The sequence below is a fragment of the Bradyrhizobium sp. R2.2-H genome (assembly GCF_004346455.1).
GTDB lineage: Bacteria > Pseudomonadota > Alphaproteobacteria > Rhizobiales > Xanthobacteraceae > Bradyrhizobium > Bradyrhizobium diversitatis.
The window spans coordinates 1-54,700 of record NZ_SMBR01000026.1 but is presented as its reverse complement, the minus strand read 5'-3'; the positions used below and the strand labels follow the sequence as shown (position 1 = coordinate 54,700).

Genomic DNA, 54,700 nt, shown 5'->3' with positions numbered 1-54,700 from the left:
CGCGGTGTCGCTCGGCGGCGTCCATCTCGACCTCAATCCCCGCAGCAAGCCGGCGCTGCACCTGATGGCCATGTATGGCTTCGATCACATCCGGCGTCTGCTCGAACCGGTGCCACATCCGTCGACGCGCCTCACTCCGCGCGAGCGCGAGGCGATCGCCTGGGCTTCGCAGGGGAAGTCGGCCTGGGAGATCGGCGAGATCCTGCACATCACGCAGCGTACCGCCGAAGAGCATCTTGCAACCGCCGCGCGCAAGCTCGGTGCCGTCAACCGTACGCATGCGGTAGCGCTGGCGATTCGCAACAAGATCATCGCTCCCTAGGCGCTTCACTGGGAAATTTCCCAATATCGGATCGGCGTCTTTTCGCGGAGTCTGCCTCCATTGAGGATGAATGGGGGTTTTCATGATTCACGCAATTTCCGCGGTAAATCGCCACCTTTATGAAGACGTGATCGAGCAGCATTTCCGGCTGCGTCACGACATTTTCGTCGAGGAGCGGCGCTGGGAGACGCTGCGCAGGCCGGATGGCCGCGAGATCGATTCCTATGATGACGAGGACACCGTCTATCTGCTGGCGCTGGAAGAGCGCCGCGTCGTCGGCGGTCATCGGCTCTACCCGACCACCAAGCCTTCGATGATGAGCGAGGTGTTCCCGCATCTGGCGGCGGTCCGCGGCTGCCCGGCCGATCCGCTGATCTGGGAATGGTCGCGCTACTTCGTCGTGCGCGATCGCCGCGACGGCGCACTCAACCTGCAACTGATGGCGGCGGTGCAGGAGTTCTGCCTCGATCAGGGAATCGCGCGGGTCAGCGCGATCATGGAGACGTGGTGGCTGCCGCGCTTCCACGAGGCCGGGTTCGTCGTCACGCCGCTCGGCCTGCCGGCCCTGGTGGAGAACGCATGGACCATGGCGGCGACCATCGACATTCGCCGCGAGACTCTCGATGCCCTGCATGATCGGATCGGCATGGCTTCCATAGTGCAGCAAGACGGCCCGCGACTGGATGCCGTCGCCCGTGCCAACCTTTGCGGCTTCGCTGCCGCGCAACGAAAGAGCGCCTGAGATGTCGAACATGATGCGGGACAGCCAGATCATGGCGCAAACGAAGGACGAAAATCTCGGCTACATGTCCGATATGGCGCTCGAACTGGCGGAGATGGCGGAAGACGCCGGGTTGGCGACGCTCGCCTATCTGTTCCGGATGGCAGCGCTCGAAGCCACGACGGCCAACAGCGGGCTCGCCGAACCCGATGATCTACCCCGGCAGATGACGTCGCACTAGACCTCCCTGCACTCCGACAAATTTGCACCCTCTCGTGCGTTCGCCGGCGAGAGGGTGATCGCATGGGTGCGGCAGGTTGCCCCAGCCTGCGCGGCAGCCTTCTTGCAAGGGTCGATCTCGATCTCGATCGCATGCATCGGCATGCAACAAAGTGCATGTTTGGTGTCGAATCGCTCTTGCCTCGGAACGATACTGCCATTACCCATTTTTCGGCCTTGAAGAGGCAGGGGGAGCTCTTTCACTGATGGCGACATTGTTCGAACATCGGCGCGACGCTGCGTGCGCCTGAAAGAGTCTTGATGCTGCTTGTCGTCGAACAGTTCCTGAACGGGTTGCAGTTTGGCCTGCTGCTGTTCCTGCTCGCCGCCGGCCTGACGCTGGTGTTCGGGATCATGGATCTCGTCAACCTCGCGCACGGCTCGCTCTATATGATGGGGGCCTACTTCGCCGCGACCTTTGCCGCCTGGACCGGCAGCTTCCTGCTCGGCGCGCTGATGGCGCTAGGGGCCACGCTGGTGCTCGGTATCGTGCTGGAGGTGACGGCGCTGCGGCATCTCTACGGCCGCGACCATCTCGACCATGTGCTCGCGACCTTCGGCCTGATCCTGTTCTTCAACGAAGCCGTGCGGCTGATCTGGGGCCCGGCCGGCCTTGCACTGCCGCTGCCGGCCTGGCTCACCGTGCCGGTGCCGATCCTGCCCGGCATTCACTATCCCGCCTATCGCCTCGCCATCATCGTGGTGGCCTTGCTGGTCGCGCTGCTGCTCTATCTCGGCGTGATGCGCACCCGCATCGGCATGCTGATCCGGGCCGGCGCCTCCAATCGCGAGATGATCGGTGCGCTCGGCATCAACATCAAGCTGCTCTACACGCTGGTGTTCGGTTTGGGAGCCGCGCTCGCGGGCCTTGCCGGCCTGATGCAGGCGCCGATCCTGACCGTGCAGATCGGCATGGGCGAGAACATCCTGATCCTCGCCTTCGTCATCATCGTGATCGGCGGCATCGGCTCGATCCGCGGCGCGTTCCTCGCCGCGATCTTCGTCGGCATGATCGACACGCTCGGCCGCGCCTTTCTGCCGAACCTGTTGCGGCAGGTGCTGAGCGGTGCCGCTGCTTCCACCGCCGCGCCGGCGCTGTCGTCCATGCTGATCTACCTGCTGATGGCGATCGTGCTGGTGGTGCGGCCGGAGGGGCTGTTTCCGGCCAATCGTCGATGAAGGCTATCACGGTGAGCAAGGCCGTCACGGCCCTTTTGCTGGCGGGCCTCGTGCTGCTGCCGCTCTATTCGCAGCTCTCCGGCAACATCTTCATCCTGACGCTGTTCACCCGCATCATCATCCTGGCGCTGGCGGCTGCGAGCCTCAACCTGATCATGGGTTTTGGCGGCATGATGAGCTTTGGTCACGCCGCCTATCTCGGCATCGGCGGTTACGCGGTCGGCATGCTCGCTCAGGAGGGCGTGGGAAGCGGCTTCATCCAGTTTCCGGTCGCGCTCGCCGCCTCCGCCATGTACGCGCTCGTGATCGGCGCGCTCTCGCTTCGCACCCGCGGCGTCTACTTCATCATGATCACGCTTGCCTTCGCCCAGATGGCCTATTACGTCGCCTCGGGGCTGGCGCGTTACGGCGGCGACGACGGCCTCACCATCTACAAGCGCAGCGATTTCTCCGGCCTGCTCGATCTCGGCAATCGCGTGCAGTTCTACTATCTCTGCCTTGCCTGCCTGTTCGGCGTCATCTTCCTGATCTGGCGCATCGTCAATTCGCGCTTCGGCCTCGTCGTGCAGGGCCTGCGTTCCAACGAGCAGCGCATGCAGGCGATCGGCTTCCCGGCCAAGCGCTACCAGCTGGTCTGCTTCGTCATCTCCGGCACCATGTGCGGCCTTGCCGGCGCCCTGCTCGCCAATAACACCGATTTCATCAGCCCGGCCGTGATGTACTGGACGCGTTCCGGCGACCTCATGGTGATGGTGATCCTGGGCGGCATGGGCACGCTGTTCGGCCCGGTCATGGGCGCCGTGGTGTTCCTGCTGCTGGAAGAGTTCCTGTCGCAGATCACCGAATATTGGGCGCTGATCATGGGTCCGCTGCTGCTGCTGATCGTCCTGTTCGGCCGCGGCGGCATCATGGGCGCGCTGGGGAGGGCTGGCCGTGGCTGAACCCTTGCTTCGCGTCGAAAAGCTGGTGCGCCGCTTCGGCGGCATCATCGCGACGGATCACGTCTCGCTCGACGTCGCATCCGGCGAGCTGCACGCCATCATCGGCCCCAACGGTGCCGGCAAGACCACGCTGATCAGTCAGCTCACCGGACATCTCTCCCCGCATTCCGGTCGCGTTTTGCTCGGTGGCCGCGACATCACCGATCTACCGGCCTATCGCCGCTGTGCGCTCGGGCTCGCGCGCTCGTTCCAGATCACCTCGCTGTTGCTCGACTTCACCGCCGCCGACAACGTCGCGCTGGCGGCGCAGGCGCATGCCGGAACCTCGTTCCGCTTCTTCGCCAACGCGCGCAAGGAAAGAGGCCTGCGCGATACCGCCCATGCGGCGCTCGACCGCGTCGGGCTCGCGCATCGCGCCGATGTTCTGGTGTCGAAGCTCAGCCATGGCGAGCGGCGCCAGGTCGAGCTTGCGGTCGCCCTGGCCAGCAAGCCGAAATTGCTGCTGCTCGACGAGCCCATGGCCGGCCTCGGCGTCACCGAGTCCCAGGGCATGGTCAAACTGCTCCAGGAGCTGCGCAAGGAAGTCTCGATCGTGCTGGTCGAGCACGACATGCCGGCGGTGTTCGCGCTGGCCGATCGCATCTCGGTGCTGGTCTATGGCCGCGTCATCGCCTCCGGCGATCCTGCCGCGATCCGCCAGAACGAGGACGTCAAGCGCGCCTATCTCGGTGATCAGCATGTGGTGACGCATCATGGCTGACACATTGCTCGACGTCGAAGGCATCGAGACCTGCTACGGCCTGTCCCAGGTGCTGTTCGGCCTGTCGCTGTCGATCAAGCCGGGCGAGATGGTCTCGCTGATGGGCCGCAACGGCATGGGCAAGACCACCACCATCCGCTCCATCATGGGCCTGACGCCGGCGCGCGCAGGCGCGATCCGTTTCGCTGGCGCCGAGGTGCGACAGCTTCCGTCCTACAGGATCGCAAAGCTCGGCGTAGGCCTCGTTCCGGAGGGGCGTCAGATCTTCCCGAACCTCACCGTGCGCGAAAACCTGGTGGCCGCCGCCGCGGACCGCTTCGGCGGCAGCAATCCGTGGACGCTGGCAGCGATCTACGTGATGTTTCCGCGCCTCGCCGAGCGTGCCTCCAATATGGGCAACCAGCTCTCCGGCGGCGAGCAGCAGATGCTCGCCATCGGCCGCGCATTGATGACCAATCCAAAACTCCTGATCCTGGACGAGGCAACCGAGGGCCTTGCGCCGCTGATCCGCGAGGAAATCTGGAGCTGCCTGTCGCTGCTCAAGAGCCGGGGGCAGTCGATCCTGGTCGTCGACAAGAATGTCGACCATCTCGCCCGCATCTGCGACCGCCACTACATCATCGAGCGCGGCAGGACGGTGTGGAGCGGCACGTCCGACGAACTCGTGGCCGAGCCGGATCTGCAGCACAAATATCTGGGAATCTAGTTCGTCCGCCCGCGGCTGAGCAGCGGAATGCCAGCGCCTTGCATTCCCCGTAATCCGGTCAATCGACCTTACCCAATTCGCATGCAGCGCCCAACTAACGCGCGAGGCGGTGCGCGCCGATCTCGATCAGGGTGGTCCGACAGGACAAGCGATAGATCAGGCTGAAAAATTGATCCCACATGACCGAACTCCGCTGTTGATCATGGCATGCACTTATAGGCCGCGTGTCTTTCCGGCGTTTTTCGCGGAATGAGGAAATGGCTTCGTCCGGAGTGGCGCAATGTCGTCGGAACTTCCGGAAGAAGTCGCCTCACGGGAGCGTGAAATAATGCCCCGGCTTGAGGCCGGCCCGGATTCCGATAGAAGCCGGTAGTTCTCCCGAGATGAAGCGCGCGCGGCGAGGCAGTATCGTGCGGCGCTTCAGACTTGGTTGTCGAATGAGTTCCGATCGCGAAGATGATCCGCCGATCCTCATCTGCTCGAGATGCGGGCGGCCAATGAAGTTCCTGGCGACGCTGCCGGGAATCGTCATGCTCCGTTCGGAACACGCCTACAATTGTATTCCGTGCCGGCGCGTCGACACGATTCGGCTGAAGTGAGCCATCGGTGCCGGATTGGGCCGGACTTGCTCAAAACATCTCGAAATACTCGCGATGCTCCCAGTCCGTCACCTCGGACAGGCAGCGATCGATCTCGGCGTTCTTGATGTGGGTGTAGTAGTCGACGAATTCGGCCCCGAGCTTGTCGCGGAAGAAGGGATCGTCCTTCAGCGCGGCGACCGCATCGCGCAATGATTTCGGCAATGGCGACGCCTTGGTCTCGTAGGGCGTGTCCGCCGAGGGGCCGGGGTCGAGCTTGCGGTCGACGCCGTCGAGACCCGAGAGAATCTGTAGCTGCATTCCCGTTGTCTCGAAGCCGGTGCTATAATGGCTCCAAGCATGAGAGAACAGGGAGGACGCCATGCACCATACCATGGTTCCCAGTGATCGCGTGGAGCGTGTCGCCGTCTATGGACGCGACGGGACGAAGCTCGGCACGATCGAACGGCTGATGCTCGACAAGCTGAGTGGAATGGTTGCCTATGCCGTGATCAAGACCGGTGGACTGCTTGGCACCCATCATCACTACCCTCTCCAGTGGAACGCGCTGAAATACGACCCCAGCCGCGAGGCGTTCCAGATCGAGTTGACGCTGGACGAACTCAGTAGCGGCCCGTGCGAGTTCGATGGCGATGCGTTCGACTGGGGCGACCGTTCGCGGTCCTATCCGCATCCGCATTACTGGTCGGTCTAGCGAGCAAGCCGGCCTGGAAGCCCGCATTCTCGCACCGGACTGGCTGGGCCCGAGCCGCGGCCACCGAGCCGCGTCTGACGTGATCGTCCGGCTATCCGGCGAGCGGCTCTTCGCCGACTTTGGGCCAATAGGTGCCAAAGCTCCAGAGGCCGCCCTCCGGATCGCGCGCGGCGAAATCCCGGCTGCCATAATCGGTTGTGTAGGGCTCCATTTCGATCTTTGCGCCAGCGGCTTTCACCTTCTCGTAGAGCGCGTCTGGATCATCAACGGCCAGATAGACGGCATCTGTCCGCTGGCCGCTGATGTCACCAACCCGCTTGGCGTAGGCATCGTCGCGATGCGCGCCCAGCATGAGGATCGACGATCCGAACGCCAGCTCGGCGTGGATGACCGTGCCCTCCTTGCGGTACACCACGTGTTCGGCGAAGCCGAGAACGTTCTTCAGCCAGGCGATCATCGCCTCCGCATCCCTGCAGCGCATCGTGTGGTAGAGGCGCGGCGCTTCGTAGCCGTTCGGCTGGTTCATGAAACCCTCCAAGTTCTATGCAAGTTCGGTGCAAGCTCGGCGCAAGTCCTGGCAAGCTTGTTGCGACGCCGACCCTAGTTCGGATCATGGCGGCCGGCTTGAACAAATGGGACCTGAACGTTGCCTCGCGCTGTCGTGGCGCCGTCCTGGCGCTAGCCCCCGCCGTCCCGCATCAGGCGTGGATCGACGACATCGAGCCGCGCGGCCCATCCGGTCGGCGTCTCGCCGCTGAATATCCGGAAATCGCGAGCAAGATGCGCCTGGTCCGCATAGCCGGCGTCCGCTGCAATTGCGGCCCAGCCGCCTGTGCCGTCCGTCCGGGCAAGCGCACAGGCCCGATGAAAGCGCAGCATCTGGGCCAGCGTCTTTGGCGGAACGCCGATCTCGTTGTGGAAGCGACGCGTGAGATGCTTGCGGCTCCAGCCGATGTCGGAGGCGATGGCGGCGATGCTGATCGCGCCTGCGCGTTCCCAGAGCGTCTCCAGGGCGAAAGCGACCGCCGGCGAGGGCTCGTGGACGGCGCGGCGAAGCACGAAGTCTTCCACGATCTCGAATCGTCGCTGCCAGCCGACCGCCTCGGCCATCCTGGCGCGGAGCTCACTACCGTGCCGTCCCAGAATGTCGTCGAGCCCGACGATCCGCGCGGTCAGATCGGGTACGGCGCCTCCGAAGAAGCGATACGCTCCGAGCGGCGTGAAATCGACCTGAACGCATTCGGCGCGCCCGTCGGATTCGATCACGACCGGTCCGGGAAAGAGACCTGCCGCGAAACTCGGTCGAGCGTCGGCGGTTTCCGGTCGGTGTCCGAGCGCGATACGGAAAGGTGTCCCCAAATTCACCAGCAGAGGCAGTGCCAGCGGTGCGGCATGCCGGAAGGCGGCCAATCCGATGCCGCGCTCGCGGTAGAACGATATGCTGGAGACCAGCCGCGCAAGGCGGGGGGAGGCAGATCGACGGATGACATCGGCGGTTGCGTCCATCGTGCGTCTCGCTCGTTCGCGCCCAGCATAGCGTCGCGATGGCACCCGTCCAAGTCTATCGCTACGGGACCGTGCTCTGCCGCGCTTCCGCCTCACTGGCCATCTCGCGCATCAGGAACTTTGCCGGGACGTCGTGATAGGTGCCGCGGTCATTGACATATTGCATATGGGCGCGGCCTTCGCCGTCGAAGGGGTGCAGCGGCGCATCGGTGCGATTTGTCCGGAGTTCAATTCAAGCAATGCATGGCGCATTGCGCGAGAGCATGGGCGCGTCCTCGATTTGCGACGAGGCGCTGCCGTATCAAGGCCGGTTGCGCATCCAGTCAGCAAGGCCCGACATTGCGCGGTCGAGATCCTGGCGCGCGGCGATATCAATCACCGTCTCCTCCAGCGCTCCACGCAAGCAGAGCATCCACGCATCGCGCTCGGCATCACCGATGGCAAAGCCGATGTGCCGCTGCCGCAATCGCGGATGGCCCTTCTCTGGGGAATAGAGCTTCGGGCCGCCCGTCCATTCCGTGAGATAGCGCTTCAAGACGACCCGGATCAGACCGAGGTCGTCCGCATGCATCGCGCGGATGACTTTCGCTTCCGGCAGCGTGTCCATGCGGTCGTAGAAGCGGTCGACCAGACGATCGATCGTGGCGCTGCCGCCGATCCGCTCGAACATGGAGGTGCTGACGTCGGTGGAGGTCATCATCGGTCCCGAAGCTTGCTGCTGAGCGTTGATATAGTGTTGCCGCAGGTCGCGCAAAACCCTCGCTGTCGTCCCGGACAAGCGCGCCCCAGCGCGCGCAGATCCGGGACCCATAACCACAGGGAGTTGTTTTGCGAAGACTTGTGGTTGCCCTCTCGCGCAACGACTCTTTCCTGGGCATATGGGTCCCGGATCTGCGCGCGCTTGTGGCGCGCTTGTCCGGGACGACAGCGGAGCAATTGGATACAGCTCGCCCTACAGCGCCACGCTGCGCAGACCGAAGCTGCGGGCTTCGTTCTGCAGCACCGGCCGCACCGCATCGATCAGTCGCGCAGCAGCTGCATCGACCGAAAGCCCGGCCGTATCCACCACCGCCGTCGCGCGCGAATACAGCGGCTCGCGGCTCAAGAGGATGTTGCGCAGCTCCGCCATCGCGGAGCGGTCGTCGGCCATCGGGCGCAGATCGCCCTGGCGGCGCACGCGCGCCATGTGCTCCTCGGGCTCGGCCTTCAGCCAGATCGTGTAGAATGAGGTCAGCACCTGGTCGAAGGTCAGGGGCTCGGAGACGATGCCGCCGCCGGTGGCCAGCACCATCAGCTCGTTGCGCGCGAGCAGCTGTTGCAGCGCCGCCTGCTCCATGCGGCGAAAACCTTCCTGGCCGTAGAGCGCGATGATCTCGGCGACCGAGAGGCCGTTCTGCTGCTCGACCTCCTTGTTGAGCTCCACGAAGCTCCAGCCGATCTTCTTCGCCAGCATCCGCCCAAGCGTCGACTTGCCGGCGCCGCGCAGGCCGATCAGCGCGATGCCGCAGAACGGTGCGCGCCGTGGCGCGGTTGCGCTACCGCCGGAGAGCAGATCCTTGGCCTGCGCAATCTGCGCGGGCGTTGCCTTGCGCAGGAGATCGCGAAACATCTGCCAGTCCGGCGTCGGATCGGGCGAGGGCAGCAAATCTTCGAGATGCGCGCCCATCGCGTCGGAGACGCGGCGCAGCAGCACGATGGAGACGTTGCCCTTGCCGCTTTCGAGTTGCGCGATGTAACGCTCTGAGATCCCCGAGACCTTGGCGAGCACCTTGCGCGACATGCCGCGCAGCGCGCGCATGGTGCGCACACGCTGGCCGAGCTGTTCGAGAAATTGGGATTCGGCGTCGGGACTTTCGGTCATGAGACTTCTTTACGGATGTCCTCTTGAAGGAAGTCCTGCGGCGCGCTTTAATGAAACATAGTGCCTGCTGGCATTGACAGCAAGCCGCCGTGGTGTCTTTCTATGAATTATAATTCTAAATTCGGGGGAGATGTCCGTGAGCGAGGGATCCTACAACGCGGTGACCTGGCTGCTCGACCGTAACGTCGAGGCGGGCCGCGGCGACAAGCTCGCCTTCGACGACACCGTCTCGCGGCTCAGCTATCGCGAGCTCCAGCAACAGACCCGGCGCGCCGCCAACATGCTACGCCGGCTCGGCGTCCGCCGCGAGGAACGCGTCGCGATAATCATGCTGGATACGGTCGATTTCCCGATCGTGTTCCTGGGCGCGATCCGCGCCGGTGTCGTGCCGGTGCCGCTGAACACGCTGCTGACCGCGGACCAGTACGCCTATATCCTCGCCGACTGCCGCGCGCGCGTGCTGTTCGTGTCCGAAGCGCTCTATCCGATCATCAGGGACGTCGTCGGCCGCATGCCCGATCTCGAGCATGTCGTGGTCTCCGGCGCCAAGCAGAACGGTCACAAGCAGCTCGCCGAGGAGCTCGCGGGCGAGAGCGACCGGTTCACCACTGCCGCGACGCATCCGGACGAGCCGGCGTTCTGGCTGTACTCGTCCGGCTCGACCGGCATGCCCAAGGGCGTGCGCCATCTGCACTCGAATTTGCAGGCGACCGCGGACACCTACGCGAAGCAGGTGCTCGGCATTCGCGAGAGCGATGTCTGTCTGTCCGCGGCAAAATTGTTCTTCGCCTACGGCCTCGGCAATGCGCTGACCTTCCCGATGTCGATCGGCGCCAGCGTCATCCTGAACAGCGAGCGGCCGACGCCGGCGCGCATGTTCGACCTGATGAACCGCTACAACCCGTCGATCTTCTACGGCGTGCCGACGCTGTTTGCGGCGATGTTGAACGACGAGACGATGAAAAGCGAGCGCGGTGGCAAGGCGTTGCGCATCTGCACCTCGGCCGGCGAGGCGCTGCCGGAATCGGTCGGCAACAGTTGGAAGGCGCGCTTCGGCGTCGACATTCTCGACGGCGTCGGCTCGACCGAGCTCTTGCACATCTTTCTCTCGAATGCGCCCGGCGACATCAAATACGGCTCCTCCGGCAAACCGGTGCCGGGCTATGCGGTGCGGCTCGTCAACGAGGCCGGCCAGGACGTTGCCGACGGCGAGGTCGGCGAGCTCCTGGTCGATGCGCCCTCGGCCGGCGAAGGCTACTGGAATCAGCGCCACAAGAGCCGCCGCACGTTCGAGGGACCGTGGACGCGAACCGGCGACAAATATGTCAGGGACGCCGAGGGCCGCTACACCTTCTGCGGCCGCGCCGACGACATGTTCAAGGTCTCCGGCATCTGGGTCTCACCGTTCGAGGTCGAGAGCGCGCTGATCTCGCATCCCGCCGTGCTGGAAGCCGCTGTCGTGCCCGAGGCCGATCCGGAAGGGCTGTTGAAGCCGAAGGCCTTCGTCGTGCTGCGCCCGGGCGTGACGACGAGTAATCTCCAGGAAATGCTGAAGGAGCACGTCAAGCAGAAGATCGGCCCATGGAAATATCCACGCTGGATCGACGTGGTGGACTCGCTGCCGAAAACGGCGACGGGCAAGATCCAGCGGTTCAAGCTGCGGGAGGGCGCGAATTGAACGGCATGGTGTGTCATATGACGCGTTCTATCGCCTCAAGCACCGCTGCGCTCCCTCCCCCCTTGTGGGGGAGGGCGGGGGAGAGGGGTAGCCGCAGCGGTGGTGCCGCGGTCGTTGGTGAGCTGCGCACGCCGCGCCCGCGCCTTCGAGAGAATCCCCGTGTGGCACCCCCCTCCCTGACCCTCCCCCACAAGGGGGGAGGGAACGCCTGAGTGCGCGGAAGCACCTTCTGCTCATTGCGCTAAGAAGAGTGACAGCATGACCAATCTCACCCCCACCGGATTCCTCAGCATCGATGGCGCCAGCCTCGAATACAAATGGCTCGCGCCGCAGGCGGCCGACGCGCCGACCATCGTGATGCTGCACGAAGGCCTCGGCTGCGTCGGCCTCTGGGGCGACTTTCCGGAAAAGCTGCAGCAGGCGACCGGCGCCGGCATCTTCATCTATTCGCGCGCGGGTTACGGCCAGTCCAGCCCGGTCGCACTGCCGCGGCCGCTCGACTACATGCATCGCGAGGCGCTGGACGTGCTGCCGAAGCTGCTCGACATGATCGGCTTCAAGCGTGGTCTCCTGCTCGGCCATTCCGATGGAGCCTCGATCGCCACCATCTATGCCGGGGCGCATCAGGATCATCGCCTCAACGGCCTCGTGCTGATCGCGCCGCATTTCATCGTCGAGGACATCTCGATCAAATCCATCGCCGCGATCAAGACGACGTTCGAGACCACGGACCTCAGGGCAAAACTGGCGCGCTGGCACAAGGACGTCGACAACGCTTTCTACGGCTGGAACGGCGCCTGGCTCGATCCGAAGTTCCGCGATTGGGACGTCTCGGAATACCTGGCCTATGTCCGCGTCCCCATCATGGTCCTGCAAGGCGCCGACGACCAATATGGCACCCTGCGTCAGGTCGAGATCGCGCAGGAAGAGTGCTACTGCCCGGTCGATCCGAAGATCATTCCAGGCGCGGGACATTCTCCGCATCGTGAAGCACCCGGGCCGACGCTCGAGGCGATCGAGCAGTTCGCAGGAGCGGCCCTGCGCGACGATCAGGGCCTGCAAGGACGCGCGGCGTGATGGCGGCTAAGAGCGGGTGACATGAAACAAAGTGCATGCTATGGGTATTGAGAGCTAGACGCATCCGAAAATATGCACTATTGTGCATCTAACGATCAAGCCAAGAACCCACAATCAAGCTCAGGGATGACCCATGGCCGGGGAAGATCGGCGCCTCGCAGGCGGCGCGACATTCATCGATTTCCAGACCGAACCGTCCCGCTACAAGCATTGGAAGCTCGCGGTCGAGGGCGACGTCGCGACGCTGACCATGGATGTCGACGAGAACGGCGGCCTGTTCGAGGGCTACCTGCTCAAGCTCAATTCCTACGATCTCGGCGTCGACATCGAGCTTGCTGATGCGCTCCAGCGCCTGCGCTTCGAGCATCCCGAGGTCAAGGTCGTGGTGATGCGCTCGGCCAAGAACCGCGTGTTCTGTGCCGGCGCCAATATCCGCATGCTGGCGGGCTCGACCCATGCGCACAAGGTCAATTTCTGCAAGTTCACCAACGAGACCCGCAACGGCATGGAAGACTCTTCGGAGAATTCCGGCCAGCGCTTCATCACCGTGGTGAACGGCTCGGCCGCCGGCGGCGGCTATGAGCTGGCGCTCGCGACCGATCACATCATCCTCGCCGATGACGGCTCGTCCGCCGTAGCGCTGCCCGAAGTGCCGCTGCTCGCGGTGCTGCCCGGCACCGGTGGTCTCACGCGCGTCGTCGACAAGCGCAAGGTGCGCCGCGATCACGCCGATTTCTTCTGCACCATCGAGGAGGGCGTGAAGGGCAAGCGCGCCGTGCAATGGCGCCTCGTCGACGAGATCGCGCCGAATTCCAAGCTGGAAGCCAGGATCGCCGAGCGCGCCAGGGAGTTCGCGGCCGCTTCCAAGCGCAAGGGCAGCGGCAAGGGCATCGCACTGACGCCGCTCAAGCGCGTCATCGACGAAAACAGCATCCGTTACGGCTTCGTCACCGTCGACATCGATCGCGCGGCGCGGATCGCCACCATCTCGATCAAGGCGCCAGAGGCCGCGCCACCGGCCGACATCGACGGCATGATGGCGCAGGGCGCCTCGTTCTGGCCGCTCCAGGTGGCGCGAGAGCTCGACGACGCCATCCTGCACTTGCGCATCAACGAGCTCGAGATCGCGATGCTGGTGTTCAAGAGCCATGGCGATCGCGCCCATGTACTCGCTTGCGATGCGTTCCTCGAAGCCAACAAGGAGCATTGGCTGGTCAACGAGATCAGGCATTACTGGAAGCGCGTGCTCAAGCGCGTCGACGTCACCTCGCGCACGCTGGTGACCCTGGTCGAGCCCGGCTCCTGCTTTGCCGGCACGCTCGCCGAGCTCGTCTTCGCCGCCGACCGCTCCTACATGCTGATCGGCACGCGCCAGGGCGACAACCGCCCGCCGCCGTCGATCGAACTGTCGGCCATGAATTTCGGCCCGTATCCGATGAGCCATGGCCTGACGCGGCTGCAATCGCGCTTCCAGGCCGATCCGGCCGACGTGGAGCGTGCGGAAGCGACTCTCGGCACTGCGCTCGACGCGGAGCAGGCCGAAGAGCTCGGCCTCGTCACCTTCGCGCTCGACGACATCGACTGGGACGACGAGGTTCGCGTGTTCCTCGAGGAACGCGCCAGCTTCTCGCCCGACAGCCTCACCGGCATGGAAGCGAGCCTGCGCTTCGTCGGCCCCGAGACGATGGAATCGAAGATCTTCGCCCGCCTCACCGCATGGCAGAACTGGATCTTCCAGCGCCCGAACGCGGTCGGCGAGGAAGGCGCGCTGCGCCGCTACGGCAGCGGCCAGAAGCCGAAATTCGATATGACGCGGGTGTAGCGACGTTTGTATCCCGGGCGCGCTGCGGCACGAAGTGACGCTGCGCTGAACCGGGACCCAGCCAGACGAGAGTAGGTTCCGGCTCAGCAGCGCACCGCTTCGCGCTGCGCAGCGTCCGGGACAAAGAAACCAAGGAGAGCACGGCCATGAACATGAACATCATGAACGTCGACTACTCGACCAAGATCCCGAACAACGTCAACCTCGCCGAAGACCGCCAGGTGCTGAAGGCGCTGGAGGGCTGGCACCCCGGCTACATGGACTGGTGGAGCGACATGGGGCCGGAAGGTTTCCAGGAATCGCTGGTCTATCTGCGCACGGCCTATTCGGTCGATCCGCGCGGCTGGGCCAAGTTCGACTACGTGCGCATGCCCGAATATCGCTGGGGCATTTTGCTGGCGCCGCAGGAAGAGAACCGCGTCGTTCCGTTCGGTGAGCACTATGGCGAGCCGGCCTGGCAGGAAGTCCCTGGGGAGCACCGCGCCATGCTGCGCCGCCTGATCGTGATCCAGGGCGACACCGAACCGGCCTCGGTCGAGCAGCAGCGCCATCTCGGCAAGACCGCGCCCTCGCTCTACGACATGCGCAACCTGTTCCAGGTCAATGTCGAGGAAGGCCGTCACCTCTGGGCCATGGTCTACCTGCTGCAGAAATATTTCGGCCGCGACGGCCGCGAGGAAGCCGACGATTTGCTGCGCCGCCGCTCCGGCGATGCCGATGCGCCGCGCATGCTGGGTGCCTTCAACGAGGCGACGCCGGACTGGCTGTCATTCTTCATGTTCACCTACTTCACCGACCGCGACGGCAAGATGCAGCTGCACAGCCTCGCTCAATCGGGCTTCGATCCGTTGTCGCGCACCTGCCGCTTCATGCTCACCGAGGAAGCGCACCACATGTTTGTCGGCGAGACCGGCATCACCCGCGTCGTGCAGCGCACCTGCGATGCGATGCGCGCGGCCGGCATCACCGATCCCACCGACATCGCGAAAGTCCGCGCGCTCGGCGTCATCGATCTCCCGACCATCCAGAAGAAGCTGAACCTGCACTACACGCTCTCGCTCGACCTGTTCGGCTCGGAAGTCTCGACCAATGCGGCCAACGCCTTCAACGCCGGCATCAAGGGCCGCTACCACGAGACCCAGATCGAGGACGATCACCAGCTCAAGAACTCCACCTATCCGGTGCTCAAGCTGATCAACGGCGAGATCAAACTGGTCGACGAGCCGGCGCTGACTGCGCTCAACATGCGCCTGCGCGACGATTACAGCCAGGATTGCGTCAAGGGCATGCTGCGCTGGAACAAGGTGATCTCGACCGCGGGCTATGATTTCAAGCTGACTCTGCCCAACGTCGCCTTCCACCGCCACATCGGCGAGTTCAAGGACGTGCACGCGACGCCCGACGGCATCCTGATCGACGATGCCACCTGGGCCAAGCGCAAGGACGAGTGGCTGCCGTCGGCGAGCGACGGCGACTTCATCACCTCATTGATGCAGCCCGTCACCGAAACCGGCAAGTACGCATCCTGGATCTCGCCGCCCAAGGTCGGCATCGACAACAAGCCCGGCGATTTCGAGTACGTGAAGATCGAGTCGTAAGGCTCTTTGCGGCCGCGGCGGTCGCGCCACAAGCTCGCTGTCATCGCCCGGCTTGACCGGGCGACCCAGCCTTCCAGTGATGAGTGTGAGTGAATCGAGACGCCGCAGCGTACCGGATGGACGCTCTGAAAGCGTTGGCTTGTGTTGGAGATACGAAGTTTGTTGCCGCGCACCAGCTTCAGGGTGCGCGGCAACACTCAGCTTCAGGGCTTGAACACGAAGCCCGGTTTAATTGCCACATCTGCCGGAATGGGCTGAAGATCGGAGAACAGGTCCGGATAGGTATTCATCACGTTAAGGATGAATTTGGGCTCGATGTGCTTGTTCACGTCGAACACCGACTTGATTACGCCCAGCCGCTGCAGCGTATCCTGCGCCTTCCAAAGCGCGCGATAGTTGTGCGCGGAAATGCGGCGGTCCACCTGTTGGACGTTGTACTGCATCGCGGTCTCCGCCACGTCGAGCTTCAACCCCGGGATCCACCGCGTACCGATGGACGCGGCCTGCTTGGGGTTCTTGCGCATCCACTGGTCGGCCTCCGATACGGCTGCCAGGAATTTCTCGATCGTTGCCCCATTCTTCTCCACCCAAGGCCGCAGCGCGATATTGAATCCGAGATAAGAGATGACGTCGCCCCCGCGGATCACCTCGACAGCCCCCGGCACGTCCTTCATAGCGATCACCGGTGCCGGGTCCCAGCACACAAATGCATCCACGCCTTTGGCAAGCAGCGCCACGCTCATTTCCGGCGGCGGCGTGTTGATCAGCGTCACGTCGGTCGCCGCGAGGCCGGCCTTTTCGAGCAAGCCCAGAATGTAGAGATGATTGATCGTGCCGAAGGAGGTCGCTATCTTTTTGCCCTTCAGACTTTTCAAGTCGCCTTTGACGATTCCAGAGTCGCCGTTGGCAATGAGGGCGAGCGTGGCATCGGACCCAAGCTTCGTGGCGTTGCCGCTGAAGTTACCGAAGAAAACCAGGTCCATGTTGCGTAGGATCGCGCCGATGGCCGGAACGCCGGCTTGCACCATGTCGGTTTCACCTGCCTGCAACGCATTGAGCGCATCGACGCCGGTTGCGTATGGGCGAGCAATGGTCACGTCGAGCCCGTATTTTTCGAAAAAGCCGCGCTCCAGCGCAATCGGCAGCGCCAGCATGTCTACCGCTGCCACCATGCCGACCTTGAGTTTTATGGGATCCTTGGCTTGCGCCAACGCAAGTGACGGCAGCAGCAACAAGGCGCAGAGCAGCATCGCAAGTCGTCGCATTTGGGTCATCCCCCTGGTTGAAGCGGCTCGATGCGCGTCACCCAGTAAGGCCGGGCGACGGTCGTCAAGTCCGCGCGTTTCACTCCTCGAACTTCAACGGATTTTTCTTGTGTTCCGGATACCCGGCCGTACGTCTGCATCAGCTGAACGTGAAAACGTTCAGGTTCGAACGGCAGCACGACCAGGATGTTCACCTTGTCCGAGCCACCGGCGAAGTTCACGATCTTTCGCGGCGCGGCGATGGTCAGCCAAAGCTGCCAGGCCAGATAGCCGACCGCCACCGCCATGAGGATGTGCGCCTTTCGCGATCGAAGGGCATCTTTCAACATGGCTCAAGCCGACCGCACGAGTTGAAGGACGCGGTTCGACAATTCCTTGAACCGCGCATCGTCGTTCAGCGCGTCCCACGATCGGGGCCGTGGCAAGTCAACGGCAATGTCATCGAGCACGCGTCCCTTCGACAGCGCGACCACCCGATTGGCGAGAAACACGGCTTCCTGGACGTCATGCGTGATGAAGATGACCGTCGGCCGCTTCTCCTGCCAGATGCGCGTCAGTTCTTCCTGGAGCGTCATTCGGGTCTGGGCATCGACGCTCGCGAACGGCTCATCCATCAGCAGCACGTCCGGCTCGTTCGCCAGCGCACGCACCACGCCGACACGCTGCTGCATGCCGCCCGACAGTTCGGCGGGATAGCGCGCGGCTGCCTCGGTCAGTTTGGCGAGCGCCAGATATTCATGCGCGATCTTCTCGCGTTCGACCTTGCGGACGCCGCGCATCTTGGGACCGAAGGCGACATTCTCGAGCACGGTTCGCCACGGGAACAGGGCAAAAGACTGGAACACCACGCCGCGGTCAGGGCCAGGCCCCTTGACCGGACGGCCGCCAACCAAGATCTCGCCGCCCGTGTGCGGGATGAAGCCCGCGATCATGTTGAGGATCGTCGTCTTGCCGCAGCCAGAAGGACCGACGATGCAGACGAACTCTCCCTGTTCCACCTTCAGTGACACGTCATGCACTGCGGTGACGTTGGTTCCGGCATAGGGGTCGAAATACGTCTTCGACAGATTGCGGATGGTCAGATCCTTCATCGCGTCACCATCCCCCACCGCTGTCCCGTAGCCCGCTCGATCGGTGCCAGTATCCAGCTGTCGACGATGTACCAGAGAATTCCCAGGATGATCATGCCGAGCAGGATCTCGACGACGGACCCGGAGCGGCGCGCGTCGAACATGAGAAATCCGATACCGCTGGTGCCGACGATAATCTCGGTTGCGATCAGAGCGCGCCAGCCATAGCCGAGCCCGTTGCGCAGGCCGGTCACGATGTTGGGCAGCGCTCCCGGCAACACCACTTCCCACAACATGCGAATGCGTGAGGCACCCAGACTCTGGGCCGCGCGGTGCAGGGTGATGGGAATCGAGCGTACGCCCAGCACCGTGTTCAGGACAACCGGGAAGATGACCGTGTAGACGATGACGACCGTGATGGTCGTGAGGCCATAGCCGAACCAGATCACCAGGATCGGCAGCCAGGCGATGTCGCCAATGGCCTGAAAGAACAGGAGCAGCGGCCACAGCGCCGTACGCGCGCGCTGGTTGAGACCAACCAGGATTCCGAGCGGAATGCCGAGGGCGACCCCCCAAAAAGCACCGACGGCCAAGCGCACGATGCTGTCCTGCAGGTACGCCGGAAGGATGCCCGTATAGACCAGTGACCCAAACGAGCGCACGACCTCCGCCGGTCCAGGCAGGAACACGCGCGGGAATATTTGCAGCTGTGTGACGATCCACCACGCAGCGACCACCGGAATGAAGGGGGCGATGGACGCGATCGACGGCCAACGCGCCGTCAGGCGAACGCAGTGGCTCCACATCTTGAGTAGAAACTGCTTCATGCGCGCTGCACCATGCCCCAGCGTTCGATGGTGGCGCGCTCGATTGGTGCCAAGACCAGTCGGTCGAGCAGGAGCCAAAGCACGCCGATCACAATCATGCCAAGCACGATCACTTCCGTTCTGTAGAAGTCGCGCGCCACGAACAGCATGTAACCGAGGCCCACGTTGGTGGCGATCATCTCGGCTGCGATCAGCCCACGCCAGGCAAAGCCCAGCCCGGTGCGTATGCCGGTGACGATATTGGGAAGCGCCCCCGGCAGCAGCACTTCGGTCAACATCGCCCATCGTCCTGCACCGAGCGATGCGGCCGCATTACGCACCTGCAAGGGAATGGTCGATACACCGAGAAGCGTGTTGTACGTCACGATGAAGAACACGGCATTGAAGATCACAAAGGTGATGGCGCCGAAGCCATAGCCGAACCATAGCGTCGCGATCGGGATCCATGCGATGCCAGCCAGCACCGAGAAAAACCTGAACAGGGGCGTCAGGAAGCTCGAGATGATCGGGCTCACGCCCATCGCGATGCCCAAGGGGATCGCGATCAACAGGGCGAGCACTGTGCCAACGGCGACGCGCAACAGGCTTGCACCGATGTGCTGAATAAGGGTGCCATCTTTTATTCCCTCAATTCCAGCCTGGACCACGGAGGAGAGGTGAGGAAACAGCCGGGGATTGACGTCAAAATACGGGATGAAAACGGCCCATAGAATGAGGAGCACTATGAAGGGAGCGCAGAACCAAAGTGCCGAATAGAGCCTCCACAGCATCACGCTTGCCTCAGGGTACGGTTGCCGCTTGGCCTGGCGTTCCGCCGAACGGCGCCTACACTTTTCTTGGACAATTGGGAGTGGGTCAAACCAAGAACTCGCTCCATGGCTTTGCGAGCTTTGTTTGCATCGCTTTCGTCGATGGCACGAGCAACGGCGGCGTGGTTGGGAATGTTGTCCTCGAACCAGCCGGCAACGCTATCAACCGCAACAACAAACACAGCGCTCAGGATCGTGTCGATCGCACCGCGAAAGCCCTGCAGCACCGGATTGTGCGTCGCGTCCAGAATAGCGAGGTGAAAAGCCTTGTCCGCGGCCGTTGCGGCAGTCTGATTGTCCGATGCTTCCATCGCCCTCAGCGCTGCATTGATCCGTTGCCGGTCCTGCTTGGTGGCGCGGGTCGCAGCGAGCGCAGCAGCGGCTGGTTCAATGATCGAGCGTACTTCCTGAATAGCAAGCAGTAGCTCACGGTCGAGTTGATCCTCACCGACCAGCCAGTTCAACACGTCACGATCGAGAAGACTCCAGTCGCGGCGCGGCAACACGTGAGTGCCGTGACGCGGCCGCACGCTGACGAGTCCCTTCCCTGCAAGCATTTTGATCGCTTCACGAACCACGCCGCGGCCAACGCCAAAGCGGATTTCGAGCTCGTTCTCGGGCGGCAGGACCGCGCCGGCCGGGATGATTTCTTGAGCGATCTCGCGGCCGAGCGTCGTCAGCACCGCGTGGATGCGGCCCGGCTTCAAACGCTTCTCGGTGGATTTGACGCGTTTAGCGTTCGACAATCCGTTCACTCCCGACCGCCGGCTCTTGGGCTGGCTGGTATGTTCAGGCCATACACCGATTTTGTTGAGCTCGCAATCATCCGATGTTAAATGTCCGATGAATAAAAACGTTTTGCGGCGCACCAATTTCGCCGGCTGGGAGGAGTTCGCTATGTCGACCATTGGATATCTGACGACGACAATATTCGATCACGGTGCCATCAAGAGCCTGCCGACGGAGCTGGCGGCACTCGGCATTCGTCGGCCACTGCTCGTCACGGACGCCGGCGTGCAGCGGGCCGGCATTGCAGCGCAAGTCCTCGCTCATCTCGATCCGACGACCGTTGCGATCTTCGATGGCACGCCGCCGAATCCGACCGAGGAAGCAGTCCTCGAAGGCGTCGTCTCCTACCGCGAGGGCGGCTGCGATGGCGTGATTGCGCTCGGCGGCGGTTCGCCGATCGATCTTGCCAAAGGCGTAGCCTTGGCCGCCACCCATGAGGGGCCACTGGAGCAATATGCCGCGGTCCTTGGCGGCATCGGCAAGATCACTGATAAGGTCGCGCCGGTAATCGCTATTCCGACCACTGCGGGAACTGGCAGCGAAGTCGGCCGCGGTGCTTTGATCAATTTGACCAACGGCTCGAAGCTGGCGTTGATCAGTCCACATCTGATACCGAAAAGGGCGATCTGCGATCCTGAACTCACGCTGGGACTGCCGCCGGTGTTGACGGCGGCGACCGGGATCGATGCGCTCACGCATTGCATCGAAACGTTCCTGTCACCGTTGGTCAACCCACCGGCGGAAGCGATCGCGCTCGATGGTGCAAAGCGTGCATGGCACTTCATCCAGCGCGCTGTGACGAACGGCGCCGACCGCGAGGCGCGTTGGGAAATGATGATGGCGGCACTCGAGGGTGGGCTGACGTTTCAGAAGGGGCTCGGCGCAGTGCACTCGCTCTCCCACGCCGCCGGCGCATTGCGCTCGCCGACCCTCCATCACGGTATGCTGAACGGCGTATTCCTGCCGCACATCCTGCGCTTCAGCGAGAACATGGTGGGGAACAAGTACGAGACGCTGAAGGATGTGTTCTGCATTTCGCGCGAAACGGACCTCGCCGCTGCGGTGTCCGATCTCGTTCAATCGTTGAAGCTGCCGGTCACGCTCGGTCAAATGGGCTTCGAGGCACGGCACATTCCTCAAACAGTCGTCCGAGCGCTTGCGGACCACTCAAACGCGACCGCTCCGCGAAAAGCCTCTGCGGAAGAATTCGAGGGCCTGCTGCGCGCGGCGCTCTGAGAGTCGTCCGCGCCCGGACGACGCCCCCGCAAGGGGCCACAGTGACGGCATCGATACCGACGGATTGTGAGTCCGAGCCTGGCTCAACAAGTGTTTTGCCCGACGCGTCAACATCATTGCGGCTGAAGCGTCGTTTCCGGACGGCCCAGGAAAAACCCTTTGTCGATCAATGGGCTTCCTACTGTGCATGGGGTTGTTTTCGACATTTTAGTTTGGAGTTAGTTTGAAGCCCCACTGCGGGTGACGTGAGATCGCCCGATCAATCGCTGTCCCACCCGCTGCCCTTGATTCCCGGATTGGCGTAGACGATCCCGCCATCGACCGCGATGGTCGCGCCAACCACATAGTCGCCCGCGCGCGAGGCGAGATAGATCGCGGCGCCCGCCATGTCCTCGTCGGTGCCGATGCGGCCCACGGGGACACGCGTCGCCACTTCGTCGGCGTGATCGCGGGCGGCGCGGTTCATGTCGGACTGGAACGGGCCCGGCGCGATCGCCGTGACCACGACGTGGTCGGGGATGAGCTTCACCGCCATGCGCCGCGTCAGATGGATCAGCCCGGCCTTGCTGGCGGCATAGGAATAGGTCTCGCCCGGATTGACGAAGATGCCGTCGATCGAGGCGATGTTGATCACCTTCGCCGGCCGTTCCGCGCTCGCCGACGCGCGCAGCGTGGGCGCCAGTGCCTTGGTGAGGAAGAACGGCGTCTTCACATTCAGATTCATCACCTTGTCCCAGCCGCTCTCCGGAAATTCGTCGAACTCCGCGCCCCAGGCCGCGCCCGCATTGTTGACGAGGATGTCGAGCCTGGATTCGCGCTTCTTAAATTCGCTCGCCAGCAGCTCGCAGCCGGCGACCGTGGACATGTCGATCGGCAGGGCGATGCATTCGCCGCCATATTGCGCGGCGAGCTCTTTCGCGGTGGCTTCGCACGGTCCGGCCTTGCGCGCGGTGATGTAGACCTTCGCCGCGCCGGCGCTGAGAAATCCCGCCGCTATCATTTTGCCGATGCCGCGCGAGCCGCCGGTCACCAGCGCGACACGGCCTTTGAGCGAGAACAGATCGTTGAACATGGTGCCTCCCTTTGGTTGGCGCTGGTTGTGAGCGGGGAGGGCCAGGGAGTCAAGGAACGCGCTGGGGAATGGGATCGGAGTGGGGCATGACAGCGGGTCGACCAACTCGGTGTCGTCCCGGACAAGCGTAAACGCAGATCCGGGACCCATAGCCACAGGGCGCAATTTGGCGACGGCTCGTCGTCCGGTACTTCTATCAACATCAATTGAGAGATCACGCGGTATGGGTCCCGGATCTGCGCGCGCTGAGGGCGCGCTTGTCCGGGACGACAGCGGAGTTTGCAGCTACGCCGCCGCGATCCGACGAAAACCGTTCCACATCGCGGTCGCGGCGCCCGAGGTCAGCACCGGCAGGATGCGCGCGTCCTGGTAGTTGCCATTGAGCGAGACGCGGGGCAGCGCGGTCATGTGGCCGGCATTCTCCGCGAACAGCATGCCGGGCCGTGTCGTCACCGCGGTCTTGAAGCCGGCGGATGCGGCAAGGGCGAATTCGCGCATCCCCGCGGCCTCGCGATCGCCATAGGGATAGGCGAGATGCAACACGGGGCGCTCCAGCACCCGCTCGATCCGCGCGCGGCTCGCGGCCATCTCCTGCGCGGCGATGTCTTCCGCCTGCTTGGCGAGGTTGCAATGGCTGACACTATGCGCGCCGATCGTGACCAGCGGATCGGCGGCAAAGGTCTTCACCTCGGCCCAGGACAGGCACAGGTTGCGGCACAGCGCTTCCATGTCGACGTCGTATGTCGCGCAGAGCGCTCCGATCTCGCGCGCAAGATCGTGCTCGCCCGGCAGCGCGCGCAGCCAGTCGTGCAGGCGATCGAACGCAGCCTGCTTGGCGGCAGGCGTTGTCGCATCGAGCCGCAGCGCGGAGTTGCCGATCCTGACGTCGACCTGCTCGGCCTTGGCGATCACGGCCTCCAGCGCCGTCCACCACAATCGTCCGGTCCCTTCCGCAAAATCGCTCGCGACATAGACCGTCAGCGGCGCGTCAAATTCGCGCAATACCGGCAATGCATGGTCCAGATTGTCGCGATAGCCGTCGTCGAAGGTGAAGGCGGCGAAGCGGCGGTCGAACCGGCCCTGCACCAGCCGCTCATGCAGCTCGTCCATGCTGACGATGTCGATGTCGCGCGAGCGCAAATGGCACAGCGTCGCCCGCAGGAATTCGGGCGTGACTTCGAGATGCCGGTTCGGCTGGAACGCAGCCTCGCGGGCGGGCCGCACATGGTGCAGCATGAAGATGGCGCCGACGCCCGACAAAAGTGGGCGCAGCAGGTGGTGCGCTCCGCTGAAATAGAGTGCTCCCAGCCCGGCGCGGATGACGTTGTTACGCAGTTGTTTCATGAACGGCTGGGGGGACTCTGGCATTCCGTCCTCAACTTATGGAAGAACCCTTGAAGAAAAAGTTATTCCGATTGTCCACGCGGGGGCCTTGGATCGGCAGCATTTCCGGTTTGACAGCCTGCCAAGGGTTTGTTTTGTCTCCGTTTCCAGAGTTCGGGTCGTCGAATGCAGAAGCTTTTCAGGTGGGCCAGCAAATGGTGGCCGGGGCTGATCCCCCTGGCCGTCATGTGGGGATTTGCGGCCTGGAATAACACCTTACCGGTCGAGGCCGATCTGTCGGCGCGCAGCTCGGCGGCGCTGAAGGATACCGTTCTGGACAAGACACGGATCGTGGTCGATGGCCGCGACGTCGGCCTGGCCGCGGACGCCTTCTCCGAGGAGGGTCGCCGCGACGCCGTGATGGCGGTCGAGACGGTCCCCGGCGTTCGCCTGGTCGACGATCGGACCCGCCTTGTTCCCGAAGCCAAGCCCTTCGTCTGGACGGCCGAGCGCGACGTGGTGCGGGTGACCCTGTCGGGCTCCGCGCCCCTGCCGTCGATGAAGGCCCGGCTGACCGAGGCCGCCCGCAAGGAGGTCGGCGGCGTCGAGGTGGCCGACCAGATGGGGCTGGCGCGCGGGGCGCCGCCGCGGTTCGAAGCGGCCGCGATGCTGCTCTTGGATCAGATCGGCAAGCTCAAGGACGGCAAGATCACGATTACCGACACCAAAGTCAATCTGTCGGGCATGGCGCGCGAGCTCGGCGGCCGCGAGGCGATCGCGGCCGGGCTGAAGAACCTGCCCGAGGGTTTTTCGATCGCCGCCAACGAGATCAAGGCGCCGCCCTACATCTTCCAGGCCTACAAGGATCCGGTGGCCGCGACGGTGACGCTGACCGGCTATGTTCCCGACAACAACGTCCATGCGGCGATCGCCACCAGCGCCGCGCGAAAGTTCTTCACCGAGAAGGTCGTCGACAACCTCAAGGCCAGCATCGGGGCACCCGGCTCCTTCAGCGCGGCCGTGGTCCCAGCGCTCGGCGCGCTGTCGCGGCTCTCGACCGGCACGCTTGTCGTCTCCGATCGCGAGGTGAAGCTGTCGGGCGATGCGCTCTACGAGGGCGCCGCCAACGATATCCGCGCAGGGCTCGGCAAGGACTTCCCGAAAAACTGGCAATACAAGCCGGAGATCACGGTGAAGCCTGCGGCAGGCCCGGTCGACGGTACTGTGTGCCAGCAATTATTCTCGGAGCTTCTGACCAAGGGCAAGATCCGTTTCGCGACCAGGCGTGCGGACATCGATCCCGATTCCGCCGGCATCCTCGATCGTCTGATCGAGACGGCGCTGCGCTGCCCCACCACCAATATCGAGATCGCCGGGCATACCGACGCCGACGGCGAGGATTCCTTCAACCAGGCTCTCTCGGAAAAGCGGGCGCAGGCGGTGATCGACTATCTGGTCAAGGCCGGCCTGCCCGCCAGCCGCTTTACCGCGGTTGGCCATGGCAGCACGCAGCCGCTCGCCGGCAACGACACCGATGAAGGCAAGGCCCAGAACCGCCGTATCGAATTTCTGGTGAGGTGACGATGCCCTATCTCGTCTCGTTCCATCTGGGCTGGCTGATCGCCTCGCTGCTGCTGGGCTTCTGCATGGGCTGGATCTCGGTGGTCCAGCGCGGCAACGGCACCTCGAAGGTGACAGCGGGCTGGCTCGCCGCGCTCGTCGCCGCGCTGGTCGCAGCCTCGCTCGCCCATGTGGTCCCCGGCCGCTTCGGCTACTGGCTCGACCTCGGCCTGATCATGTTCGCCTGCTACCTCGTCGGCTGCACCATCGGTGCATGGCTGCGCGACCGCGTGGTCTCGCGCACCGCGCCTCCGGCCGCTCTGTGATGTTGCTGCGCACCCTCACTGAAGGGACGGGGGGCGTCCGCCGCGGCCTTCCGGCGCCTCAGAACGCGTCAACTGGCCGCTTCGATCCTCCTCTTTCAACAGTCAGGCCTGCCCCATAGATTGATGTCGGCTTAAGGCGTGGCGGAACATTGTGCGGCCGAAATCATCAAAACTTCATGGCGCCTGCGCAGGATTGCCATGGAGATTCGCGTCAAGCCTTGCCGCCGAAAGCGCCAAATCGTGCATCGGGAGCCGTAACCCTGCCTAAAATATTGAAGGCACGTGTTTTTGTTCGGATTGGCGAATTCCACTCCGCCCGAAAACGCGCTAGTGGAGGGGCAGGGGGTATGCGCGATGCCGGAGCCGACGGCGAGGGTTCGCTGGGTGCCTGTGCGTCGTCCGCCTGTCCGCCGGCCACCCTGGCCGCCGAAGCGTTGTTCGAGGTCTAGATGCTGGAAGCCATACGCAGGGCGATGTCGTTTCTGCGCCAGAAGCAAGTCCTGCATAAGCTTGGAGTTGTGATCAGCATCGCGGTCATCGGCATCGCTTGCTATGTGCTCTACCACATGCTGCGAGGCATCGATTTCAACGAGGTCCTCGAGGCGATCAAGAGCACCGAGCCGAGTCAGATTGCGATGGCGGCGCTGTTCGTCGCTGCGGGCTATTTCACCCTGACCTTCTACGACCTCTTCGCCACGCGCGCGATCGGCCATTCCCATGTGCCCTATCGCATCAACGCGCTCGCGGCCTTCACCAGCTATTCGATCGGCCACAATGTCGGCGCCAGCGTCTTCACCGGCGGCGCGGTGCGCTACCGGATCTATTCTGCTTATGGGCTGAACGCGATCGACGTCGCAAAAATCTGCTTCCTCGCCGGCCTGACTTTCTGGCTAGGCAATGCCGCCGTGCTCGGCCTCGGCATCGCCTATCACCCGGAGGCCGCCGCCTCGATCGACCAGCTTCCGCCCTGGCTGAACCGGACGCTGGCGCTGATGATCATCGTGGCGCTGATCGGCTACGTGGTCTGGGTCTGGACCCAGCCGCGGGTGGTCGGCCGCGGCCCCTGGACCGTGGTGCTGCCGGGCGGCCCGCTGACGCTGCTTCAGATCGCGATCGGCATCGTCGATCTCGGTTTCTGCGCGCTGGCGATGTATGTCCTGGTGCCGGACGAGCCCCATGTCGGCTTCGTCGTGGTTGCGGTGATCTTCGTCTCGGCCACCCTGCTCGGCTTTGCCAGCCATTCCCCGGGGGGGCTCGGCGTGTTCGACGCCGCCATGCTGGTCGGCCTCTGGCAGATGGACCGGGAGGAGCTTCTGGGCGGCATGCTGCTGTTCCGCGTCCTCTATTATCTGTCTCCCTTCGTCCTATCTGTAATCTTGCTGACGCTTCGCGAAGTTATCATCGGCGCGCGATCGAAGCGCTTGCAACAGGCGGCGCTCAAGCTGGACCCCGGCCCGGCGCGCGAAGCCGCCTATGTGCGAGAGCGTAGCGACAGCGGCGCCTGACTGGTGCCAGGCCCTTAATTAAGACAAGGTCCTTAGGAAAAGTCCCTCAGGAGAAGCCCGCCCCGATGGCGATCGACGCCCCATCTTCTCCCCCCGCCCAGCCCTGGTCCGACCGGCTGCGGCACTCGACCATCATCCTGATCGCCGCGGCGCTGGCGCTGTCCGTCGTGGTCTCGCTCGGCGAATTGTCGGCGCTGCACGCCGCGATCGTGTTCCTCTGCATCGCGGCCGCAGCCCTGATCCCGTGGCGGCTGCATGATCCCGCGGCCTCCCGCGACGACGTCAGGCGCATCAACCCGGTCGAGAGCGCGGCGGTGGCCGCGGTGGTCGCCGGCATGCCGGATCCGGCGGTGCTGCTCGACCGTGCGGGTCGCGTCATCCATCTCAATGCCGCCGCCGCCCAGCTCGCGCCGGCGCTGCGCCGGAACGAGCTCGCCCAGTTCGCGCTGCGCTCGCCGGAGATCATCACGGCGCTGCGCGAGGCGATCGCCACCACCGAGCCGCGGCGTGCGACCTATCTCGACCATGTTCCGGTCGATCGCTGGATGGAGCTCATGATCACGCCGGTTCCGGTGCCGACCAGCTTCGGCGGCGCCGATAAATGCATGCTGATGACCTTCCACGACCAGACCCCGCTGCGCCGGGTCGAGGAGATGCGCGCCGACTTCGTCGCCAATGCCAGCCACGAGCTGCGCACCCCGCTGGCCGCGCTGTCGGGCTTCATCGACACGCTGCAGGGCCAGGCCAAGGACGATCCCAAGGCGCGCGAACGGTTCCTCGGTATCATGCACAACCAGGCCACGCGCATGGCGCGCCTGATCGACGATCTGCTGTCGCTGTCGCGGGTCGAGCTGTCGGCCCATGTCCGGCCCGACACCCTGGTCGACCTCATACCGATCATCCGCCAGGTCGCCGACGGGCTCGAGCCGCTGGCGCGCGAGCGCCAGGTCGAGGTGGAGATCGATCTGCCGGAGCCGCCGGTGATGATCGCAGGGGACCGCGAGGAACTGCTCCGCCTGTTCGAGAACCTGATCGAGAACGCGCTCAAATACGGCGCTTCCGGCGGACGCGTCATCGTGTCGCTGACATCAAGCGTCGCCACTGATGGAACTCAGGAAATCCGGGTCCTGGTCCGCGATTTCGGCCCCGGCATCGCGCCCGAGCACCTGCCGCGGCTGACCGAGCGCTTCTATCGGGTGGACGTCGGCGACAGCCGCTCGCAGGGCGGGACTGGGCTCGGATTATCGCTGGTGAAACATATTCTTAACCGCCATCGCGGCCGACTTCTGATCGAGAGCGTGCCCAGGCAGGGCGCGACTTTCACGGCGTGTTTTCCCCAGGCGAGGATTTCGGCTTCGGCCTAAAAATCAAGCGAATTCAATCGCTTGGTTGCGTCATCCAACTGTCACGAAACCTTCGTAAAAGCACAGCCGACCGCTCCTAAACGGGCGGTGTGGGGAGCGCGATCGGGCGCGGATGGCGCTTCGTTCCCCTGTATGGAGACCAGCATGAATTTCCTCAAAACCATGGTCGCTGCTGGCTTGATCGCCGCATCGACGACGGCAGCCTTTGCGGCCGACATCACCGGCGCCGGCGCGACGTTCCCGTTCCCGCTCTATTCCAAGTGGGCTGACGCCTACAAGAAGGAGACCGGCAACGGTTTGAACTACCAGTCGATCGGTTCGGGCGGCGGCATCAAGCAGATCCAGGCCAAGACCGTGACCTTCGGCGCGAGCGATATGCCCCTCAAGCCCGAGCAACTTGAAAAGGACGGAATGATCCAATGGCCGCAGGCGATGGGCGCCTTGGTGCCGGTCGTCAATCTCGAAGGGATCAAGTCGGGCGAGCTGGTGTTTTCTGGCGAGTTGCTGGGCGACATCTATCTGGGCAAGGTCAAGACATGGAATGACCCGGCGATCGCCAAGCTGAATCCCAAGGTGAAGCTCCCCTCGGACGCCATCACCGTCGTGCGTCGGTCGGACGGCTCCGGCACCACGTTCATCTGGACCGATTTCCTTACGAAGACGAATGCCGAGTGGAAGTCGAAGGTCGGTGCCGGTACCGCGGTCGAGTGGCCAACGGGTGTTGGCGCCAAAGGCAATGAAGGCGTCGCCGGCAATGTCAGCCAGACCAAGAACTCGATCGGTTATGTCGAGTATGCCTATGCCAAGCAAAACAAGCTGACCTACGGCGCCCTGATCAACAAGTCTGGTAAGACCGTGCAGCCGACTGTTGCGGCCTTCCAGGCTGCAGCCGCCAACGCCGACTGGGCCGGCTCCAAGAACTATTATGTGATCCTGACCGACCAGCCCGGTGAGACGTCGTGGCCGATTACCGGCGCGACCTTCATCTTGATGCACAAGGATGCGACCGACAAGGCGGCGTCCCAGGAAGCCATCAAGTTCTTCAAGTGGGCGTTCGAGAAGGGCGACAAGATGGCGGAGGAGCTCGACTACATCCCGATGCCCGACACGGTCGTGAAGCAGATCGAGAAGACGTGGGCTGCCGAGATCAAGAGCTGATTGCAGCGTACTGAAACTCGCGCTCCGCCTCGGCGGGCGCGAGTGAAAGAGCGGCCCGGAATCCCAGGATTCCGGGTCCTTGAGACCACCCGGAACGACGCGGGCAAACCGTCGAAAACGACCGCCTTTGGCGGCATGCAGATGGCGTAAGGCAAAACAGGGGATCGGCGTGGCAGAGATGGCCGTTCAGAGCGATGTAATCGACGATGCCGGACCGTATGATCGCGCCAAGGCCTTGGGCGCGTTCAAGCTCGGTGACATCACCTTCTACTGGATCACGCGGCTTTCCGCGATCTCGGTGCTGCTCATTCTCGGCGGCATCATCCTTTCGCTGATCGTGGGCGCCTTCCCGGCGATCAAGGAATACGGCCTGTCGTTCCTGTGGACGCAGCGCTGGGCCCCTTCGGCCGATCCGCCCGTGCTCGGCGCGCTCGGGCCGATGTACGGCACGCTCGTCACCTCCTTCATCGCGATGCTGATCGCCATTCCCGTCGGTCTGGGCATTGCGATCTTCCTCACCGAGCTTTGTCCGCAATGGCTGCGCCGCCCGATCGGCATGGCGATCGAGCTGCTCGCCGGCATTCCCTCGATCATCTACGGCATGTGGGGCTTCTTCGTGCTGGGCCCGTTCCTGGCCAACACCTTCCAGCCCTTCATGATCCGGGTGTTCGACGGCGTGCCCGTGCTCGGCGCGATCTTCGCAGGTCCCCCGTCCTATCTCAGCCTGTTCAATGCCGCGCTGATCCTCGCCATCATGGTGCTGCCCTTCATCACCTCGATCTCGGTCGACGTGTTCAAGACGGTGCCGCCGGTGCTGAAGGAAGCCGCCTACGGCGTCGGCTGCACCACGTGGGAAGTCGTGCGCAGCGTGGTGATCCCCTATACCCGCGTCGGCATCATCGGCGGCGTCATGCTGGCGCTGGGCCGCGCGCTCGGCGAGACGATGGCGGTGACCTTCATCATCGGCAATTCGTTCCGCATCTCTTCATCGATTTTCGCCCCGGGCACCACGATCTCGGCGGCGATCGCATCCGAGTTCGCCGAGAGCGACGGCCTGCACCAGTCCGGCCTGATCCTGCTCGGCCTGCTCCTGTTCGTGCTGACGTTCTTCGTGCTCGCGGCCGCGCGGCTGATGCTGATGCGCTTGGAAACCAAGGCCGGAAAGTGAAGCCATGAACCCGATCTATTCGCGCCGCCGCCGCTGGGACATCGTCATCCGCGGCCTCTGCATCGCAGCCGCCGCCTTCGGCGTCACCTGGCTCGCGCTGATCCTGATCACGCTGCTGTACAACGGTCTGGCCGGGCTCAACCTTCAGGTCTTCACCGCAGACACGCCGCCGCCCGGATCGACCGAGGGCGGCCTGCGCAACGCCATCGTCGGCTCGGTGATCATGACCGTGATCGGCGTCGGCATCGGCGCGCCGCTCGGCATGTTCGCCGGCACCTATCTTGCCGAATACGGCCGCAACGACAGGCTGACCTCGGTGATCCGGTTCATCAACGACATCCTGCTCTCGGCGCCCTCGATCATCATCGGCCTGTTCATCTACGGTGCGGTCGTGGTGCCGATGCGAGGCTTCTCGGCCATCGCCGGCGCGCTGGCGCTCGCCGTGATCGTGATCCCGGTCGTGGTGCGCACCACGGAGGACATGCTGCTGCTGGTGCCGAACCCGCTGCGTGAAGCCGCCAGCGCACTCGGCCTGCCGCGTTCGCTGGTGATCAAGCGCATCGCCTACCGTGCGGCGCGCTCGGGCCTCATCACCGGCGTGCTGCTCGCCACCGCCCGCGTCGCCGGCGAGACCGCGCCGCTGCTGTTCACCGCGCTGTCCAACCAGTTCTTCAGCCTCGGCCTGGACAAGACGATGGCCAACCTGCCGGTGACCATCAACAACTTCGTGCAGAGCCCCTACGCCTACTGGAAGCAACTCGCCTGGAGCGGCGCGCTGCTGATCACCCTGACTGTGCTTGCCCTGAACATTGGCGCCCGCATCCTTGGTGCCGAGAGGACCGCAAAATGAGTGAAATGTCTATTTCCGTAAGCGCGCCGACCGTTCATCCCGGCTCGCAGCCGCTGCCCGAGGCGCCTGCCAAGGTCACCGCGCGCAACCTCAATTTCTACTACGGTGAGCACCATGCGCTGAAGAACATCAATCTGGCACTGGGCACCAATCGCGTCACGGCCTTCATCGGCCCGTCCGGCTGCGGCAAGTCGACCCTGCTGCGCATCTTCAACCGGATGTACGACCTCTACCCGGGCCAGCGCGCCACCGGCCAGCTGTTGCTCGACCATACCAACATGCTCGACCCCAAGCTCGACCTCAATCTGCTGCGCGCCCGGGTCGGCATGGTGTTCCAGAAGCCGACCCCGTTCCCGATGACGATCTACGAGAACATCGCCTTCGGCATCCGCCTCTACGAAAAGATCTCGAAGTCCGAGATGGACGATCGCGTGGAGAAGGCGTTGCGCGGCGGCGCGCTGTGGAACGAGGTCAAGGACAAGCTCAACGCCTCCGGCCTGTCGCTCTCCGGCGGCCAGCAGCAGCGCCTCTGCATTGCCCGCACCGTCGCGGTGCGGCCCGAGGTGATCCTGTTCGACGAGCCGTGCTCGGCGCTCGACCCGATCTCGACCGCCAAGGTCGAGGAGCTGATCCAGGAATTGTCCGAGAACTACACGATCGCGATCGTCACGCACAACATGCAGCAGGCGGCGCGCGTCTCCGACAAGACCGCCTTCATGTATCTCGGCGAGTTGATCGAGTTCGACGACACCAGCAAGATCTTCACGTCGCCGAGCGACCGGCGCACGCAGGATTACATCACCGGCCGGTTCGGCTGAGGAGACGGAACATGGGTTCTGAACATACCGCAAAGGCTTTCGATACCGACCTCCAGGAACTCACGCGCCTGGTCGCCGAGATGGGCGGCATCGCCGAGCGCATGATCGTCGATTCCGTCGACGCGCTGATCCGCCGCGACGTCACGCTCGGTCAGCGCGTCGTCGCCACCGACGCCGAACTCGACATGCTGCAGAAGCGCATCGAGGAGCGCGCCGTGCTCACCATCGCCCGGCGCCAGCCGATGGCCGTTGATCTGCGCGAGATCGTCGGAGCCATGCGCGTCGCGACCGATCTCGAGCGCATCGGCGATCTCGCCAAGAACATGGGCAAGCGCGTCGCGGCGCTGGAGACGGATTTTCATCCGCTGAAACTGTTCCGCGGCCTGGAACACATGACCGACCTCGTGCAGCAGCAGGTCAAGTCGGTGCTGGACGCCTATGCCGCGCACGATCTGCCGGCAGCGATGGCGGTGTGGAAGGGCGACGAGGAAGTCGACGCCATCTGCACCTCGCTGTTCCGCGAACTTCTCACCTACATGATGGAGGATCCGCGCAACATCTCGTTCTGCATCCATTTGATGTTCTGTGCCAAGAACATCGAGCGGATCGGCGACCACGCCACCAACATCGCCGAGACCGTGTTCTACATGATCGAGGGTCAGGCGATCACCGACAAGCGGCCGAAGGGCGACATGACGACCTTCGCCACGACGGTGCCGAATACCTAAGCGGTGCCGAGTACCCAAGGAGCGACGACAACATGGGCGCACGCATTATGGTGGTTGAGGACGAGGAAGCTCTCACCGAGCTTCTTCGCTACAACCTCGAAGGCGACGGCTATGACGTTGAGACGGTGATGCGCGGCGATGACGCCGACACCCGCCTCAAGGAGCACATTCCCGATCTGATCGTGCTCGACTGGATGCTGCCGGGCCTGTCGGGCATCGAGCTGTGCCGGCGGCTGCGCACCCGTCCCGAAACCAAGCAACTGCCGATCATCATGCTGACCGCGCGCGGCGAGGAAAGCGAGCGGGTGCGGGGACTTGCGACCGGTGCCGACGACTACATCGTCAAGCCGTTCTCGGTGCCGGAGCTGCTGGCCCGCGTGAAGGGCCTGCTCAGGCGCGCCAGCCCCGAGCGGCTCGCCACCGTGCTCGCCTATGGCGACATCGAGCTCGACCGCGACAAGCGCCGCGTGGCGCGTTCGGGCCGGCCGATCGATCTCGGCCCGACCGAATATCGTCTGCTGGAGTTCTTCCTGGAGCATCCCGGCCGCGTGTTCTCGCGCGAGCAGCTGCTCGACAGCGTCTGGGGCCGTGACATCTACATCGATGAGCGCACTGTCGACGTCCACATCGGCCGCCTGCGCAAGCTGCTCAATCTCGGCCGCGAGCAGGATCCGATCCGTACCGTCCGCGGCGCCGGCTATGCGCTGGACGATCGTTTCGCGAAGGCGGAGCAGACGTAGGCCGGTTTAGCGAGCCGCGGCTACAACATCGGTGTCGTCCCGGACAAGCGTAAGCGCAGATCCGGGATCCATAACCACAGACAGTGCTTATCCTGCGAAAAAGTAGCTCCGAGTCGCCGTAACCAGATCCTGCGGTGGCTATGGATCCCGGATCTGCGCGCGCCCGTGGCGCGCTTGTCCGGGACGACATCGGATGTGTTGAGGCACCGTCGTGCGACGGCTGCAGTCAGCCAACTAAATCCGCAAACTCACCGCGTGCCCGGCTTCGCCGGTGCGCGACGGCGGTCCGCTGCGGGTTGATACGCCACGCGCGAATGCTGGGCGCAGTAGGGCAGGCCGGAGAGCGCCTTGCCGCCGCAGAAGAAGAAATCCGGGCTCGAGGGATCGCCGACCGGCCAGTGGCAGGTCGCCTCGTTCAATTCCAGCAGTGACAGCCGCTGGCTCATCGGCACCACATTGTCGTAGGTGACGGGTTCGGCCTCGACCTCGACCTCGAAGGCCTGCGCCAGCGCGGTGTTGCCGCGGGCAACGGGGCGGGTCACCCGCATCATGTGCTGTGCGGGGCGCGCCTTGCGCGGCCGGGGCGCTGCCGACGAAGGGCTCTTGGCGCGGCCGGACAAGCCGAGCCGGTGCACTTTGCCGATCACGGCATTGCGGGTCACATTGCCGAGCTCAGCCGCGATCTGGCTGGCCGAAAGTCCGGCCTCCCAAAGCTTCTTCAGCTGCTCGACGCGATCATCGGACCAGGTCAAAACCGTCATTGCACCCTTTCCCTCGCTGCGCGCCTGCCATCCTGGGGCCTTCGCAGCGATTGCCTAAGCCTTCAAAAACCCGTGCCGCCAGAATCCCTTAAGGCTCGCCGGGCGCGCTCAAGACGCCCGAACGTTTACGCCGGTACATGAGGACTTAAGGGATCAGAACTGCTGCACGAGATGTCGTATCTGACAGTCCAAACGCTACAATATGGCGTGACTCCCGCGCAAGAGTCCGCCGACTCGCGTCCACATGTTCCGTGGTGAAAAACCCGCAAAATCGGCACCGCAAGACTACGGATTCAGCGTTTCGCGGGGCTTTCCGGGCGGCATTGACACCCGTCTTGCCAAGCATAAGATAGTGCCACGTGCCGCCCTTAAAAGGCGGCACGTTTCGTTTTCCGGGCCGGTCAATGGTGCGTTGCGCAATGCACGCGTCACACCGTCCGCAACATTCAAGTGACGTCATGACCAACAGCGCCGCGCCGCATTTGCTCCCCGTTTTCGCCAGGGCCGACCTCGGTTTCGAGCGCGGAGAAGGCTGCTGGTTGATCGCGACCAATGGGGATCGCTATCTCGATTTCACTTCCGGCGTGGCGGTGAATGCGCTCGGCCATGCGCATCCCACGCTGGTCAAGGCGTTGCAGGAGCAGGCGACGAAGCTCTGGCACATGTCGAACCTGTTCCAGAGCCCGGACGGCGAGAAGCTCGCGGCGCGTCTGTGCAATGAAAGTTTTGCCGACTTCGTGTTCTTCTGCAATTCCGGCGCCGAGGCGCTGGAAGGCGTGATCAAGCTGGTGCGCCACCATCACTTCTCCAAGGGCCATCCCGAACGCTATCGCATCATCACCTTCGAGGGCGCCTTCCATGGCCGCACGCTGGCGACGCTGGCCGCAACCGGTTCTGCAAAATATCTCGAGGGCTTCGGCCCGCCGATGGACGGCTTCGATCAGGTGCCGCATGGCGACCTGGAAGCCGTGAAGAAGGCGATCGGCCCGCACACCGCCGGCATTCTCATCGAGCCGATCCAGGGCGAGGGCGGCGTTCGTTCTGCGCCTCCCGCCTTCCTGAAGGCGCTGCGCGAGCTCTGCAATGAGCGCGGCCTATTGCTCGCCTTCGACGAGGTACAGACCGGCATGGGCCGCACCGGCGAACTCTTTGCCTACAAGCGCACCGGCGTCGTGCCCGACGTGATGTCGCTGGCGAAGGCGCTCGGTGGCGGTTTCCCGATCGGCGCAGTGCTTGCCACCGCGGACGCTGCGCGCGGCATGGGGCCGGGCTCGCACGGTTCGACCTTCGGCGGCAATCCGCTCGCCATCTCGGCTGCGAACGCCGTGCTCGACGTCATGCTCAAGCCCGGCTTCTTCGATCACGTGCAGAAAATGTCGCTGCTGCTGAAACAGAAGCTCGCCTCCGTGATCGATCGCCATCACGATGTCGTCAGCGAGGTGCGCGGCGAGGGGCTCCTGATCGGCATCAAGGCCGTGGTGCCCTCGGGCGACCTCGTCGCGGCGCTGCGCGCCGAAAAATTGCTCACCGTCGGAGCCGGCGACAATGTCGTGCGCTTCCTGCCGCCCTTGATCGTGACCGAGGCCGAGATCGAAGACAGCGTCGGGCGGCTCGAACGCGCCTGCACGGCGATCTCGTCCAGCCAGACCAAGCGGGCGGCAAGCTGATGAGCAAGACGCCCAACAAAGCTCCAAAGCACTTTTTGGACATCAACGAGCTGCCGCTGTCGGAGCTCAAGAGCATGCTCGCCGCCTCGTCCGCCATGAAGGCGAAGCAGAAGGCGCACCAGCCGGTCAGGCCGCTCGAAGGCAAGACGCTGGCGATGATCTTCGAGCGGCCCTCGACGCGGACGCGGGTGTCGTTCGATGTCGCCATGCGCCAGCTCGGCGGCGAGCCCATCATGCTCACCGGCGCCGAGATGCAGCTCGGTCGCGGCGAGACCATCGCCGACACCGCGCGGGTGCTGTCGCGCTATGTCGATGCCATCATGATCCGCATCCTCAATCACGAGGCGCTGCTGGAGCTTGCGGCCTATGCGACCGTGCCCGTGATCAACGGCCTGACGCGGCGGTCGCATCCCTGCCAGGTGATGGCCGACCTCATGACCTATGAGGAGCATCGCGGCCCGATCGAGGGCAAGACGGTGGCCTGGACCGGCGACGACAATAACGTGCTGGCGTCCTGGGCCCATGCCGCCGAGCGCTTCAAATTCCAGCTCAACGTCGCAACGCCTCCGGAGCTCGCGCCGAAGAAGGCAATGCGCGACTGGATCAAGACGTCAAGCGCGCCGATCGTGCTCGGCACCGATCCGGAAGCCGCCGTGCGCGGCGCCGACTGCGTCGTCACCGACACCTGGGTGTCGATGGGCGACAAGGAGGGCGAGCATCGCCACAACGTGCTCAAGCCCTACCAGGTCAATGCCAAGCTGATGTCGCTGGCCAAGCCCGATGCACTGTTCATGCACTGCCTGCCGGCCCATCGCGGCGAGGAGGTCACGGATGACGTGATCGACGGGCCGCAATCGGTCGTTTTCGACGAAGCCGAGAACCGTCTGCATGCGCAGAAGGGCATTTTGGCCTGGTGCTTCGACGCGGTGAAGTAGGCGCGCTGGAAGCCCGGCTGCAGCCTCACAAGCAACTGTCGTCCCGGACAAGCGCGCCAAAAGCGCGCGCCGATCCGGGATCCATAACCACAGGAAGTCGTTTGGCGAAGACTCGGAGTTGTCATCGCTGGCTGCAACGTAGTCCTGTGGTTGATGGGTCCCGGATCTGCGCTTACGCTTGTCCGGGACGACATCGAGTTCGAGGTTGGCTTGATACGGTTCAATCCGCACCCCGGAACACGCCACCCCGCGCCCCCTTCCATTCTCAGCCTCCGACCCCAGATAAAGCGCCATGGTTTCCCAATCCCCTGACATGAAAACCGGGCCAGAAGGCCCGGTTCGCGCGCCATCACCGGTTCCGATCGACGACGCCGTGCTGCCTTACGAGGTCGACGCGCTCGATGTGCGCGGGCGGTTGGTGCGGCTCGGCCCGGCGCTCGACGATATCCTGACCAAGCACGATTATCCCGCACCCGTCGGCAAGCTGCTCGGTGAAGCCATCGTGCTGACGACGTTGCTCGGCACCGCACTGAAATTCGAAGGTCGCTTCATTCTTCAGGCCCAGACCGACGGTCCGGTGTCGTTCCTGGTCGTCGACTACATGGCGCCGGATCGCCTGCGCGCCTATGCGCGCTTTGACGCCGAACGCCTCGGCGAGGCCAAGGACGCCGGCGCGCTGCTCGGCCGCGGCCATCTCGCCATGACCATCGACCAGGGCCCCGACATGAGCCGCTACCAGGGCCTGGTTGCGCTCGACGGCGGCAGCCTGGAAGACGCCGCGCACGAATATTTTCTCCGCTCCGAGCAGATCCCGACGCGGGTGCGCCTTGCGGTCGGCGAGGAGTGGCGCTCGAGCGACGGCGGCAAGCATCGCTGGCGGGCCGGGGGCATGCTGATGCAGTTTCTGCCGAAGGCGCCGGAGCGCGCCCGGCAGGCCGATCTGCATCCCGGCGATGCGCCTGAAGGTGTCGAAGTGCACAGTGTCGCCGAAGACGACGCCTGGGTCGAGGCGCGTTCGCTGATCGAGACCGTCGAAGACGTCGAGCTGATCGATCCCGAACTCTCGGGCGAGCGGCTGCTCTACCGTCTCTTCCACGAGCGCGGCGTGCGCGTGTTCAATCCGCAGGTCCTCAAGGCGCAGTGCTCCTGCTCGCGCAATGCGGTCGCCTCGATGCTGAAGAGCTTCTCGCCCGACGACCGCGCCGCGATGGTCAAGGACGACAAGGTTGTCGTCACCTGCGAGTTCTGCTCGTCGGTGTACCAGTTCTCGCCCCACGAGGCGGGCGTGGAAGACGCGTTGCGTCTCCGTCGCTGAACTCGCAATTGACGAGTGGAGCAGTGCCCCACGCGCGGTGTCATCGCCCGACTTGATCGGGCGATCCAGTACTCCGAGACGATGCTAATCGAAGCGAGAGGCCGCGGCGTACTGGATGCCCCGGTCGAGCCGGGGCATGACAGTTGTGAGTGTTGCCGCGAACTTGCCCTCCTAATTCAACACCCGCTTGTTGTCGGGACTGTCGAGCGAGAACGTCGGCACGTCGATCTCGAAGCGCTCGCCGGTTTCGCTGACCATCTGGTAGCGGCCGGTCATGAAGCCCGAGGCGGTCGAGAGCGGTACGCCGGAGGTGTATTCGAAGCGCTCGCCGGGGGCCAGGATCGGCTGCTCGCCGACCACCCCCTCGCCCTTCACCTCCTGCTGGCGGCCAGAGGCATCGGTAATGATCCAGTGCCGCGTCTTGAGCTGCACGGTCTCCTCGCCCGAATTGGTGATGACGATGGTGTAGGACCAGAAATAGCGCGAGCGGTCGGCCGACGACTGCTCCGGAACAAAATTCGGCTCAACGGTCACTTCGATCTGGCGGGTCACGGCGCGGTACATGGTTGCTATAATAGCCAAATCCGTCCCGGGAACCAAACGCCACAGACGGCTTTGGCGACATCGTCCCGCCAGAATTCGAAGGGAAGGACACCCCCCAAGAGGGAGATTCCCTTGTACGATCCGGGCCGCTTTGCGAGACGACGGCGAGACCCTTACATTCTTTCAACGTGGCGTTTTACGGAAGGGTTCTTAGGTCCCCGATGACCATTGCCGACCAAGTGACGGGATCGACGATCGCGGGGACCGGCGAGGCCAGACCCGCAGGGACCAAGCCGCGCGCGGCCGCGCCGGCCATCACGCTGCCCGCCATCGGCGAGCGCGAGCTCCGGCTCGATCTGTTCCGCGGGCTCGCGCTGTGGCTGATCTTCATCGACCACCTGCCGCCGAGTCTGTTGACCTGGTTCACGATCCGCAATTACGGCTTCAGCGACGCCACCGAGATCTTCATCTTCATCTCCGGCTACACCGCCGCCTTCGTCTACGGCCGGGCGATGCTGGAGAGCGGCGTCCTCATCGCCACCGCGCGCATCCTGCGCCGGGTCTGGCAGATCTACGTCGCCCACGTCTTCCTGTTCACGATCTTCCTTGCCGAAATCTCCTATGTGGCGACCAGGTTCGAGAACCCGCTCTACACCGAAGAGATGGGCATCATGGACTTCCTCAAGCAGCCGGACGTCACCATCGTACAGGCGCTGCTCCTGCGCTTCCGACCCGTCAACATGGACGTGCTGCCGCTCTACATCGTGCTGATGCTGGCGCTGCCCCTGATCCTGTGGTCGATGAAATGGCGACCCGACGTCACCCTCGGCCTTTCGGTCCTGCTCTACGCGGTCACCTGGGAGTACGATCTCTATCTGTCGGCCTATCCGAACGGCTTCTGGGCCTTCAATCCCTTTGCCTGGCAATTGCTGTTCGTGTTCGGTGCATGGTGCGCGCTCGGAGGTGCGCGACGCATGTCGCGTATTCTGTCGTCACGCATCACGATGTGGCTGGCGATCGCTTATCTCGTCGCGTCGTTCTACGTGACGCTGACCTGGTATGTGCCGCAGCTTTCCCAGTTCATGCCGAAGCTGATCGAGCAATGGATGTATCCGATCAACAAGACCGATCTCGACGTGCTGCGCTTCACGCATTTTCTGGCGCTGGCCGCGCTCACGGTGCGCTTCCTGCCGCGGGACTGGCCGGGGCTGAAGTCGCCTTGGCTGCGGCCGCTGATCCTGTGCGGCCAGCATTCCCTCGAGATCTTCTGTCTCGGCGTCTTCCTTGCCTTCGCCGGCCACTTCATCCTGGCCGAAGTCTCCGGCGGTGCAGCCATGCATGCCTTGATTAGTCTCTCCGGAGTCCTGATCATGTGGGGGGTGGCCTGGGTCATTTCGTGGTACAAGCGCGTGGCTGACAAGAGCGGTGCGAAGACCAAAAACGCCGTCGGCAACGCCGATCTGGCGGGAGGGGGCTGATGAAGGCGAAGGTCCTCCTGAGCCTGATCCTGCTATGCGTCGCCGCCCCTGTGGCGCGCGCGGGCGATGCTGCGCCCACGGCTCCCCCCGCGCCCCCTTCCTGCGAATTGCCGGCCTATCTGCTGACCAGCGAAAGCCCACTGCCGAAGGTCGCCGCTGCCGTCAAGGCCGGTAAGCCGCTGGAGATCCTGGTCATCGGCAGCCGCTCGACGACCATTCCATCTTCGGAGAACAGCTCGTACCCGGCGCGCATGGAGGCGATCCTCAAGGAGAAGCTGCCGCCGCCGGAGGTGGTGCATGTCTCCGTAGAAATACAGAGCAAGAAAACGGCAGAGGAGACCGCCTCCACTTTCGTTAAGCTGATGGAAGCAAAAACGCCTACGTTGGTCATCTGGCAGACCGGGACCGTGGACGCTATTCGCGCCAGTGATCCCGACGAGTTTCGCAGTGCCGTCACCGAAGGGGTTGCTGCGTTGCAAAATGCAGGGGCTGACGTCGTCTTGATGAATCTGCAGTATAGTCCACGCACTGAAACCATGATCTCGGCGCAGCCTTTTCTCGATAATATGCGGGTGGTGGCGCAGGAGCACGGTATTCCGCTGTTCGATCGTTTCGCGATCATGCGGCAGTGGAATGATCAGGGTCAGTTCGACCTGTTCAGCCCGTCCCGCGGGCCCGAGCTGGCGAAGCAGGTCCATGATTGCCTTGGCCGGGCGTTGGCACAGTTCGTGTTCGACGCAGCCCGTCTCGAGCCGGCCCAGCAGCAAAATTGAGGTCTAGCGTTAATGAGTTCTCTCCGCCCTTTTTGCCTGACGACATGGCTGGCCGCGCCCGCAGCCGCGGCGCTGTTGTTGCTGACGCCCGCCTCGAAATCCTATGCCCAGACGCCAGCCGCCCAGGCGACAGCCGCCCCCGCGCAGTCGGCTGATCCCGCTTCCGCTTCGCCCTCCCAGACCACCGTCGCTGCGACGTCGCCCGAGCAGCGCGGCATCACGGCGCGCGCCATCGACAAGGTGAAGCAGGCCGCCAAATCCGCCAGCGACATCTTCAACCGTGTGCCATGCCAGCCGCCGAAGGACGGTTCGAAGGCGATGGGCTCGCTGCCGCACGTTGCTGGCAAGCTCGTCGCCGGCCAGCCCGTCGTCATCGTCGCGTTCGGCTCGTCGTCGACTCAAGGGTTCGGCGCGAGCTCGCCGGAGTTCAATTACCCCAATCGTCTCGCCGCGCAGCTGCGCCGGCAATATCCGACCGCCGACATCAGCGTCATCAATGCCGGCGTCGGCGGCGAGGACGCCCCCGAGATGATGAAGCGCCTCCAGACGCAGGTGATCGACAGGCATCCGGATCTCGTGATCTGGCAGGTCGGCACCAACGCCGTGCTGCGCAATCTCGATCCCGGCGAAACCGCCAAGATGGTGGAGGACGGCATCAGCCGCATCCAGGCCGCGGGCGGCGCCGACATCGTGCTGGTCGATCCGCAATATTCGCCGGCCGTCAACCAGCGCGCCGAGAGCGCAGGCAAGATGGTGAAGCTGCTCAGCAAGGTCGCCGAGCTCCGCCACGTCGGAATCTTCCCGCGCTTCGAGGTGATGCGCGACTGGCATGAAAAGCAGGCCATTCCGGTCGAGGGCTTCGTGATCGCCGATGGCCTGCACATGAACGATTGGGGCTATGCCTGCTTCGCTCAGCTGCTGGGTGACGACATCATCCGTTCCGTCGGCCAGATCAAGCTCGGGGTGAACGTGCCCGCGGACGTGCGGACGTACCGGCCGATGTGAGAGGGCGAATAGGGAATGGCGAGTAGCGAATAGATCGACCTATTCGCCAATCACTATTCGCCAGTCGCCATTCACGCCTTCTCCAGCGCCGCCGTCAGATCCTCGATCAGATCGTCGGCATGTTCGAGCCCCGCGGAGAGGCGAATGAACCCCTCGCTGATCCCGAGCGCGGCGCGGTCCTCCGGCTTCAGGCGCTGATGCGTCGTCGTCGCCGGATGCGTGACGAGGCTCTTGGCGTCGCCGAGATTGTTCGAGATCTTCGCCAGCTTCAATGCGTTGAGCACGCGGAACGCGGCCTGCTTGCCGCCCTTGACCTCGAAGCCGACCAGGGTCGAGCCGCCGCGCATCTGCTTCTTCACCAAAGCTGCCTGCGGATGATCGGCGCGGCCGGGATAGACCAGCCGCGAGATCTTCGGATGGCTCGCCAGCACCTCGGCGATGCGTGCGGCCGTCTCGGTCTGCGCGCGCACGCGCACGCCCAGCGTCTCCAGGCCCTTGAGCAGGACCCAGGCATTGAACGGCGAGATCGAGGGGCCGGTCTGGCGCATGAAATTGTGGATGTGCTCGGCGATGAAGGCCTCCGACGACAGGATGATGCCGCCGAGGCAGCGGCCCTGGCCGTCGATATGCTTGGTCGCGGAATAGACCACGACATCGGCCCCTAGCGCGAGCGGGCTCTGCCAGATCGGCGTCGCGAACACGTTGTCGACTACGAGCCGCGCGCCGCCCTTGTGCGCGATCTCGGCGATTCCGGGGATGTCGAGCACGTCGAGGGTCGGGTTGGTCGGGCTCTCCAGGAAGAACGTTTTCGTGTTGGGCTTCAGCGCGCGCTGCCATTGGTCGAGATCGAGCCCGTCGACCAGCGTGGTCTCGATGCCGTAGCGCGGCAACAGGTCCTGGATGACGTAGAGGCACGAGCCGAACAGGGCGCGCGAAGCCACGACGTGGTCGCCGGCTTTGAGCGGTGCGAGGATCGCAGTCGTCACCGCGGCCATGCCGGTCGCGGCCGAGCGGGCCGCTTCGGCGCCTTCGAGCTCGATCATCCGGCGCTCGAACATCGCGATGGTGGGGTTAGAGTAGCGCGAATAGATGAAGCCGGGGTCCTCGCCCTTGAACCGCGCCTCGCACTCCTCGGCGCTGTTGTAGACGTAGCCTTGGGTGAGGAACAGCGCCTCCGACGTCTCGCCAAATTGCGAGCGCAGGGTCCCGGAATGGACCAGGCGGGTTTCGGGACGGTAGTTGGTAGGCGACTTCGACATAGGACCCTCCGACATGACCATTCGACACGCAAACGGTCACAAAAAAAACCGGCCTGGATATCTCCACTGGCCGGGATCACAGAGGTCCCCGGCCTGTTTAGCGATTTATTTAACGTGGCTGCAAGCCGGCCGGCTCAAATCACCACGGGATAAGTGATGCTCATATTCCGCAATGCCCTTTCCGTCAAGACGTCCATCGGCTAGCCGTAAAAGGCTGATATTTCCCGCATGTTGGGATGCAAGCGAGCCCTGATGAGGACCCCCGGTTGACGTTCACGGTCGCCGCCGACGCCAATGGTATCCTGCCCGACCGCATGATCGCGGCGATGGCGGAAGCGGGGCTCATCCTGCCCGAATACGACTTCGTCGAAAGCCAGATCCAGCCGGCGAGCCTCGATCTGCGCCTCGGCGATATCGCCTATCGCGTCCGCGCGAGCTTCCTGCCCGGTCCCGGCGCCACGGTCGCCGAACGCATCGATGAATTGAAGCTGCACGAGTTCAACCTCGCCGACGGCGCCGTGCTGGAGACCAACTGCGTCTACATCGTGCCGCTGCTGGAAAGCCTGGCGCTGCCGCCGGAAATCGTCGCGGCAGCCAACCCCAAGAGCTCGACCGGCCGGCTCGACGTATTCACGCGCGTGATCGCCGACGGCACCCGCCGCTTCGACATGATCGGCGCCGGCTATCATGGCCCGCTTTATGCCGAGATCAGCCCGAAGACCTTTCCGGTGCTGGTGCGCGAAGGCTCGCGCCTGTCGCAGGTGCGCTTCCGCACCGGCGATGCCATCCTCAATGCCGACGAGCTCGATGCGCTGCACGCCAGCGAGCGTCTCGTCGACATCGACGATGCCGACCTTTCCGGCGGCGTCGCCGTCTCCGTCGACCTCTCCGGCGAGAAGGCGAGCGGCTTCGTCGGCTATCGCGCCAAGCGCCACACCGGTGTCGTCGACGTCGATCGCCGCTCCGGCTATGCGGTCGAAGACTTCTGGGAGCCGATCTCGGCCCGCCCCGACGGCAGCCTCATCCTCGATCCCGGCGAGTTCTACATCCTCGCCTCCAAGGAAGCTGTGCAGGTGCCGCCCGACTACGCCGCGGAGATGGTGCCGTTCGATCCTTTGGTGGGCGAGTTCCGCGTGCACTATGCCGGATTCTTCGATCCCGGCTTCGGCTATGCCGGCGCCGGCGGGCTAGGATCGCGCGCCGTGCTTGAGGTGCGCTCGCGCGAAGTGCCGTTCATCCTCGAGCACGGCCAGATCGTCGGCCGCCTCGTCTATGAAAAGATGCTCGCCCGCCCCGACGCGATGTACGGCCAGCGCATCGGTTCCAACTACCAGGCGCAGGGATTGAAGCTGAGCAAGCATTTTCGGGTGTAAGTGTCAGCAAGCGCTGCGCGTGAACCATGGCTCAAAGCGGCGGCTTCGGCCGTGGTGGCTTCGGACCAAAGGCGCGTGCCGTATCGCGCTGCGGACGGTTCACCTTGGATAGTGCGAGCTGTCGCGCATACTCCTTGTCGCCGGCGTCCTTGTATTGCGGACTGGTCAGTGCCGCCATCAACGCCACCACGTCGTCGATCTCGGGCTCTGTCAGCGCCAGCGGCTGGATGTCCTCATCGAGCCACGCGTCAGCAACGCCGTCGCCCTTGTTGTAGTGATCCATGACGTCCCACAGCGTTTCCATCGATCCGTCGTGAAAGTAGGGCGCGGTCACCAGGATATTTCGCAGGCCGGGCGTCTTGAAGGACGCAATGTCGCCCGGCCGCTTGGTGATCAGGAAACGCCCCAGAACCGACATTTCGTTCGCGATCGCCGCGTTGTCGACATCCGGCGCACGTCCCTGCGCCAGCTCGCGCTCGGCCTGCTCCGCCAGCGCACCGACGCGATGCCGAAGGATGCCGATGCCGATGTTGTGAAAATCGTGATCGGTGAAGACAGTCGGATCGCGCTCTCTATCCGTCAGCGCATGGCAAAGATTGCAACGCGCCTTGTTGTTGAACAATTCCCAACCACGTTTGGCCGAATCGCTGATCGCATTCGCATCTCCGGCGATGAAATGATCGAAGGGCGAATCGAAGGAGGCGAGAGTCCGTTCATAGGCTGCAATGGCGCGCAACATGTCCTGTTCGTTGACGCCGCGGCCGAAGGCCTGCATGAACTGGGCCTGATAGTCCTTGTCGCCGGCGATCCTGGATACGGCATCGCCGATGCTGGCCGAGCCCATCTCGAGAGCGTTGGTGATCGGCAGCGCCGCCTGCTGCTCAAGCGTGTCGACGCGACCGTCCCAGAACTGCGACTTGTTGTAGAGCGCATTCAGCACGGTCGGGGCGTTGCGTTGGCCGGCGCGCCCATGGATGCCGATCGACACCGGCCTGCCGTCGGTGAAGGCGCGTGCCGGATCGTGGCAGGTGGCACAGGCGATGGTGCCGTCGCCTGAGAGCTGGGCGTCGAAGAACAGCTTCTGTCCCAACGCAACCGTCGCAGGTGCAAGCGGCGTTGCCGGCGGGATCACTGACGCTGTGAGCGCCGCGGGAAAACCGACCTGATCCCGCGAGCGTGGCTCGGCGAGCGGCCCTTGCCGAGGTAGCGGCGGCGGTTGCCCCGGCGCCAGCGCTGGCGGTGGACCGACAGTGCTGTCTTCGTCCGCCGCCGATGCGGGAAGGAACGGCAAGATCTGCGACAGGAGCAGGAGAACGGCCAGCGATACAGCGCGCATCCGATAGCCTTTGTTCTCGGGACAAGTAGGAAAGCTAACACGAAAGGCCCTGAACGTCATGCGGAGCGAATCGATGAAGGCGCATCGAGATTGCTCCAAGCCGTAGACGAGCGAAGCGATATCCGGGATGATCTGAGGAAGGATCCGGATATGGCGTCGCTCATCCGGCTACTTTTCTGGATCGCCGATCTGGTCGGGCATGACGGCCGCGTGCCTGGCTCGGTTGCGTCGCCTCTCGCGCAATGACACAGTCCGTCACAACAAATCCATCGGGAGCAAGCATGAGGAGCGAAACACAAGCCGTGCAGGAAGCGCAATGGAGACGCTGGCGGGCGGTCGCCGACCTCTATCATGCTTATTTTACCGGCCTCATCCTCACCGTGGTGACGCGGCGCGGGACAGCGGATGCCGCGGAATTCGTCTTCCGCCTGTTCCGCCGCCAGCAGCAGGAGCGTTTCCTGCCCGGGCTCGAGAAGCTCGGGCTTAAAGGTCTGCCGCCCGCGGTCGCGGCGGCGCAATATCACTATCTCTCCAACTGGATCGGCGGTGTGCACGTCGAGTACATGTATGAGAGCGACAGAAAAGCCTGGATCCGCTATCCGCCGCCGCGCTGGATCTGGAGGGGCACCGCGATCTGCGGCGTGCCGGGCGAGGTCTCCAGCGCGATGCTGCGCGGCTGGCACGCCAACAACGGCGTTGCGCTTGGTGATCTCAGGCTCGGCTTCGTCTGCACCAAGCAGAGCGTCGACGGCCAGGACGGGCTCGAAGGCTATTATCATCAATACGACGATCCGCTCGAGCTCGACCAGCGCCTGGTGTTCGCGCGGCATCTGGAAGCTCCATTGTTCGATGCGAAGACCGCACCGGCGCTGCCGGTCGCGAGCTGGCCGAAGCCGCGGCTGGAAAAAGCCTATCGCAACTACGCCATGGAATATGTCCGCACCGCCGCGCCCGTGATGGTGCAGCTGTTCGGTCCGGAGGATGCCGGCTATCTCCTGCATCTCACCGGCAAGCTGATCGGCATGCAATATTTCGACGAGGTTGCCTCGGCGCTGGCGATGCCCCGCGGCGGCGCGAGCGAGTTCGCGTCGTTCCTGAGCGCGTTGTTTGCCGCGCAGGATGATGCGGCCGAGACCACGCAATCAGAAGCCACCTTCGAAATCCACCAGCAGAGCTGGAAGCTGATGGACGACGTCGCCGACCACCACCCCGCTTGTGCGCAGGTGCTGGCGGGATTGTTGGAGGGGCTCGCCGCGGGTTGCGGACGGCACATCGGCGTGCAGATGCGCTCTGCGGCCGCTGGCCGTCCGCCACTGGTCTGGACGATCGGGTAAGTTCACCGATTGGGAGCGCTGCCGCAGGGCACGCCTGCACCCGACGCAGGAGGAATCGGCGCGCACCGTGTTAACAAGTCCCGCCGCGCCCTGCGCGCGAATAGGTTGATTGGCACACCTTTTCATTGCCGCGCCGCAAATGGCGCTTCTGCCCGGGAGAGGACATGACGGACATCGCCGAGATCCCGGTCGATGAACAGGAGCGCCCGTTGCCGCCGCCCCCGCGCTCCGTCAAGAGCGCGCTGACCGACGGGCCGATCCTGCGCACGCTGCTCTCCCTCGCCTGGCCGAACGTGATCGGCTTGTCGGCCGGCATCTGCGTGGTGATCGCGGAGACCACTTATGTCGGCCGGCTCGGTGTCGAGGCGCTTGCGGCGATGGCGCTGGTGTTTCCGACCGTGATCCTGACCATGACGATGTCGGGCGGCGCCATGGGCGGTGCGGTGGCCTCGGCCATCGCGCGTGCACTCGGCGCCGGTGATCGCGAACGCGCCGGCACGCTCGCCGTGCATGCGATGCTGATCGGCATCAGCTTCGGCCTCGTCTTCATGCTGGGCATGCTGATCTTCGGACCGAGGGTGCTCGAAATGCTTGGCGGCCGCGGCGCTGTGCTGACGCATGCGATCGCCTACACGCAGGTGTTTTTCGGCGGCGCCGTGCTGCCCTGGTTGCTCAACACCATGGCGGGCGTCCTGCGCGGCACCGGCAACATGAAGCTGCCGTCGTTCCTCATCCTCAATTCCGCGGCGTGGCAGATCATGCTCGGCGGCGCGCTGGGTCTCGGTCTCGGACCGGTGCCGCAGTTCGGCATGCGCGGCGTCGCGGCCGGCGCGCTGATCGCCTATTCCATGAACATCTGCATCATGGGCTGGTACCTGTTCTCCGGTCGCGCGCGGATCGTCCTGAGACTGCGCGGCTTGCGCATCCGATGGGCGATGTTCTTCGACATCCTCAAGGTCGGCGCCATCGCCTGCTTCTCGCCGCTGCAAGGGGTGCTGACGATCTCGATCTTCACACACATGCTGGCGAAATTCGGCACCGCGATCCTCGCCGGTTACGGTATCGGCGCGCGGCTCGAGTTTTTGCTGACCTCGATCGCGTTCTCATTCGGCATCGCCTGTGTGCCGATGGTCGGGATGGCGATCGGCGCAGGCCGCATTGCACGTGCCCGGCGCATCACCTGGATCGCCAGTGCGGCCGCTTTCGTGGCGGTCGGCGCGCCTGCATGCCTCGTTGCGATCTTCCCGGATCTCTGGGTCAACATGTTCACCGACAGCGTGGCCGTGCGCGCGGCGAGCCATCAATATCTCTCGACCGTCGGGCCATTCTACGCCTTCTTCGGCCTTGCAACGACGATGTATTTCTCCTCGCAAGGCGCCGCCAAGGTGATCGGCCCGGTGCTCGCGCAGACGGCGCGGCTGATCTATATCGCGGCTGTCGGCTGGTGGCTGTCGACGCACGACGCCAGCGCGCAGAGCTTCTTCTGGCTGGCCGCAAGCTCGATGGTCGTGCTCGGCGTGCTGTCGTGCTCCAGCGTGGTGCTGACACGCTGGGGGCCGCGCAAGGCGAAAGCTGCGATCAGGCCGGCGCTTTCGACTGCCGACTAAAGCGCTAGTTGGCAAATCACAGTCCGCACCCCTCATGGCATGCTCCTCGCGTGCTTGGCTCCATCGGGAGAGCGGATTCGACCGGACACACGCGGGCATGGTTACGGCTGGCGAGGGCGCGGCTCTGTAAGGAAACTCAAAGTGAATGATCAGGCCGTTGCCGGTATCGGAGTCATTCCGGGGCGGCTCGGAGAGCCGAAACCGGAATCTCGTGATTCCGGGTCTGGTGCTACGCACCATCCCGGAATGACGGCGATTGTGCTGCGATCGCTCGCGCCTCACACGCAAACCGCCTCGACATTGTTGCCGTCGGGGTCGATCAAGAACGCCGCATAATAGGTCGGGCTGTAGTCCTTGCGCGGCCCGGCGCCGCCATTGTCGCGGCCTCCGCTCCTCAGCCCTTCGGTATGGAACGCCTTGACGGCGTCATGATCCTTGGCGCGGAAGGCGATATGGGCGCCGTCGGCCGTCCGGCCCTTGTTCAGGTGCAGCCACAGCGCCGGCTGGCCCTTCGGCCCGAAGCCGGCATAACCGTCGCCGCTCGAGCACAGGACATAGCCGAGCGGCGCGAGCACTGCGGTGTAGAAGTGTGTCGCAGCGTCGAGGTCCGCAACACGCAATCCGATGTGGTCGTACATATTCGTCTCCATTGCAGAAGCGTGCCGAGAGGGGGCACGCGCCGGAGACGACCCTAGTTAGTTGAGGGTAAGCTGCTCTTGGAGAATCTTGCGCTGTCCCTTCGAGGCCTGGCGGAATTTGGTCGGGGATACACCGGCAGCGCGGTGGAAGGTGCGGACGAAATTGGAGAGATCGCCGAAACCGACGTCATAGGCGATGTCGGTGACCGCGATGTCGTCGTCAGTCAGCAGCCGCGCCGCGTGCCGCAGCCGCGAGCGCACCAGATATTGATGCGGGGTGACGCCAAGCACGCTCGAGAACAACCGCAGGAAATGGAATGGGCTGAGGCCCGCCTGACGCGCGGCCTGCTCGAGGTCGAGTTCGGCATGCGAGTTGTCGTCGATCCACAGCGCAGCCTCGACGGCGCGGCGGCGGTCGCGCGCGGTGGGGGTGGCTGGCTTGCGCGCCTTGCCCGAGACGACGTCAATGAAGCGGCCGGCGAGGATCTGGCCGATCTCGTCGAGGCCGAGGTCGCTGTTGCCATCTGCTGCCGTCTGAGCGAGCTCGCCCAGCACCATCAGTTCGGGCAGCGGCGGCGTCGCGCCGACCTGCCAGACCTCACGCTGCCCACCGAGAGTCTCGACCAGATCCTCGCTGAGAAAGAACGACAGGCAGACGTCGCCGGACACGTGCTCATGCGTGCAGGTGTATTCCTCGCCGGGGGCGCCGACCAGCATCGAGCCTGCCACCAGCTCGAAGAAACCGGCGCGGCAATGGCAGCCGAAGCTCCCTGCGCGGACATAGGCGATGGAATGGCCGGTGCGGCATTCGGGAAACGGCGTATCGTCCGGTCCCGCATCGCAGCGAAATTCGGAGACCGTCATCGACGGCGTCGTCAGCAGCGTGGTCGCATCCATCCGGCCTATCTAGGCATGATCCGGAAAAGTGTGTAGCGGTTTTCCGACGAGATCATGCCAAAAAAACAAAGCTAAGGTGCGATCAGGATCGCGCCTTAGCTGGCGCGGGGCGGAGCAACGGGCAGCGGCACCTCGAACAGCGTCTTGCTGGCGACGGGTTGGGCACCTTCGAGCGCCAGCAGCCGCCGCCTGGAGATCATGCCGGCATAGGGGGAAAGCCGGTCGGTGTAATTGCCGGCCTCCAGCACCCGGTGACAGGGCACGATCAGCATGTAGGGATTTTTGGCGATCGCCTGCGCCACCGAGTGCACGGCGCCGGAGGCGCCCAGTGCCTTGGCGATTTCGTGGCAGGTGCGCGTTTCGCCGCGCGGGATCGTGCAGGTGTGCTCGTAGACCCGCCGGTTGAAGCCGGGCACCCCGCCGGCGTCCAGGCTGACGTCGGAGAAATCCGGCTCGCCGCCTTGCAGCAGGCCGACGATCCCCTCGATCGCCAGCTCGGCGTTCTCGGAGGGCCGCTGCTCCCGCGCCTCGGGATGGACCTGGAAAATGCGGCGGCGGGTGTCGATCTCCCGCGCCTCCGGCAATTGCACGGCGACCACGCCGGTGCCGCTCCAGATGATGCCACAGCGCCCCAGCGCCGTATCGAATATCGCGTAAGCACGCCCCGCCATGCACACGCCCCACTCAGTGCACGTTTCGTCCCAGACACGAAATCATAACACCGCCACAATCCGGCGCACCTGGAATCTTGTCAGGACGTTAACAACCGTCGGGCCGGGCGCGCCAAAGCGCTTGGCGGGAGGCGCCGTCTCGGCTAATCAGGAGGGGCGCGAAGCGCGCATAAGCGGGCGTAGTTCAATGGTAGAACGGCAGCTTCCCAAGCTGCATACGAGGGTTCGATTCCCTTCGCCCGCTCCAATGCTTAGCTAAAATTCCACCGACCGTTTGTTTGCGGTTTTCCGGGATTTGTTCATTTTCTGGCCTCAAGTTTTCTGGTCCGCGCTTCGATCGCGGCAGCTCGTCCGACGTCGCGTCGGATGAGCCTTCGACAGACTCTTCCTTCCATGATCGCGTCGCAGCGATCTCGCGAATGCTGAAGCCGGCGAAGTAGAATTCTGTCGCGGCTGTTCCTCGAAAGTCGTTGAAGCGCAAGTCTTGTTCCGCCATCCCGGCGTCAATCTTTGCCTTGTGGGAATCAAGGATGGGGCGTCTGGATTTGTCGCCCAGATACGCTCAATCTTAGGTAGTCTGAGAGGCTCCTGAGGGACTTTTCCACAGGTCTGGCACGCTGGCGCGATTGCGACTTACCAAGCTCGGGTATCTGTAGAGGGCCTCTACAACAGGAGGCAATCATGAACGACTTCAGTGATCTCCTTACTTTTAACTTCGCGAATCTGATTGGAGGGACCGCCCACGGCCGTGACGCGATCGTCGGGCTCATCGCCATCGTCGCCATGACGCTGATTGCGATCTTGGGGCTGAAGAGCATGAGGGTCTCCAACCGACCGCGCGGGCGCTAAGGAGGTGTGAGCGAATGGTCGACGACGCGGAAACAACCGGCGAGCCGTTCTTCGAGGTCGAGGTGAGGGGAGACCACGTGCTCCGCTTCAACTCGTTCGACGATATCCGCAAGTGGCTTCAGGACGAGCGCTCCAAATTGCAGTGGTTGATGACCGGTGAGGACTTCGGTCCCCATTTCAACGGGAATTTCCGCGACCTCTACCGAACCGGCTTTCAAAACCTCAACAACGCTCTTCAGGCGTGGCAAAACGAACCAAACAATGCCGCTCTACGCAAGCAGCAATTTTTCAACCAATTCAAGTCGTTCTACCAAAACGAGCGCACGGTTCTTTCGAGCCACCCTTATGTTGCGATCGCGCGGGAGGCCGGTGCAATGTCCAGCATGGCCGCCGTCGGCGCCTTTGCCTATCTCTTCTCGACGCCATGCGTCGTGAATTTTGATGTTGTGCGCGGCATGTTACATGCGAAGTTGGCGCAAGATGGCATCTCGCCGAAGAGCGCAAATCTCGTGTCAGAAGCTGTCAATCGCCTGAACGGCGAGGCCGATGCAGAACTCAGGCGCCGCGAAGAGGGCTGGAAACAGGTTTCCGCGCAGGCCGATCGGCTACTTGCCGAAGGCCGTGACGCCGCGCAGGCGAAGGTCGATCAGATATCGACGCAAGCGAAGACCTTCCTCGAAAATCTAAACCGGGAAGGCAATGCGGTCATCAGCTCGATCCAGGCGACCGAAGCTGCTTACAAGGCGCAAATGGCCCTTCAGGCGCCGGTTGATTATTGGACAACAAAGGCTAGCGCACACCGCAGTGATCTCGTGAAGTCGCGCGGCCGACTGCTCTGGTTTGCCGCCCTTGGCGGCACGGGATTGATCGCTGCCCTTATCGGTCTCTCTGGGCTGGCCACAATGTTTGCCCAGGGACAGGACGGAACAGCGGTCTACGTGAAGTTCGCGGCAATCGGCATCATTCTGACGACGATCTTATTTTGGATTGGTCGCGTGCTGCTCCGGATCTACCTCAGCGATCGCCACCTCCTCACCGACGCCGAGGAACGCATCGCTATGATCAAGACTTATCTAGCCCTCAGCAATGAAGGTAAAGTCGATCCTGCCGAAAGATCGCTTGTGCTTGCGCCGATCTTCCGTTCGGCAGCCGATGGCATAGTCAAGGAAGACGGACCGGACGCCACCCTAGCTGGCGTCATTGCCAAGGCGATCGACCTGAAGACTGGAAAGGGCTAGCCACCTCTCTCTCTCTTTCGCCGCTGCCAGATGACGGCGAGGCTCGTCCGCTGGCCGTTCCGTTCTCAGCAAGCCAGCGCAAATTTGCGCAGGCCCAGCCAAAACCAATCAGATTCGTCTCGCCCGGCGATGTCGGGTAGGATCGCGATGTGGGTATCGGTCGCAGCTTTGCGTTTTTGCTTTTCGCCCGTTACCGATTGATCCATCTTGGTGCGTCGGACGTCGGTTTCGGCTACCCCTTTGATTCGGCTAGATAGCTTCCCTAGCTGCATACGAGGGTTCGATTCCCATCGCCCGCTCCAAGGCTTAGTTGGGCAGAACGGATGTACCAGAATGTTTGTGCAGGAAAACCAAGACTTGATCGCGGAAGAACTCGGCATCGAGGTCGAAGAGCTCGAACAGCTACGCTACGATGAGGGCGAGCACGCGAGCGAAGATGGTCTAATCTATTACTTCTACGTGACCTTTAAGGACGGGAATCCTCCAGCGATCATGAAAAAGATCCAAGGCTTGGAGGGCAAGATGGTTCGGTTTGATCCAAGCCTTTTTGAAGGATAATGATAAGCCACCTTATACTAGAGCAGATTCCGATCAAGTTGAACTGTATCCTGCTGCCGTGAAGTAGTTGGCGCATTCGGCAGGGGTGAATGCTCTGTAGGCGTCGGCAATC

55 protein-coding genes, 1 tRNA gene, 1 pseudogene and 1 riboswitch (1 of these 58 cut by a window edge) are annotated in these 54,700 nt (G+C 63.7%); of the genes and pseudogenes, 36 read left to right on the top strand and 21 right to left on the bottom strand.

Going from position 1 to position 54,700, the window contains the following annotated elements; all coding sequences use genetic code 11:
- The 7 genes from EDE08_RS37340 to EDE08_RS37310 all read left to right on the top strand — a co-directional run.
- Positions 1–322, top strand: partial view of a helix-turn-helix transcriptional regulator gene (locus tag EDE08_RS37340; protein ID WP_131874630.1) — the end only. The gene continues 407 nt to the left of window position 1, outside the view; only the last 322 of its 729 coding nucleotides appear in the window; the start codon falls outside the window, past its left edge; the stop codon is at positions 320–322.
- A gap of 82 nt (positions 323–404) precedes the next feature.
- Positions 405–1,064: an acyl-homoserine-lactone synthase gene (locus tag EDE08_RS37335; RefSeq protein ID WP_165936406.1), complete on the top strand. Its 660-nt coding sequence runs from the start codon at positions 405–407 to the stop codon at positions 1,062–1,064.
- Between the two features lies 1 nt (position 1,065).
- Positions 1,066–1,284 (top strand): hypothetical protein, encoded by a 219-nt coding sequence (locus EDE08_RS37330; protein ID WP_131874632.1) that lies wholly within the window; start codon positions 1,066–1,068, stop codon positions 1,282–1,284.
- Positions 1,285–1,583: 299 nt separating this feature from the next.
- Complete coding sequence (locus EDE08_RS37325; protein WP_036042790.1) at positions 1,584–2,501, top strand: branched-chain amino acid ABC transporter permease; 918 nt, start codon at positions 1,584–1,586, stop codon at positions 2,499–2,501.
- Positions 2,498–3,442: a branched-chain amino acid ABC transporter permease gene (locus EDE08_RS37320; RefSeq protein ID WP_131874633.1), complete on the top strand. Its 945-nt coding sequence runs from the start codon at positions 2,498–2,500 to the stop codon at positions 3,440–3,442. Before EDE08_RS37325 ends, EDE08_RS37320 begins: the two co-directional genes overlap by 4 nt.
- Positions 3,435–4,202, top strand: coding sequence for an ABC transporter ATP-binding protein (locus EDE08_RS37315; protein ID WP_131874634.1), 768 nt, complete (start codon positions 3,435–3,437; stop codon positions 4,200–4,202). The genes EDE08_RS37320 and EDE08_RS37315 overlap by 8 nt, the downstream gene beginning before the upstream one ends.
- Entirely contained in the window at positions 4,195–4,908 is a 714-nt protein-coding gene (locus EDE08_RS37310) for an ABC transporter ATP-binding protein (protein ID WP_131874635.1), read from the top strand. The genes EDE08_RS37315 and EDE08_RS37310 overlap by 8 nt, the downstream gene beginning before the upstream one ends.
- 629 nt (positions 4,909–5,537) lie before the next feature.
- Here EDE08_RS37310 and EDE08_RS37305 read toward each other — a convergent pair.
- A pseudogene (locus EDE08_RS37305) lies at positions 5,538–5,807 on the bottom strand (glutamine synthetase); the annotation flags it as partial.
- Between the two features lie 61 nt (positions 5,808–5,868).
- Between EDE08_RS37305 and EDE08_RS37300 the strand changes: the two are divergent.
- Positions 5,869–6,201: a PRC-barrel domain-containing protein gene (locus EDE08_RS37300; protein ID WP_131874636.1), complete on the top strand. Its 333-nt coding sequence runs from the start codon at positions 5,869–5,871 to the stop codon at positions 6,199–6,201.
- Between the two features lie 91 nt (positions 6,202–6,292).
- Here the strand turns inward: EDE08_RS37300 and EDE08_RS37295 are convergent, their stop codons facing one another.
- From EDE08_RS37295 to EDE08_RS37280, 4 genes are all read right to left on the bottom strand, one after another.
- Positions 6,293–6,727, bottom strand: coding sequence for a VOC family protein (locus EDE08_RS37295; RefSeq protein ID WP_131874637.1), 435 nt, complete (start codon positions 6,725–6,727; stop codon positions 6,293–6,295).
- A gap of 152 nt (positions 6,728–6,879) precedes the next feature.
- A complete protein-coding gene (locus EDE08_RS37290) occupies positions 6,880–7,707 on the bottom strand; it encodes an AraC family transcriptional regulator (RefSeq protein WP_131874638.1) in 828 nt (275 codons plus the stop codon).
- Between the two features lie 301 nt (positions 7,708–8,008).
- Positions 8,009–8,404, bottom strand: coding sequence for a group II truncated hemoglobin (locus EDE08_RS37285; protein WP_165936405.1), 396 nt, complete (start codon positions 8,402–8,404; stop codon positions 8,009–8,011).
- 255 nt (positions 8,405–8,659) lie between these two features.
- The gene (locus EDE08_RS37280) at positions 8,660–9,568 is read right to left on the bottom strand and encodes a helix-turn-helix transcriptional regulator (RefSeq protein WP_131874639.1); all 909 of its coding nucleotides are present in this window, start codon (positions 9,566–9,568) and stop codon (positions 8,660–8,662) included.
- A 136-nt stretch (positions 9,569–9,704) separates the two neighbouring features.
- On the opposite strand from EDE08_RS37280, the gene EDE08_RS37275 reads away from it, so the two are divergent.
- The 4 genes from EDE08_RS37275 to boxB all read left to right on the top strand — a co-directional run bounded on the left by EDE08_RS37275 (position 9,705) and on the right by boxB (position 15,743).
- Positions 9,705–11,246: a benzoate-CoA ligase family protein gene (locus EDE08_RS37275; protein ID WP_131874640.1), complete on the top strand. Its 1,542-nt coding sequence runs from the start codon at positions 9,705–9,707 to the stop codon at positions 11,244–11,246.
- Between the two features lie 258 nt (positions 11,247–11,504).
- On the top strand, positions 11,505–12,323 hold the full coding sequence (locus EDE08_RS37270) for an alpha/beta fold hydrolase (RefSeq protein ID WP_131874641.1): 819 nt from the start codon (positions 11,505–11,507) through the stop codon (positions 12,321–12,323).
- Positions 12,324–12,456: 133 nt separating this feature from the next.
- A complete protein-coding gene (gene boxC / locus EDE08_RS37265) occupies positions 12,457–14,145 on the top strand; it encodes a 2,3-epoxybenzoyl-CoA dihydrolase (protein WP_131874642.1) in 1,689 nt (562 codons plus the stop codon).
- A 146-nt stretch (positions 14,146–14,291) separates the two neighbouring features.
- Entirely contained in the window at positions 14,292–15,743 is a 1,452-nt protein-coding gene (boxB, locus tag EDE08_RS37260; RefSeq protein ID WP_028138981.1) for a benzoyl-CoA 2,3-epoxidase subunit BoxB, read from the top strand.
- A gap of 203 nt (positions 15,744–15,946) precedes the next feature.
- Here the strand turns inward: boxB and EDE08_RS37255 are convergent, their stop codons facing one another.
- From EDE08_RS37255 to EDE08_RS37230, 6 genes are read right to left on the bottom strand one after another with little or no spacing between them, the layout of a single operon-like run.
- A complete protein-coding gene (locus tag EDE08_RS37255) occupies positions 15,947–17,008 on the bottom strand; it encodes an ABC transporter substrate-binding protein (protein ID WP_131874643.1) in 1,062 nt (353 codons plus the stop codon).
- A 5-nt stretch (positions 17,009–17,013) separates the two neighbouring features.
- Entirely contained in the window at positions 17,014–17,295 is a 282-nt protein-coding gene (locus EDE08_RS37250; RefSeq protein WP_131874644.1) for a hypothetical protein, read from the bottom strand.
- Between the two features lie 45 nt (positions 17,296–17,340).
- A complete protein-coding gene (locus EDE08_RS37245) occupies positions 17,341–18,099 on the bottom strand; it encodes an ABC transporter ATP-binding protein (RefSeq protein ID WP_131874645.1) in 759 nt (252 codons plus the stop codon).
- Positions 18,096–18,905, bottom strand: a complete 810-nt coding sequence (locus tag EDE08_RS37240) for an ABC transporter permease (RefSeq protein WP_131874646.1) — start codon at positions 18,903–18,905, stop codon at positions 18,096–18,098. Before EDE08_RS37240 ends, EDE08_RS37245 begins: the two co-directional genes overlap by 4 nt.
- Entirely contained in the window at positions 18,902–19,675 is a 774-nt protein-coding gene (locus EDE08_RS37235; protein WP_165936404.1) for an ABC transporter permease, read from the bottom strand. The genes EDE08_RS37240 and EDE08_RS37235 overlap by 4 nt, the downstream gene beginning before the upstream one ends.
- The gene (locus EDE08_RS37230; RefSeq protein WP_245524996.1) at positions 19,675–20,421 is read right to left on the bottom strand and encodes a FadR/GntR family transcriptional regulator; all 747 of its coding nucleotides are present in this window, start codon (positions 20,419–20,421) and stop codon (positions 19,675–19,677) included. Before EDE08_RS37230 ends, EDE08_RS37235 begins: the two co-directional genes overlap by 1 nt.
- 190 nt (positions 20,422–20,611) lie before the next feature.
- Between EDE08_RS37230 and gbd the strand changes: the two genes are divergently transcribed.
- Positions 20,612–21,739: a 4-hydroxybutyrate dehydrogenase gene (gene gbd / locus EDE08_RS37225; protein WP_131874675.1), complete on the top strand. Its 1,128-nt coding sequence runs from the start codon at positions 20,612–20,614 to the stop codon at positions 21,737–21,739.
- A gap of 259 nt (positions 21,740–21,998) precedes the next feature.
- Here the strand turns inward: gbd and EDE08_RS37220 are convergent, their stop codons facing one another.
- Together EDE08_RS37220 and EDE08_RS37215 are read right to left on the bottom strand one after the other, a co-directional pair.
- The gene (locus EDE08_RS37220) at positions 21,999–22,811 is read right to left on the bottom strand and encodes an SDR family oxidoreductase (protein ID WP_131874649.1); all 813 of its coding nucleotides are present in this window, start codon (positions 22,809–22,811) and stop codon (positions 21,999–22,001) included.
- 285 nt (positions 22,812–23,096) lie between these two features.
- Entirely contained in the window at positions 23,097–24,155 is a 1,059-nt protein-coding gene (locus tag EDE08_RS37215; RefSeq protein WP_131874676.1) for a polysaccharide deacetylase family protein, read from the bottom strand.
- A 165-nt stretch (positions 24,156–24,320) separates the two neighbouring features.
- Here EDE08_RS37215 and EDE08_RS37210 point away from each other — a divergent pair, with 165 nt between their 5' ends.
- The 10 genes from EDE08_RS37210 (at position 24,321) to phoB (ending at position 34,351) form a co-directional block, all read left to right on the top strand.
- Entirely contained in the window at positions 24,321–25,715 is a 1,395-nt protein-coding gene (locus EDE08_RS37210; RefSeq protein ID WP_131874650.1) for an OmpA family protein, read from the top strand.
- A 2-nt stretch (positions 25,716–25,717) separates the two neighbouring features.
- Positions 25,718–26,020 (top strand): hypothetical protein, encoded by a 303-nt coding sequence (locus EDE08_RS37205; RefSeq protein ID WP_165936403.1) that lies wholly within the window; start codon positions 25,718–25,720, stop codon positions 26,018–26,020.
- A 449-nt stretch (positions 26,021–26,469) separates the two neighbouring features.
- Positions 26,470–27,525 (top strand): lysylphosphatidylglycerol synthase domain-containing protein, encoded by a 1,056-nt coding sequence (locus EDE08_RS37200; RefSeq protein WP_131874652.1) that lies wholly within the window; start codon positions 26,470–26,472, stop codon positions 27,523–27,525.
- Positions 27,526–27,590: 65 nt separating this feature from the next.
- Positions 27,591–28,889, top strand: a complete 1,299-nt coding sequence (locus EDE08_RS37195) for an ATP-binding protein (RefSeq protein ID WP_131874653.1) — start codon at positions 27,591–27,593, stop codon at positions 28,887–28,889.
- A gap of 144 nt (positions 28,890–29,033) precedes the next feature.
- The gene (pstS, locus tag EDE08_RS37190; protein ID WP_131874654.1) at positions 29,034–30,047 is read left to right on the top strand and encodes a phosphate ABC transporter substrate-binding protein PstS; all 1,014 of its coding nucleotides are present in this window, start codon (positions 29,034–29,036) and stop codon (positions 30,045–30,047) included.
- Positions 30,048–30,225: 178 nt separating this feature from the next.
- Entirely contained in the window at positions 30,226–31,215 is a 990-nt protein-coding gene (gene pstC / locus EDE08_RS37185; protein WP_165936407.1) for a phosphate ABC transporter permease subunit PstC, read from the top strand.
- Between the two features lie 4 nt (positions 31,216–31,219).
- Positions 31,220–32,065, top strand: coding sequence for a phosphate ABC transporter permease PstA (gene pstA / locus EDE08_RS37180; protein ID WP_131874656.1), 846 nt, complete (start codon positions 31,220–31,222; stop codon positions 32,063–32,065).
- A complete protein-coding gene (pstB, locus tag EDE08_RS37175; RefSeq protein ID WP_061879665.1) occupies positions 32,062–32,883 on the top strand; it encodes a phosphate ABC transporter ATP-binding protein PstB in 822 nt (273 codons plus the stop codon). Before pstA ends, pstB begins: the two co-directional genes overlap by 4 nt.
- A gap of 11 nt (positions 32,884–32,894) precedes the next feature.
- Positions 32,895–33,611, top strand: coding sequence for a phosphate signaling complex protein PhoU (gene phoU / locus EDE08_RS37170; RefSeq protein ID WP_131874657.1), 717 nt, complete (start codon positions 32,895–32,897; stop codon positions 33,609–33,611).
- A 32-nt stretch (positions 33,612–33,643) separates the two neighbouring features.
- Positions 33,644–34,351 carry a phosphate regulon transcriptional regulator PhoB gene (phoB, locus tag EDE08_RS37165; protein WP_008143479.1) on the top strand — a complete coding sequence of 236 codons (708 nt, stop codon included), beginning with the start codon at positions 33,644–33,646 and terminating at the stop codon, positions 34,349–34,351.
- Between the two features lie 248 nt (positions 34,352–34,599).
- Here the strand turns inward: phoB and EDE08_RS37160 are convergent, their stop codons facing one another.
- Positions 34,600–35,112 carry a GcrA family cell cycle regulator gene (locus EDE08_RS37160; protein WP_024337097.1) on the bottom strand — a complete coding sequence of 171 codons (513 nt, stop codon included), beginning with the start codon at positions 35,110–35,112 and terminating at the stop codon, positions 34,600–34,602.
- A 458-nt stretch (positions 35,113–35,570) separates the two neighbouring features.
- On the opposite strand from EDE08_RS37160, the gene EDE08_RS37155 reads away from it, so the two are divergent.
- From EDE08_RS37155 to EDE08_RS37145, 3 genes are all read left to right on the top strand, one after another.
- Positions 35,571–36,779 carry an aspartate aminotransferase family protein gene (locus EDE08_RS37155; protein ID WP_131874658.1) on the top strand — a complete coding sequence of 403 codons (1,209 nt, stop codon included), beginning with the start codon at positions 35,571–35,573 and terminating at the stop codon, positions 36,777–36,779.
- The gene (argF, locus tag EDE08_RS37150) at positions 36,779–37,714 is read left to right on the top strand and encodes an ornithine carbamoyltransferase (RefSeq protein ID WP_131874659.1); all 936 of its coding nucleotides are present in this window, start codon (positions 36,779–36,781) and stop codon (positions 37,712–37,714) included. Before EDE08_RS37155 ends, argF begins: the two co-directional genes overlap by 1 nt.
- A gap of 292 nt (positions 37,715–38,006) precedes the next feature.
- The gene (locus tag EDE08_RS37145; RefSeq protein WP_131874660.1) at positions 38,007–39,029 is read left to right on the top strand and encodes an Hsp33 family molecular chaperone; all 1,023 of its coding nucleotides are present in this window, start codon (positions 38,007–38,009) and stop codon (positions 39,027–39,029) included.
- A 171-nt stretch (positions 39,030–39,200) separates the two neighbouring features.
- On the opposite strand, the gene apaG is transcribed toward EDE08_RS37145, so the two are convergent.
- Positions 39,201–39,593: a Co2+/Mg2+ efflux facilitator ApaG/CorD gene (gene apaG, locus EDE08_RS37135; RefSeq protein ID WP_024337101.1), complete on the bottom strand. Its 393-nt coding sequence runs from the start codon at positions 39,591–39,593 to the stop codon at positions 39,201–39,203.
- Positions 39,594–39,793: 200 nt separating this feature from the next.
- Between apaG and EDE08_RS37130 the strand changes: the two genes are divergently transcribed.
- From EDE08_RS37130 to EDE08_RS37120, 3 genes are read left to right on the top strand one after another with little or no spacing between them, the layout of a single operon-like run.
- Positions 39,794–41,050 carry an OpgC domain-containing protein gene (locus EDE08_RS37130; protein ID WP_131874661.1) on the top strand — a complete coding sequence of 419 codons (1,257 nt, stop codon included), beginning with the start codon at positions 39,794–39,796 and terminating at the stop codon, positions 41,048–41,050.
- Positions 41,050–41,823, top strand: coding sequence for an SGNH/GDSL hydrolase family protein (locus EDE08_RS37125; RefSeq protein ID WP_131874662.1), 774 nt, complete (start codon positions 41,050–41,052; stop codon positions 41,821–41,823). The genes EDE08_RS37130 and EDE08_RS37125 overlap by 1 nt, the downstream gene beginning before the upstream one ends.
- 12 nt (positions 41,824–41,835) lie before the next feature.
- Entirely contained in the window at positions 41,836–42,828 is a 993-nt protein-coding gene (locus EDE08_RS37120) for an SGNH/GDSL hydrolase family protein (RefSeq protein WP_131874663.1), read from the top strand.
- 71 nt (positions 42,829–42,899) lie between these two features.
- On the opposite strand, the gene EDE08_RS37115 is transcribed toward EDE08_RS37120, so the two are convergent.
- The gene (locus EDE08_RS37115) at positions 42,900–44,087 is read right to left on the bottom strand and encodes an O-succinylhomoserine sulfhydrylase (RefSeq protein ID WP_165936402.1); all 1,188 of its coding nucleotides are present in this window, start codon (positions 44,085–44,087) and stop codon (positions 42,900–42,902) included.
- 76 nt (positions 44,088–44,163) lie between these two features.
- A riboswitch (SAM riboswitch) is annotated at positions 44,164–44,243 on the bottom strand.
- Positions 44,244–44,323: 80 nt separating this feature from the next.
- On the opposite strand from EDE08_RS37115, the gene EDE08_RS37110 reads away from it, so the two are divergent.
- Positions 44,324–45,460, top strand: a complete 1,137-nt coding sequence (locus EDE08_RS37110) for a 2'-deoxycytidine 5'-triphosphate deaminase (protein WP_131874665.1) — start codon at positions 44,324–44,326, stop codon at positions 45,458–45,460.
- A gap of 31 nt (positions 45,461–45,491) precedes the next feature.
- Here the strand turns inward: EDE08_RS37110 and EDE08_RS37105 are convergent, their stop codons facing one another.
- Positions 45,492–46,796: a cytochrome-c peroxidase gene (locus EDE08_RS37105; protein ID WP_131874666.1), complete on the bottom strand. Its 1,305-nt coding sequence runs from the start codon at positions 46,794–46,796 to the stop codon at positions 45,492–45,494.
- A gap of 281 nt (positions 46,797–47,077) precedes the next feature.
- Here EDE08_RS37105 and EDE08_RS37100 point away from each other — a divergent pair, with 281 nt between their 5' ends.
- Positions 47,078–48,130: a hypothetical protein gene (locus tag EDE08_RS37100; protein WP_131874667.1), complete on the top strand. Its 1,053-nt coding sequence runs from the start codon at positions 47,078–47,080 to the stop codon at positions 48,128–48,130.
- A gap of 164 nt (positions 48,131–48,294) precedes the next feature.
- Entirely contained in the window at positions 48,295–49,737 is a 1,443-nt protein-coding gene (locus EDE08_RS37095; protein ID WP_131874668.1) for an MATE family efflux transporter, read from the top strand.
- A 278-nt stretch (positions 49,738–50,015) separates the two neighbouring features.
- On the opposite strand, the gene EDE08_RS37090 is transcribed toward EDE08_RS37095, so the two are convergent.
- From EDE08_RS37090 to EDE08_RS37080, 3 genes are all read right to left on the bottom strand, one after another.
- Positions 50,016–50,375 (bottom strand): VOC family protein, encoded by a 360-nt coding sequence (locus EDE08_RS37090; protein ID WP_061879723.1) that lies wholly within the window; start codon positions 50,373–50,375, stop codon positions 50,016–50,018.
- A gap of 57 nt (positions 50,376–50,432) precedes the next feature.
- Positions 50,433–51,272 (bottom strand): helix-turn-helix transcriptional regulator, encoded by an 840-nt coding sequence (locus EDE08_RS37085; RefSeq protein WP_131874670.1) that lies wholly within the window; start codon positions 51,270–51,272, stop codon positions 50,433–50,435.
- Positions 51,273–51,367: 95 nt separating this feature from the next.
- Positions 51,368–51,943 (bottom strand): methylated-DNA--[protein]-cysteine S-methyltransferase, encoded by a 576-nt coding sequence (locus EDE08_RS37080; RefSeq protein ID WP_131874671.1) that lies wholly within the window; start codon positions 51,941–51,943, stop codon positions 51,368–51,370.
- Positions 51,944–52,116: 173 nt separating this feature from the next.
- Between EDE08_RS37080 and EDE08_RS37075 the strand changes: the two genes are divergently transcribed.
- From EDE08_RS37075 to EDE08_RS37070, 3 genes are all read left to right on the top strand, one after another.
- Positions 52,117–52,190 (top strand) — tRNA-Gly (locus EDE08_RS37075).
- Between the two features lie 434 nt (positions 52,191–52,624).
- A complete protein-coding gene (locus EDE08_RS38790; protein WP_165936400.1) occupies positions 52,625–52,792 on the top strand; it encodes a hypothetical protein in 168 nt (55 codons plus the stop codon).
- Positions 52,793–52,806: 14 nt separating this feature from the next.
- Positions 52,807–54,030 carry a DUF6161 domain-containing protein gene (locus EDE08_RS37070; protein WP_131874672.1) on the top strand — a complete coding sequence of 408 codons (1,224 nt, stop codon included), beginning with the start codon at positions 52,807–52,809 and terminating at the stop codon, positions 54,028–54,030.
- A 65-nt stretch (positions 54,031–54,095) separates the two neighbouring features.
- On the opposite strand, the gene EDE08_RS38785 is transcribed toward EDE08_RS37070, so the two are convergent.
- Positions 54,096–54,236: a hypothetical protein gene (locus EDE08_RS38785; RefSeq protein ID WP_165936399.1), complete on the bottom strand. Its 141-nt coding sequence runs from the start codon at positions 54,234–54,236 to the stop codon at positions 54,096–54,098.
- Positions 54,237–54,363: 127 nt separating this feature from the next.
- Between EDE08_RS38785 and EDE08_RS37065 the strand changes: the two genes are divergently transcribed.
- Positions 54,364–54,588: a hypothetical protein gene (locus EDE08_RS37065; RefSeq protein WP_131874673.1), complete on the top strand. Its 225-nt coding sequence runs from the start codon at positions 54,364–54,366 to the stop codon at positions 54,586–54,588.
- The last annotated feature ends 112 nt before the right edge of the window (positions 54,589–54,700 follow it).

What these genes read in the sequence shown, in the direction of transcription:
- EDE08_RS37125 (WP_131874662.1), top strand. Translation starts at nt 41,050, where the DNA reads ATGAAGGCGAAGGTCCTCCTGAGCCTGATCCTGCTATGCGTCGCCGCC.
- EDE08_RS37280 (WP_131874639.1), bottom strand. Translation starts at nt 9,568, where the DNA reads ATGACCGAAAGTCCCGACGCCGAATCCCAATTTCTCGAACAGCTCGGC.
- pstC (WP_165936407.1), top strand. Translation starts at nt 30,226, where the DNA reads ATGGCCGTTCAGAGCGATGTAATCGACGATGCCGGACCGTATGATCGC.
- EDE08_RS37240 (WP_131874646.1), bottom strand. Translation starts at nt 18,905, where the DNA reads ATGAAGCAGTTTCTACTCAAGATGTGGAGCCACTGCGTTCGCCTGACG.
- EDE08_RS37290 (WP_131874638.1), bottom strand. Translation starts at nt 7,707, where the DNA reads ATGGACGCAACCGCCGATGTCATCCGTCGATCTGCCTCCCCCCGCCTT.
- EDE08_RS37070 (WP_131874672.1), top strand. Translation starts at nt 52,807, where the DNA reads ATGGTCGACGACGCGGAAACAACCGGCGAGCCGTTCTTCGAGGTCGAG.
- EDE08_RS37310 (WP_131874635.1), top strand. Translation starts at nt 4,195, where the DNA reads ATGGCTGACACATTGCTCGACGTCGAAGGCATCGAGACCTGCTACGGC.
- EDE08_RS37155 (WP_131874658.1), top strand. Translation starts at nt 35,571, where the DNA reads ATGACCAACAGCGCCGCGCCGCATTTGCTCCCCGTTTTCGCCAGGGCC.
- EDE08_RS37085 (WP_131874670.1), bottom strand. Translation starts at nt 51,272, where the DNA reads ATGGATGCGACCACGCTGCTGACGACGCCGTCGATGACGGTCTCCGAA.
- EDE08_RS37195 (WP_131874653.1), top strand. Translation starts at nt 27,591, where the DNA reads ATGGCGATCGACGCCCCATCTTCTCCCCCCGCCCAGCCCTGGTCCGAC.
- EDE08_RS37110 (WP_131874665.1), top strand. Translation starts at nt 44,324, where the DNA reads ATGCAAGCGAGCCCTGATGAGGACCCCCGGTTGACGTTCACGGTCGCC.
- EDE08_RS37080 (WP_131874671.1), bottom strand. Translation starts at nt 51,943, where the DNA reads ATGGCGGGGCGTGCTTACGCGATATTCGATACGGCGCTGGGGCGCTGT.
- EDE08_RS37065 (WP_131874673.1), top strand. Translation starts at nt 54,364, where the DNA reads ATGTTTGTGCAGGAAAACCAAGACTTGATCGCGGAAGAACTCGGCATC.
- EDE08_RS37320 (WP_131874633.1), top strand. Translation starts at nt 2,498, where the DNA reads ATGAAGGCTATCACGGTGAGCAAGGCCGTCACGGCCCTTTTGCTGGCG.
- EDE08_RS37120 (WP_131874663.1), top strand. Translation starts at nt 41,836, where the DNA reads ATGAGTTCTCTCCGCCCTTTTTGCCTGACGACATGGCTGGCCGCGCCC.
- EDE08_RS37255 (WP_131874643.1), bottom strand. Translation starts at nt 17,008, where the DNA reads ATGCGACGACTTGCGATGCTGCTCTGCGCCTTGTTGCTGCTGCCGTCA.
- EDE08_RS37335 (WP_165936406.1), top strand. Translation starts at nt 405, where the DNA reads ATGATTCACGCAATTTCCGCGGTAAATCGCCACCTTTATGAAGACGTG.
- EDE08_RS37115 (WP_165936402.1), bottom strand. Translation starts at nt 44,087, where the DNA reads ATGTCGAAGTCGCCTACCAACTACCGTCCCGAAACCCGCCTGGTCCAT.
- boxB (WP_028138981.1), top strand. Translation starts at nt 14,292, where the DNA reads ATGAACATGAACATCATGAACGTCGACTACTCGACCAAGATCCCGAAC.
- EDE08_RS37090 (WP_061879723.1), bottom strand. Translation starts at nt 50,375, where the DNA reads ATGTACGACCACATCGGATTGCGTGTTGCGGACCTCGACGCTGCGACA.
- EDE08_RS37235 (WP_165936404.1), bottom strand. Translation starts at nt 19,675, where the DNA reads ATGCTGTGGAGGCTCTATTCGGCACTTTGGTTCTGCGCTCCCTTCATA.
- EDE08_RS37100 (WP_131874667.1), top strand. Translation starts at nt 47,078, where the DNA reads ATGAGGAGCGAAACACAAGCCGTGCAGGAAGCGCAATGGAGACGCTGG.
- EDE08_RS37160 (WP_024337097.1), bottom strand. Translation starts at nt 35,112, where the DNA reads ATGACGGTTTTGACCTGGTCCGATGATCGCGTCGAGCAGCTGAAGAAG.
- EDE08_RS37130 (WP_131874661.1), top strand. Translation starts at nt 39,794, where the DNA reads ATGACCATTGCCGACCAAGTGACGGGATCGACGATCGCGGGGACCGGC.
- EDE08_RS37245 (WP_131874645.1), bottom strand. Translation starts at nt 18,099, where the DNA reads ATGAAGGATCTGACCATCCGCAATCTGTCGAAGACGTATTTCGACCCC.
- EDE08_RS37215 (WP_131874676.1), bottom strand. Translation starts at nt 24,155, where the DNA reads ATGAAACAACTGCGTAACAACGTCATCCGCGCCGGGCTGGGAGCACTC.
- EDE08_RS37285 (WP_165936405.1), bottom strand. Translation starts at nt 8,404, where the DNA reads ATGACCTCCACCGACGTCAGCACCTCCATGTTCGAGCGGATCGGCGGC.
- gbd (WP_131874675.1), top strand. Translation starts at nt 20,612, where the DNA reads ATGTCGACCATTGGATATCTGACGACGACAATATTCGATCACGGTGCC.
- pstB (WP_061879665.1), top strand. Translation starts at nt 32,062, where the DNA reads ATGAGTGAAATGTCTATTTCCGTAAGCGCGCCGACCGTTCATCCCGGC.
- EDE08_RS37250 (WP_131874644.1), bottom strand. Translation starts at nt 17,295, where the DNA reads ATGGCGGTGGCGGTCGGCTATCTGGCCTGGCAGCTTTGGCTGACCATC.
- EDE08_RS37095 (WP_131874668.1), top strand. Translation starts at nt 48,295, where the DNA reads ATGACGGACATCGCCGAGATCCCGGTCGATGAACAGGAGCGCCCGTTG.
- phoU (WP_131874657.1), top strand. Translation starts at nt 32,895, where the DNA reads ATGGGTTCTGAACATACCGCAAAGGCTTTCGATACCGACCTCCAGGAA.
- EDE08_RS38790 (WP_165936400.1), top strand. Translation starts at nt 52,625, where the DNA reads ATGAACGACTTCAGTGATCTCCTTACTTTTAACTTCGCGAATCTGATT.
- argF (WP_131874659.1), top strand. Translation starts at nt 36,779, where the DNA reads ATGAGCAAGACGCCCAACAAAGCTCCAAAGCACTTTTTGGACATCAAC.
- pstS (WP_131874654.1), top strand. Translation starts at nt 29,034, where the DNA reads ATGAATTTCCTCAAAACCATGGTCGCTGCTGGCTTGATCGCCGCATCG.
- EDE08_RS37200 (WP_131874652.1), top strand. Translation starts at nt 26,470, where the DNA reads ATGCTGGAAGCCATACGCAGGGCGATGTCGTTTCTGCGCCAGAAGCAA.
- EDE08_RS37220 (WP_131874649.1), bottom strand. Translation starts at nt 22,811, where the DNA reads ATGTTCAACGATCTGTTCTCGCTCAAAGGCCGTGTCGCGCTGGTGACC.
- phoB (WP_008143479.1), top strand. Translation starts at nt 33,644, where the DNA reads ATGGGCGCACGCATTATGGTGGTTGAGGACGAGGAAGCTCTCACCGAG.
- EDE08_RS37210 (WP_131874650.1), top strand. Translation starts at nt 24,321, where the DNA reads ATGCAGAAGCTTTTCAGGTGGGCCAGCAAATGGTGGCCGGGGCTGATC.
- EDE08_RS37330 (WP_131874632.1), top strand. Translation starts at nt 1,066, where the DNA reads ATGTCGAACATGATGCGGGACAGCCAGATCATGGCGCAAACGAAGGAC.
- EDE08_RS37270 (WP_131874641.1), top strand. Translation starts at nt 11,505, where the DNA reads ATGACCAATCTCACCCCCACCGGATTCCTCAGCATCGATGGCGCCAGC.
- EDE08_RS37205 (WP_165936403.1), top strand. Translation starts at nt 25,718, where the DNA reads ATGCCCTATCTCGTCTCGTTCCATCTGGGCTGGCTGATCGCCTCGCTG.
- EDE08_RS37145 (WP_131874660.1), top strand. Translation starts at nt 38,007, where the DNA reads ATGGTTTCCCAATCCCCTGACATGAAAACCGGGCCAGAAGGCCCGGTT.
- EDE08_RS37325 (WP_036042790.1), top strand. Translation starts at nt 1,584, where the DNA reads ATGCTGCTTGTCGTCGAACAGTTCCTGAACGGGTTGCAGTTTGGCCTG.
- EDE08_RS37295 (WP_131874637.1), bottom strand. Translation starts at nt 6,727, where the DNA reads ATGAACCAGCCGAACGGCTACGAAGCGCCGCGCCTCTACCACACGATG.
- EDE08_RS37105 (WP_131874666.1), bottom strand. Translation starts at nt 46,796, where the DNA reads ATGCGCGCTGTATCGCTGGCCGTTCTCCTGCTCCTGTCGCAGATCTTG.
- boxC (WP_131874642.1), top strand. Translation starts at nt 12,457, where the DNA reads ATGGCCGGGGAAGATCGGCGCCTCGCAGGCGGCGCGACATTCATCGAT.
- pstA (WP_131874656.1), top strand. Translation starts at nt 31,220, where the DNA reads ATGAACCCGATCTATTCGCGCCGCCGCCGCTGGGACATCGTCATCCGC.
- EDE08_RS38785 (WP_165936399.1), bottom strand. Translation starts at nt 54,236, where the DNA reads ATGGATCAATCGGTAACGGGCGAAAAGCAAAAACGCAAAGCTGCGACC.
- apaG (WP_024337101.1), bottom strand. Translation starts at nt 39,593, where the DNA reads ATGTACCGCGCCGTGACCCGCCAGATCGAAGTGACCGTTGAGCCGAAT.
- EDE08_RS37300 (WP_131874636.1), top strand. Translation starts at nt 5,869, where the DNA reads ATGCACCATACCATGGTTCCCAGTGATCGCGTGGAGCGTGTCGCCGTC.